The sequence below is a fragment of the Bradyrhizobium sp. INPA03-11B genome, assembly GCF_040446015.1.
GTDB lineage: Bacteria > Pseudomonadota > Alphaproteobacteria > Rhizobiales > Xanthobacteraceae > Bradyrhizobium > Bradyrhizobium macuxiense_A.
This window is the reverse complement of sequence record NZ_JASGSR010000042.1, coordinates 1-57,671: the sequence shown is the minus strand read 5'-3', so window position 1 is coordinate 57,671 and position 57,671 is coordinate 1. Positions and strand designations below refer to the sequence as shown.

The window sequence follows — 57,671 nt, the reverse complement described above, 5'->3', positions numbered from 1 at the left end:
TGCCTACAACAACGCGACGCAAGTGGTGGTGTCGACATCGGACGGGTTTAGCAAGACCACAACTGGCACCTACACCAACGATAAGACCAATTGGTATCTGGGAAGGCTGACCAGGGCTACGGTTTCGAGTGTCGCCCCCTGATTGCGAGTTATCGATCGACCGGCGGAGAGGGCGGCCCTCCGCCGTGCGGAGATGTCGTTGGTAAGTGTGGACGTTTGGGGCGGGTGAGCGCGACGTGTTTGCTGCTCTGGTTGGGTTCTTCGCTGTTTCGGTGCGTCTGGCTCGCAGTCGTGCCGATGCGAATGTTCGCGAGAATGGGACCGTTTTGGATTTGGGGTTTGGGGATTAAGCATGATCGATATCGTGAAGCCGTCTGTGGCGGTTGCCCTAGCCTTGCTGTTGGCAAGCCCGGCATTTGCAGCAGGCACCATCACGCGAACGTCGTCATTCGCGTACGACGCCCAAGGCGTCCTGATCCAGGAGGTGGTGGAACCCGACACACCGGCGCTGCGGCTGCAGATCGACTACGGTCGGGATGGGTTCGGCAACAAGGTCTCAGTGACAGCCTCCGGCGTCGACATCGCGAGCCGCGCCGCGCTTTCCAGCTTCGATGCCAAGGGACAGTTCGTCAGCTCTAACACCAACGCGCTGAACCAGAGCGAGAGCTTCCAATATGATGCGCGCTTTGGTCAGCCGACCAGTCACAGCGGCCCCAACGGACTGACCACGACCTGGAGCTACGACGGCTTCGGTCGCAAGGTTCAGGAGATCCTTCCCGACGGAACGCAGACCAAATGGACCTACCAGTTCTGTAGCGGTATCAATGGCGGCGCTGCATCCTGTGTGACCGGTGCCGTCTACCAGGTCCAGGCGACGCCTTATGCAGCGGACGGCGCGACCGTAAACGGCCCGGTCGTGATCGTCTATTTCGACATGCTAGACCGTGAGATCACGAGCCAGACCCAGGGGTTTGACGGTGGTGCGGTCATGGCCACCAAGACCTACGATGCGCTCGGACGCTTGTCGAAGGTCAGCCGGCCCTCTGCGAGTGGTGCTCAGCCGCAGCTCACGACGATGACCTATGACGGACTCGGCCGGGCCACGCAGGTGACCAAGCCTGACGGCAGCGCGTCGCAGACGGCCTATCACGGTCTGACCGTTACCGAGACCAACGCGCTTAGTCAAACCCGCACCTCAACCAGGAACAGCCAGGGTAACGTGATCTCGATCACCGACGCGCTCGGCAAGACCATGGCTTATGGCTATGACGCGGTCGGTCAGCTCGTCAGCACCACCGATGCCGAGGGAAATGTGACTGCGACAGCATACGACCTGCGCGGCCGCAAGACCTCGGGCACCGATCCCGATCTCGGCAGCTCGACCTATGTGTGGGACACGCTGAGCGAGCTCGTCAGCCAGACCGACGCCAAGAGCCAGACCACGACCCTGGCCTACGACAAGCTTGGCCGGGTGGTGCGGCGGGCTGAGGTCGACATGACCTCGGAGTGGACCTACGACACCGCCGCGAACGGCATCGGCAAGCTGGCCTCGTCAAGCATCACCGCGGGGCCCGGTGCAGGCTTTTCCCGGGCGATCGGCTATGACGCGCTCGGCCGCGCATCGCAGGTAGCAACCACCATCGACGGCACGACCTACACGATGAGTGCGGCCTATGACACCAATGGCCGCCCGGCCAAGGTGACCTATCCATCCGGCTTCGCCGTGCGCTATGGCTACACCAGCCTCGGCTATTCCAGCCAATTGCTCGACGATGCGAGCGGGCAGCCCTACTGGACCGCGAATGCGACGGACGCGGTGGGACACCTGACCCAAGAAACCGCGGGCAACGGCATCGTTACCAGCCGTAGTTTTGATGCCACGACGGGACGGTTGCTCGCAATCGGGACCGGCACCGGCAACGCCGTGCAGAGCCTGGCCTTTACCTGGGACGCGCTCGGCAATCCGCTGTCGCGCAGCGACGCCAACACCAATCTGAACGAGACCTTCGGCTACGATGCGCTCAACCGCCTGACGTCCACGACGGTCAATCTGACGCCGACGCCGTTGGCGAAGACCTTCAGCTACAGCCCGGTCGGCAATATCCTGTCGAAATCGGATGTCGGCACCTACAGCTACCCGGCACCGGGCTCGGCGCAGCCGCATGCGGTGACCAGCATCAGCGGCGGCACGATTAGCACGACCTTCAGCTACGATGCCAACGGCAACCAGATTGCGGGGCTCGGGCGCAGCATCAGTTGGACGTCCTACAACAAGCCGGCGAGCATTACGCAAGGCACGAGGACCATCAGTTTCCTCGACGATACCGCCCACCAGCGCTTCAAGCAGGTGACCCCGGAAGGCACGACGCTCTACATCTCAGCCTTCGGGGTGATGGCGGAGATCACGAGTCCCGGCGCGCCGGCGCAACGCTGGACTGAATATCTGTCGGTGTCCGGCTCGCTCGTCGGCATGCGCAGCACGGCATCCGCGACGACGGCGCTGCGCTATTTCCACACCGACCATCTCGGCTCGATCTCGGTCATCACCAACGAAAGCGGCGCGGTGGTGGAGCGGCTCTCCTATGATGCCTGGGGCAAGCGGCGCAATCCCAACGGCAGCGACGATCCCTCCGGCGGCCTCACCAGCCAGACCAATCGCGGCTTCACCGGCGAGGAGCAACTCTCGGTCGCTGGACTCGTGCATCTGAACGGCCGGGTCTACGATCCGCTCACCGCGCGGATGACCAGCGCTGACTCCATCGTTCCCAACGCCGCCGACATGCAGGCCTGGAACGCGTACTCTTACGTCAACAATCGGCCGGGCAGCTTCACGGATCCCAGCGGTCATGATCCCGTGTACACGCTGCCTGAAATCATCGTTGGGCCGCCGACACCCGTTCCCTTCATCATCGGAGGGAGCGGCGGAGGCGGGGTCGGGGTGTGCAACTGCGAGTGGAATGGCGAGATCGTGTATCTGCCCGGCTTGGGCGGCGGATCGAACGGTGGGTCACTGTCGGCCGCCTCGTCCATGCCGCGCTTCTCAACGGCTGGGCTTGGCGGCCTTGGCGGCAGCTTCAATCCGGTGGCGGCGCACAACCTCATTGCCGCGGCCACCAACGCCGCCGCCGACTACTATCGATCGCAAGGGTATTTTGTGGTCGCCCATCCGAGCTGGGGCGTCGTGGAGGTCTACAGCAGTCCGTACGGGAACAAGAAGCCCGCTCAGCCGGCGTCAGGTTCCTCTTCCGGGGCGCAGCCGTCGTCCTCGCCTGCGCAAACTTCCAATACAGTGCCCCCGGCCGGTGGTGGCATGGCTGTCGGTGGAGCTGTTCGTGGTGGCCAGCCCGCCGCATCGACCGCGGGAGGAGGGAGCTTTTGGAATCAGCCCGTTCCCACGGTTGACGATTACGGGCGAGTCATCTGTTCAGATTGTCAGACGATGGGCAGTTCTACCGTGACAGCCGCGACTTTCGTGGGAGGGCTTGGCTTGGCAGGCCTTGGTCTGGCAGCAGTTGAAACAGCACTAGTTGCTGATAGCCTAGTTGTCGATGCCGGGGTAGAGTTCGGAACTGTTCTACGCAACGGAACAGTAGCGGGGGCGTCTCCGCTTGGAGCGGCTCCAAACCTCGCGCGTCTCGGCGCAAAATTCGGAATCAATGCCAACAGTGAAGTTGGAGCAAATATACTCCAAAACCTCAATACACCCGTGGCCAATTTCATCGCGCAGAACAGACTTGCAGGTATCCTACGCGAATTCCCTGGGCAATACCTTAACAAAACGGTTGGACAGGCATTGCAAGAGGGTGGATCAACGGTCCGGAAGCTCCTGCTAGACTCGAGGTTTGCGAAACAATGAAAAACGATCAATGGTTTAGCACCAAGCTTCGCTTTGTCGTCATGGTAGAGCCCATAGGTGGCGATACCCTAAATGACTGTGTGTATCTGTTAAGGGCCACTGATTTCGATGCTGCCTTCGATAGAGCATTAAGCATCGGTCAAGCCTCGCAGAAGGAATATCTCAACGCCATGGGGCAGCGCGTTCAGTGGAGATTCGTTGAGGTTATCTCTCTCGATGTGATTCGATCAGATAACCTAGACGGGTGCGAAGTATATTCCGAGCCTGTTCACCTCAATAATCAAGAGGTGCTTCCGTTCGAAGCAGAATTTAGTCCTGAGACCTCGAAACCGATACAAACCATATGATGGGAATTGCTCTGATGGTGTGCCTAACCCCTCGTTGGTAGTTTTAGTGCTTAGTCGCCGCTTGCACCTACAGCTACCCGGCGCCGGGCTCGGCGCAGCCGCACGCGGTGACCAGCATCAGCGGCGGCACGATCAGCACGACCTTCAGCTACGATGCGAACGGCAACCAGATCGCGGGGTTCGGCCGCAGCATCAGCTGGACCTCCTTACAACAAGCCGGCGAGCGCAAGGCTCGAGCTCCATCAGCTTCCTCGACGATACCGCCCATCAGCGCTTCAAGCAGGTGACGCCGGAAGGCACGACGCTCTACATCGCAGTCTTCGGGTGATGGCGGAGATCACGAGCCCCGGCGCGCCGGCGCAGCGCTGGACCGAGTATCACTGTCCCTGTGTCGCTCGTCGGCATGGGCGGTAAGGCGCCGTGCGCGACTGTCACACGGACCATCTCGGCTCGATCATTACAAACGAGACCGGCGCGATGGTGGAGCGGCTCTCTTGCGATGCCTGCTGATCTCGCTTCTCCCCTTTGTGGCGCACGTGAAAATATTCTTCAGAATTTGTTGCGGGTTGTTTCTGCCGGATTCGTCTATCTATTGGAGAGATAGCGTACGGGTACCTATTCACCCCTAACGTGTGATGGGTTTGAAGCATGCTCGATGTTCATTCGCGCAACGCGGTTTGGCGCGCCTATAGATTCGTTGCGGCGGCAATTCTTTTGCTTGCCCGTAACAGAGTTGGCTTGTGGCATTCACTCTGGAGTGGATTGAGGAAATCCCTTTCCCGACGCGTTAACCTCCGACCATCTCTGATCGAAAGTGCGCAGCTGGAAGCCGAGCAGTTTTGCTTGACGTTTGAAGCTATCGCTCGGCGGGTGATGTGCTCCACCGTTTTGATGCGCGACGTCCTTGATCAGGTACGTCGGCGTAGCTCCATAGGTTATCGCTCCGCAGTGTTTGCTGCCGTCTTTCCCATCGTGATTAGCGGTTGCGACGTGGCGATCGCCGGCAGTCCGATGGCGATAGATGGTCAGTTCAATGTGACGCGCGTCGGCGGCGCGACTTATGCGATCCCGATCGTCGTCCCTCCAGGGACTGCAGAGGTGGTGCCAAGGCTATCGCTGACTTATTCCAGTCAAAGCGGCAACGGTCTGCTAGGCGTCGGATGGACGCTGGATGGGCTGCCATCGATCACGCGGTGTGGTCAAACAATCGTACAGGACGGCAAAGCTGCAGGCGTTGCATTTACGAGCGCTGATCGATTCTGCTTCGCGGGCCAGCGGCTCGTGGCAGCAAGCAGCAATTATGGGGCGGATGGCACGACGTACACACTGGAGCTCGAGAACTTCAGCAAAATTGTATCCCATGGGACCGCCGGAACCGGACCTGCCTGGTTTGAGATGCGCACCAAGGATGGTCGCATTCTGGAGTTCGGTCACACGTCGGATTCTCAGATCCTCGCGACGGGCCTCGCGACGGTCAGCACGTGGAGTGTGAGCAAGGTCTCCGATCTGGCTGGGAATTATTACACAGTGAGTTACTGGCAAAATACCGCGACGGGTGAAGCGCGGCCGGCTCGCATCGACTATACAGGCAACGGGGTCGGCAATTTGTCGCCGTACAATTCCGTGCGATTTCTCTATCGTGTCAGCGACAGTAATGGCCCGGCGCGATCGGACGCTATTTTATCTTATCGGGCCGGAGCTGCAGTCTCCGTTAGATCACTGCTAACCGGCGTGCAGACCTTCTCCGGATCGACGCTCGTCAGCGAATATCGCCTATCATATGCGGACGGCACCAACCAGCAATTGGATTCCGCTAGGCGGAGCCTTCTTTATAGCGTGCAACGTTGTGATTCAGTCGGCGCCTGTTTGGCCCCGACAATATTTACATATGGAGTGCAGTCCGGGCCGCTCTCAAGCCAGGCGCATTCAGCGGGGAGCCCGAGCCTGGCGGGGTACGCTCCATATGTCGCGGCTTTCAGCGGCAAGGGGCGTGATGACGTTTTGTGGGTGATGATCAACCCCGAGACGGGACAACCCACCGGGCAATTTCAGGTGTGGACAACCAACGATCTCGGTTGGAGCTTCCAACAGGGGCCTATCACCAGTGTGGGAATCGCCGGAGATGTCGAAGTTTACCTCGGAGATTTTGGCGGTACCGGCCGAATCGACATCCTGTTCAGAGGTCGAACCGCCACGAGCGGTGGCGGAATGGCCGATCAATGGGCATTGTTTGCGAGTAACGGCGACGGTACTTTTACCAGCAAGTCGAACCCATTTGGCAACATAACGACTGATCCTGATGCGCATCCTGTCATCGGAGATTTCTTTGGAAATGGCGTTAGTTCAATCCTTATGGAGAACACGCGGACTGGCTACCGGTTTTTTCTTCGAAACGACGGTGGCTATTCATTCCATGGAATGGGCATTAGCGGTCTCTCTATCTCAGGCGTGACCAGCTATGCGGCCGACTTTAACGGCGACGGTCTGGCGGATCTATTGCTTGAACAGCTCAATCCGACCACCGGTAGCCCCACGGGCGTGCGCTTTGTTGCTCTCAACAAAGGGGCCATAAGCTCCACGACTTGGCAATTTAGTAGTCCATCTCAAAACATTCAGTCTCAACTATCCGGCACGAAATTCTTTATCGGTGATTTCAACGGAGATGGTCTAGCCGATTTGCTGTTGCAAGGAGTGGCCAGTGGCGTTCCAAACGGCCTGTTCGCTACGCTCCTCAGCAAAGGAGACGGGAGCTTCGCGGAGACTGACTTTCATTGGCAAATCCAGGACTACTCTTCGTACTACATCGCGGGCGTAGGGCGGTTTTCAGGCACGGGGTTGTCTGACCTTCTGTTGGAGAAGATGGACGTCAATGGGCTCTCAACGGGCGATCGGCAGATTGGGGTGAGTAAGGGCGACGGGAGTTTTGATTTTAGAACAGCTTCTCCCGGTTCCACTCTCGTAGGATATCGTCCGTACGTTGGCGATTTTGTGGGTGGCGGTAAGGCTGGGCTCCTTTATGTGCAGGCCCAAGTGAATGCCGTCGGAGTACCAACTAGCAGCGCCTCCAACGGTTCAGTTACTGTTTGGCCCGGGGGCCTTTTTCCCTGCGATACCTTGAGCTCTGTAACCACTGGGCTAGGGGCAGTTACGTCGACCACGTTGGTACCTCTCTACGCCAATGGCGTCTATTCGGTCGGATCAGCCCTTCCCGATTACGGTAGTCTTCGGCCGCCTCGAGAGACACAAATGGTCGTCGCTGGGTTAAAGAAATCCGACGGGCTTGGCGGTACCAATTCATACGAGTTCCACTATACGCGTGGTGCGGTGGAGCCTACCGGGCGTGGATTTCTAGGCTTTGACGGGTTTTCGACGACTGACAAACAAACGCTCATCACGGTTTCAGACACATACACGAACTATGACGAGTCTTTAGGGTGCCCGTGGGATTGCCCTTGGCAGGGTATGCCATCAACTTCGGTTGTTACGATCCAGACTGGTGCGTCTACTCAGATGCTTCGCACTACGACGTTTTCATACAAAGTTCAGCAAACCAATTCGGCAGGTCCTCGTCAGCCAAAGTCTCTATTTCTTGAGCTGACGGCCAAGCATATCACAAGTGCTGATCTCGATGGCTCATCGTTCCCAGAATGGATGGCGAGCAACGTCTATGATTGCGATCAAGCATTGCCGTGCTACGGCAACGTTACAGAAAGTGTCTCCTCGCTCGTCGACCCGGCCAGCTACAGCTCGAAGACCATCAATACCTACAATTCGGCAGATAAAGCGAACTGGATCGTCGGACAGTTGGCGCAGAGTGCGGTAACGAACACTCTGTCCGGGGCGTCAGCCACGCGAACAAATGCCTTCACCTATCAACCGAGCACCGGTTTGCTCGCGTCAGCAGTAGTGGAGCCGACCAGCACAACGCTCAGGCTTGAAAATGACTACGGGCGCGATAGCTTCGGAAATATCAATGCCGTGACAACGAGCGGCGTTAACATAGCCACGCGGACCGCATCTACAGTGTGGACCTCGAACGGTGCCTTTGTGTCATCGACAACGAATGCACTTAACCAATCATCGTTGACAAGTTTTGATCCGCGTTTCGGCGTTCTAGCGAGCATCACCGACCCGAACGGTCTAGCCCAGACGGCGCAATACGACAGCTTCGGTCGATTGGCGTTGCTGTCCAAACCGAATGGGACGGGCGCTAGCTACAGCTACGCCTACTGTAGCGGCGTCTATAACGGAACTGCTATCTGTCCGGCTCTTGCTGCCTATCTGGTTCGCTCGACGCCCGTCAATGCAAGTGGCGTACAGATTGGTCCGCAGACCACACAGTATTTTGACGTTTATGATCGCGTACTTCAGTCCGACGTGCAGAGCTTTGACGGCGCCCTATCACGCGTGCAGACGCAGTATAACGCACTAGGGCGTGTGGCGAAGGTCAGTGAACCCTTTTTCGTGAACGGTGGCGCGCCAATATTTACTCAATACACCTATGACGCACTCGGTCGTGTCACGCGTGCGGTTCGTCCGGACGGCTCCTGGGATCAGCGGGACTATCACGGCCTCACCATCGTCAATTCCAATTCCAAGTCCCAGACTCAGACGGTCATTCGCAACCAACTAGACCAAATTGCAAGCGTCAAAGACACGCTTGGGAATACCACGAGCTATAGCTACGACGCGTTCGGCAATTCTATTTCGGTGAACGACCCTGCTGGCAATATCACATCTTATGCGTATGATCTTCGGGGCAGAGTCACGAGCGTGTCGGACCCGGATGTCGGGCTGCGGACATCTGTCTACGACGCGGCAGACCAGTTGATCTCTCAAGTAGATGCAAACGGCAACACTACAACGTTTGGCTACGACCTGTTGGGGCGTCTCATATCGAGGATCGAATCGGGTACCACCAGTACGTGGACCTACGATACCCAGGCCAAAGGCATCGGCAAACTGGCGACGGCCAGTACCGATGGAGGCTATCAGCGTGTGCAAGCATATGACAGCCTGGGGCGTCCGTCGCAAACTACGTTGACCATCGACGGTGTGAGCTATAGCTCCTCAACCAACTACGATTCCGTGGGTCGGTTAGGCAGTATCACCTATCCCAGCGGCTTTGCGGTCAACTACATCTACAACAGCCTTGGCTATTTGACCTCAACGCAGAGCGCTGCAACCAACGCGGCGCTCTGGACCGCCAATTCCAGCGATGCGTCACTCCGATTGACGCAGGAGACGTTCGGCAACGGTATCGTTACCAACCGGGCCTTCGACGCCAGCACGGGCAAGTTGCTATCGATTGGAGCGGGAGCAGACAATGCAGTTCAGAATCTTTCCTACGCCTGGGACACGGTCGGTAACCTCACTCAACGGGTGGATGGAACGCAGGAACTCTCCGAGACGTTTACCTATGATGCACTGAACCGTCTCACCAATGCGGATATTGCTGGCGGTGCGAGCAAGACATTCAGTTATGACGTCATCGGCAACATCATCAGCAAATCTGATGTCGGCATCTACAGCTATCCGACGTCAGGGCCAGGAGCGGTTCGACCCCACGCGGTAGCGAGCGTCGCCGGCTCCGTGAACATTGGTGTCTCCGCAATCGCGAACCCAAGCTACAGCTATGATGCCAATGGTAACCTGACCTCAGGCGGGGGCCGCAGCTTTACCTACACGGCCGCCAATCTGCCATCGACCGTCACAGCAGGATCCATCAACCTGAGCTTTGCCTACGACAGCGAGCACAGTCGTATCAAGCAGACGGCACCTGAGGGTTCTACGCTCTATTTGAACGCTGGCGGCGCGATGGCGGAGAAGTTCACGGACACCAACGGCGTTGTTAGCTCACGGAACTATCTGACTGTCGGCAGCCGGATCATCGGGCTTCACCAGGAGGCTGCTTCGGGTAATGCCCAGACGCTGTACTTCCACAAAGATCACCTGAACTCGGTCGTGGCGCTGACCGACGACAGCGGGAATGTACTCGAGCGCAATGCTTACGACGCTTGGGGCAAGCGGCGCCACCCCAACGGCTCTGACGATGCGACCAACGTCATCACCAGCCGGACCACCCGCGGCTTCATTGAGCAGGAGCATCTCGGCGATGTCGGGCTTGTCCACCTCAACGCTCGGATTTACGATCCTCAAATTGGGAGGTTCACCACGACCGATCCGATCGGCCTTGCTGGTGGCGCGAATCTCTACCGCTACGCATCGAACAATCCGCTTTCTCTTGTTGATCCGCGGGGGACTGATGCGGATGAGCTTCCAGGCATAAATGTTGAAGCGCCGGATCCGTTCTCCGGGGCCAATTCGCTCCTCGCCGGGATCGCTAATTCGGCTAACTACATTGCCGAGGTACTCAATAGCTATTCAGTGCATGCACGAGGTTTGTGGCTGGACATCGGTGGCCAGATTGTTCGCGTCTACGGCCCGCAGGGTTATAGCAACGCAATCAAGAGCTATAACGCGACGAGGCGCAGCGAAGGAGGCTACGGCGAGCATGCAGAGGGGGCATGTTCGGTGTCGGGATGTGTGGATGGCAAGAAGGCGTGGTCAGACTTTATGGCTTCCGTTGCGCAAATGAGCCAGAGGGAACGCGACGAGATCTTCAGCCCATGCCAAGCTGAATGCCAAACGCAGCAGCGCGCAGCAGCAATCGCATTTCAGACCAGCCGCAGCCCCGCGGCATCTGCGTCCATTGCGCGCACAAATGCGGAGCTCGGGGCGGCTAACCCGGGAATACCAGGAGTGGGTGGCAACATCCAGCTCGCGTCGGACAGCAGCATTGGCTTCGTCGATCTCACATTGTACGAAGGGCAAGCCAGCTATTCGGGCGTGGCGTACGGTCACGCAATAAGGGACCACGTTAACAAGAGCGAGGAGTCGTTACGACAAACCGTCCTTGGCTCGCGTGGACAGTTTCTTGGAATTGAGTATGGTGAGCGAGCAGAAGGTTCTTTCCCCAGTCTTATGGCTGCGAACAAGTTGGTGAGTGCGACTCTCGCGCAGAACGCATTCATTGTCGGAACCGTAGCGAGCGGACAACGCGGGGGCGCTGTAGTGAGAGGTGATTTTGGTTCCCCTACCGGATACGAAGCCTTTGCTACCTCAGCGCGCTCGGAAGTTGGAATCAGGTCGACCAGTCAAGTAACGGCCGTGATATCGTATCATCCGAGCTATCCAGGCAATATCTTCATACTCACTGCCTTCCCGAGCAACCCTCAATAAGGCCAGAAAGGGCAGCATGAACCCCATTGATAATGTGAAGTATCCTCTGTTCGATCGAATGGTCAGTGCTCTCTTTCAAGGCCTAGGTCGAAGTTTCTCTTCTGAAGATCAACTCCCCGCGTTCTTGCTTAGCTTTTTCAATGAGCGCGAGACTGAAGGGCTGTTGATTGAATTGCAGCAGATTGCGGCGAAGAATCTCAATGACCAGGAGTGGGAAGAGTACTGGTACAGCAGTCCAGCTTACAGTTTTCCAAAGAATGCTGAAGGTAGCGATCGGCTCGTGCGCATCGTCATGAGGGAGATTCAAGAGCGACGACGGAGAGGCGGCTCAGCTGGCACGTAGAGAAGTATTAAATATTATGCTGAAACCCTCGCTTATTCGTAGTATTTGCCTCACATGCGCGGAAGAAGTGATGTCCAAAGGCGCTCTGTGGGCGCTCGTGTGGCTCACATTCTCTATGTTCGAGATCCGCACTTGCGCGGCTGACTCATTGCTGCGCCGCCCCACCTTTGCGCCGGGGCAGGAATGGTCAATCAAGTCATCCTCAACGACAACGGCTAAGCTAATCATCGGTCGCATCGAGCCGTGGAGCGGAAGGGTTGTCGTCGAAGTCACCCTTGTCGATGTTCCTATTCCGCAGCATTTGCCGGGCGCAGGCGGAACGACAATTATTGGCCACATGCCGTTTGATGATGTAGCACTTATGGAATCAGTAGATCGCCTATTGGCAGTCAATGTGTCGACCGCGTCGAACTTCGAGAGTGGTAGCAGGCAGTGGCGAGAGGCAAAGGGAGGAGTTTTCACGGTAAGTGTTGAGAAAGCTATCGAGATCATCTTCCAGGAGATCAAGAGGTAGAACGAACGCGGACGCTGCACGCATTGCCTGATGAGGTGTTTGTGGGGCGGTACCTGGCGGAGTCGCTTGCCTCTTAGTGGTCTCTGGTTCAAGTCGCTGGTGACTCGTATTATGAGGAGCATGACCGAGCGGCGATGACCGATGTCGAACATACCCTGTTCGGCCACATCAATTGCATGCACCGCTGGTTGTCGGCCCGGGTCGGTTAGATCACGATCATCAGATCTAGAATTGGGCCTCTCTACGAGACCGTCCCGAACGGATTCCCACTCGGAAGTGCTTTCGGGCCTGCCCGTGACCGTCCGCTTCGCCGCGGCGAATCCGCCGGATCATGTTTTCGATCTGCCATTTTTCAATGAAGTGTGAGAGGAAAGCGGCGGCCGCGGGCAGCGGCGGGCCATCGACTGGACCTCAAGTACTCTGATCCATCCACCTGCGACAGCCAAGAGGGCGTCGTGCTGGTCAATCGGCGAGTGCCGCGGCGGTGTCGGCCGGCCCTGGTGGCCTCCGTCAGTTCGTTCATGGCGCGTCCAACGCAACCTCGAATGGACTGATCAAGCTCGAGGTTCGGCAGGTGCCAACGGATCATGATGCCCAGCACCGGCTTCGTTGATGGTCATTAAACAAGCAACACTCGCGGCGGGGAAGTAGACTTCGCCAACCACCGATTGACCACCGAAACCCCATGAACAAATAGCCATAACGGTGGTCAGTCAGAATCGAGCTTCATTGTTTTTGTTGATTTTTTCGATCGCTAATTACGTTCGGGACGCAGGGGCTGCGGGGCGGGCGGCGGGAGCTGAAACGCCCCTTTGAGGTTGATAGCAACCTTTTGATCTTCGTCGTTGAGATAAGCGACTGAAATCGCAGCAAATGCGGCCTCCCTCCGAGCGCACCATAAACCCACTATGCAGTTGCGACAGCCTACGCGGGTGCCGAACAGATTGGGAGCGTCTACCACCAAAGCGGTCTACGACAGGCGACCCGGGATAGCCGGGCAAAGGAGGAGCATGATCAATCCAAACGCATTCAAGACGCCGGCCCGGGTCAAATCGTCAGGCTCATAAGCTGAGGTCGGAAGGAGACGGCCGATGCAAAGGGCCGTCCATCTAGGCTGGAGCTGATTCTGCCGGACTGCCTGCGTCATTGGCTATGCGTTCGTTCTCACGATCGACCACGCCTGGTTCGAACTGACGGCGGCCTTGATCGCTGGCTTTATCGTCTTGCGCGCAAGCACGGCCGCCGGCAGGACGACGGCTGGAGTTTTGACCTTGTGCACCTCCATGCCAAGTCCGGCATCGTCGCGCAGCTCAAGCACTTCGGTTACGACGTTCGTCAGATCGTCCAGCGCTGCCAGATTATCAGCTCGTGCTCACGCGTGATCCCAGCGGCCTCGAGCGGCTGAGCTTCGCGCCCACGCCTGTTCAACCGGCTTCAGGAAGCGCGGCCTTCTTACAAAGTCGCACCAGCCACCGACAAAAGGCACGGGAGATTTCGGGGTGGTCGCTGCGCTCATCGTCCGAATCAGCTGCGCTGCCGATCATGATCGGCGGCGCAGCCTTTCGCGACCCGACTGCTGGGTCCGCAATAGGACGCTCTTACAGATTCAAAATGGCCAGGCAGAAGACATTCGGTCCGAACTCACAAAGAGAAATTGCGAAAGCGCAGCAGCAACGCGGCGCCTTTGAACACGAGCTGTATCGGGCAGCGCGCCCAAGTCCACGAGGCTACAAGTCCTTGGGGCCATTTCAATCTGTTCATTTGGAAGCTCGGCATGCGCGAACGCGCTGCTTCGCCGAGGCGGTAGCGCTCCCCCGCTACCATGCGTGACCCACTACCCGAAAAAGTGGGTTTCGCGGTGTAGCGGTCTCCGGCTACCAATCGTACGATTTTCTACGCCAAACTACGATCTTCTGCGATTTCGTAGGGCTGTCGGTAGCGTCCGAGGGCGGCTCCGCCGCGAAGCAGGGGCTCCGAGCGTGTGATCGCCAAGGAGACCGGCCAGTCCATGCACCATCCGGTTGCCTATGCAAAATCGGCAGAATGAGCACCGCCCAACTATGACGGCTTCAGCGTGGCGCGGCGGGCATGGATCAAACTCTCGACCCTGTTCGCGGCAACGTTCAATGTCGCCATATCGGCGGCATCTTCGTCTCCGCTTGCAATCTTGAGCCGCTGGTCGCTCAAGATGTCGTCGATCCGGCCCTCAATGTCGGATAACTCATCCTCGTGCTGGGCCTTGCGAACCCGGCGAGCGAGGGCAAAGAGCGCATCGAGTGCCGATTGATCAGGTTTCGATGTGCGCAAGCCGATAAACCTCCACGCTGCGGCGAGGATCGAAGCCAGTCCGCCAAGGATCATCGGAGTCAGGTAGATCGCATTGCTCCATTCGTCCAAGAAGCTCTCTTGGGTGCCGTTGAAATATTCCGCTGCACCGGCGTGGACTGGCAGGAAGGCGTCCGGATCCGTATCTGGGGCGGTGACCTGCGCAAGGATCGGCAGTTCGCCGATGAGGTCCCGGCGCGCGGCGAGAAGCGATCTTGTCAGATTGGCTATGGTGTCGGCATTAAGCTTCTTCTGCGCGACCAGGTAGAACGACACGCGTAGCGTCGTCAGGTCATCGTCCGGGACTGCCGGCGAACCTCTGAGCGTGCCCTTCGGCACGTCGAAACTTTCGTAGGCACGATGACTTTCCGCAATCGCGTCGGCCGATTCAATGGGAATGAGAACCGGCGGGGATTTCGGGTGTTGCGGGAAGAGGCTGCGCGCGAGCGACAGGTATTTTGGGGTCAGGGGAATGACGAGCAGAAGCGCGTCCACGCTCTTGGAGTCGACTGCCTGGCGCGCCTCGGGCAATGAGACGTCCTTGAACTTCACGTTCGCGCGGTCGAGGTCATATTGCTGACGCAGTGCGTTGACGACGGCTCTGTTGATCTCACCGCCGACCACGCCAATGCGACGGCCTTTCAGGCTCGCCACGTCGCTCAGCAGCGAGCCGGGAGGGGCCGCGATCAGCGCAACCGCGTGTGTAAGCACGAGGACTGCCTGGGCCTGCGACAGGTCACCCACGTCACCGCGGACGACGGCTAGGTCGACCTTGCCGGATGAAAAGGCATTGGCGGCCTCGAGGGCGCTCGATTCGCCGACAACCCGGAGTCTCACTGGCGCTGACGTGGCGGTCAGGCGACTGGAGATGGCTGACAACACCTTATTGGCTTCACCATCAAACGATCCGACCGCGGCGGTCAACGTAACCGGTCGAATGTACCAGAAATAGGCGAACAGCCCCGCACCAGTTGCCAGCAGCAATGTGCCGCTCACCATCACGATACGAAGCCAGGCCGGCAGGTTGATGGCGGTCATCGAGCAATTCTCCGACTAGAGCTAAGCCTCGCGTTGAAGCGTCGTCAACGACGCATCTCTCTGATGTAGCCGTGTCTTGTCTCTGAGCTTTATTCCATTCCGTCGGGCGAGGGATCACGGCACGGAGCTGTTCGAGCGCTGGTGACGCTTCAGAGTGACCTGGATATCAAGCTGCATTCGACGCCGCGAACCGACTTTGGCTTTGCTTTGTGATGTGTGAGATCTCATGCAGCGAGAGGCGTGCGGCGCACGCGATCACCTGCGAAAGGTGCGCGGCTGACGGAGTATCAATCTGCATTTATGCTTTCCTCGCGAACCGGCCAAGTGCGTTGCCACGCCCTCAGGCGTCGGGGCGAACGCGCGATGGAAGCCATTTAGAGAGCATTTCACCGATCCGCTATGCAGTTTCGGCACAGGCGCGGATTCCGTTGTCAGCATGCCGCGAGACGTCCCTCACAGTCGTACCGAAGCTGATTTATCGTCCATTGGCCCGCGACCAAAGCCCGCGATTGCCGAATTTGCATAGCAGGCCGCCGAGTCCTCCGTAAGTTGATAACGGACGAGAAGTGGCTGGTATGCCAGCTCGCTCAACAACGGCAAGTGAGCATTTGATACAAAAGTGAATGATCCAGAGCGTAGGCGCCGATGAAGCGCAAATTCCCTCGGTCGGATACTGGAAGTCAAATCGTTGTCGGTCTCACTCGCCAATCGTTTGAAGTCGTTTCAATCAGGTGTCAGGAGAGAAAAATGGAGATCACTCGTCGTAATCTTGCGCTGGGAGGCATGGGCCTGCTGGCTGGAGCGGCTGCAACACGATCAGCTGTCGCGCAGGAATCTTTCTTCGGCATAGGGCAGGGCCTGGAGGATTTCTGGCTGGCGAGCGACGCCTACGTTTTCGGCTATCCGCTGGTGACGATGGAGATGACCCGCCGGGTCATGACCAATGTCGCCGAACCCGTGGGAACGAAGGCGCCGATGGGGCAGATCATCAAGATGCGCCAGTATCCGAATGCCTCATTCAAAGACGTCACGGCACCGAACGCAGACACGCTCTACACGACCTCCTTTTTCGATGTCGGGAAAGAACCGTGGGTTCTCAGCATCCCGGACATGAAGGAGCGCTATTTCCTGATGCCGATGCTCGACGGCTGGACCACGGTGTTCCAGGTGCCGGGCAAGCGCACCACCGGCACCGGGGCACAGACCTACGCGATCACCGGACCTGGCTGGAAAGGCACGCTGCCGGACGGCGTGAAGGAGTACAAGTCGCAGACCAACATCGTGTGGCTGCTCGGCCGCATCTATTGCACCGGCACACCAGAGGATTACGCCGCCGTGCACAAGCTGCAGGACGAGTTCAAGCTCGTCCCGCTCAGCGCCTACGGCAAGCCGTACACGCCGCCTGCGGGGAAGGTCGATTCCTCTATCGACATGAAGACGGCCGTCCGCGAACAGGTCAATCGCATGGACGCGGTGTCGTATTTCAAGCTGTTCTGCGAGCTCATGAAGACCAATCCGCCCAATGCAGCGGATGCGCCCCAGCTTGCCAAGTTCGCTCGCATCGGCATCGTCCCCGGGCAGGATTTTGACGAGAGCAAGCTCAAGGCGGACTTCCTGAAGCGTGTACCAGAGGTGTCGTTCGACAGGATCATGCTTCAGTTCAAGGTCAACAAGGCCGTCAAGGACGAGAATGGCTTTGCCTACACGACGAGGACCGGCATCTACGGCACCGACTATCTGATGCGGGCCCTCATCACCGCGATCGGACTCGGCGCCAACCGTCCGCAGGATGCGGTCTACCCGACCTCGCAAAAGGACGCGGATGGCCACGCGTACGGTGGCGCAAACAAGTACGTCATGCATTTCCCGAAGGGGCACCTGCCGCCCGCCGAGGGATTCTGGTCGCTCACGATGTACAACAGCGCATACTTCTTCGTGGACAATCCGCTCAACCGCTACTCGATCAGCGCGCGGCAAGACCTCAAGCAAAATCCGGACGGCTCCACCGATCTCTACATCCAGAAGGACTCTCCTGGTAAGGACAAGGAGTCGAACTGGTTGCCCGCGCCTGAGGGAGATTTCATCCTCATGCTGCGCATGTACTGGCCGCAGGAAACGGACCCGTCGATCATCAACGGCACATGGACGGTCCCTGCGGCCAAGAAGGTCGGGGCTTGAGAAATTGAACTGATGCCGGCCCTTGGGTGGGCCGGCATAAGCCACTTCGGGAGCCTTCTGCACCGTCGCCCAGGGGATCGGCGACGGTGCAGAAGCACGAGTCCCGGCGAGAGAGGTAACCGGGCGATCGTGTGAAGCGCTTCGGTCGACCAGGGACTTTTGCATTCCGCATGGAGGGCGGCGAGCCACGGCCGACGGAGAATGAGCATTGCTTCGCCGCGGCGCCATGATGTCGCCAGTGCTCCGCCCGATCCGTTCTCCAAATCAGCGATGGGCTGCGATTCTCCCGTTCTTCCCCGAGAGGAGAGCCGTCCGGCTGTTTCAGCGGCTGGTCCGCCGATGCCCGGAAAACGGCCGTTCGCGTTCAGGACCTGGACTGACGCGTTGGGTCAACCCGATGGACCGTTCGCATGTCTGCGACGTCCTCCAGAGCGGCCGCTGGCGTGCCTAACACGGCAGCATGAACGTTGCGTATGGTGGCGTAGAGGAAGGCCGTGGTCAGCCCAAACAGCAGCATGCCGTTGAGAGCTTCGAGCGCCCCCAACATCTGCCAGCGGTCAGAAAGATGGAGGCTTGCATGGCCGAAGGTCGTCATCGCGCCAATTGAATACAGCATCGTTGAGCGCTCGTCGGGGAGAGCGCCGAGCCAGAGGTAGGCTCCGGCCCAGACAACTGCCTCCATGGCGTGCAAGGCGGTGGCCGACAGCACGGTCGCTCCCACCACCGCCACAAATGTCGTCAGATGTCTGCCAACTCTCTTCGCGCGTTCCAGACTTTGCTCAACGCCAAGTTCGATCGCTCCGAGACCAATGACGTGGATGACGGACGCAAGGACGATCAAGGGGAGACCCCACAGCCAGTCTGTAATCCACGCTTCCGACGCGAGAGAAACCATGTTTCCAATACTTGACCACGGCGAGGCCGGCTGCAGGGGCCGAACCGGAACGGGCGGCAGCTACGCTGCCGCCCGGCGCCAGACACGTTCAATAATAGGGCCGGGCGTACATCGCGCCCCGGAATGCGGTGCGCCGCGCGACGCCCGCAAAGGAAAGCGGCGTAAAGGGGCGGCCGATGATATCGATGAAGATCGAGGCAGCGCCGTCGGCGCCGTTGAGATCGCCCTCGAGTGTCTGAACGGTGAAGACCAGCTTGTCTCCATCCAGCTTCGGATTTTTCAGGACGACCACAGCATCCCTGACAGAGCCGTCCTTGGCGTTGAAAGCCGAAACAGTCGCGTTCGGAGGATCGCTGGCGAAGCTGTCCTTGCCCGTACCCCAGTCGGCGATGATGTCAGCCGTGAGCTGATGACCGGCGGCGCGCACGGGCCGGTCTGCGAATATGATCGAGTGCGGCATGACGCCGGTCAGCACGAGGCTGTCGCCTTGCAACGTTGCGCTGCGCGAATTGAGAACGATGAGCGATGGTACAATTTGAGCATGTGCGGCCGAGGGCGTGCCGATCGTCTTCAGTTGTCCGTTGGGGGCGCTCTGAGCCCGCGCAGTCCCGGTGTCGAGCAGTAACGTCGCCGCCAGCAATCCCATGCAAATATGCACGGCTTTCTTGTTGCGCATCTCGTTCTCCTTGCGATCTGCCGGAGGCTTCCGGCACGTTGGTCGGCGTGGACCGTAGACACCCCGAAACTGGCCGCCTATGCAAAATCGGCAAAACGTGCGGCGCGTCCCGAGCGCAGCTAAGCCTTGCGCTGAAGCGTCGTCAGCGGCGTTTCTCCGAAAGCTGCACGGTACGTTGCAGCAAAGCGTCCGAGCTCGAAGAATTGATGCTCCCGCGCGATGCTGGCGACGCTCGTGGTGGAGGCATCGGCGCGCCGTAGCGCGGCGCGGGCCTTGTTCAGCCTGCGCAACAGGAGGTATCGCATCGGGCTGATGCCAAGAAACTCGTGACAGCACATCCGCAATGTGCGTTCGGCCACGCCGATTTGGGCGCAAAGATCCGGCAACGTGATCTTCCGGTCGACGGATTTGTGCAGCGCTGTTTCGAAGCGCGCCATCAAGGCGGCGTGGTTGGAGCGTGTCCTGGAACTGTCTTCCGTCCCGTCACCGGTGAGGCAATGGATCACGGCATGAATTGTGTCCTGTTCGAGCGCCCTTGCCACTTCGGGCTGCTCAATCAGTTTGTTTGCAGGAGCCGCAAGGTAGCAGGCGTGTTGGAGCAGGTGCTGAAAACGGGACAAGTCCGCACGGGAAGGGCGGAGCAGTCTGGTGGAGTGCGGGGGCAGGATCGGCTCGCCGGTCAATGCCGCACCACTCATTGCAAGCTGCTCCATGGGCAAGGATATCAGGCCCCATTGGCATTTGCCGTTCGATCGCTGATGCATCCGCTGGCCGGAGCCGTGAAAGGCGATCTGGTCGCTTTGGAAGGCAAGCCCGTCGCATTCCAGGCTCACCCGGCCAACTGGAAAGGACAAGAAGACCCTGTCGGCTGGGAGCGAAATGCAGGCAATGCGCGGCAGCGATTCGCGCAGCCGCATGATGACGAGATGGTCCAGTTTCAGCCGCAGCAACTCCGCTTCGAAATCCCCAGGACCGGTTATCGTGAGATTGACACCGATATCGCCAAAGCCGGCTTCGCAGGCTCCGTGATCGTCAAACCTTGAAATGGAGCGTTCAGCCATATCCCTTCGTCCCATCGGACGGGCGGATGGCTCTTGCGACCATTTGATACCTTGGGGCCCGTCGATGAGGCACCATCAGGCAATCGACAGGCGTCGACTATGCAATTCCTGCGCCATGAGACAAAAGGGCGCTTCAAAGAGCACAGAAGGATACTTCGATCGGGAAACCTGCGCTGGTGCAAATCGACCGGGGTCGATTTGCGCGATCGGGTAAAGCAAACGCTGCGACTAGTGAAGCCGTCCCACGATGACTTCGGCCGGCAGTGTTGTAGGACGAATGAGGTGGACATCGGGATCCTGCGCGGGCCGTCGCAGTGTTTCCGAGGGTAACTCTCCAAACAGCGTGCGGTAGGCGACCGAGAAGCGCCCGAGCTCCCAGAACCCGTAATTGGTCACGATATGGGTGACGGTCGCCTTGGCTGCGTCAGCGCGCAGCAGCGCGCGTCGGACCAGGTACATTCTTCGCATCGTGAGATAGCGGATCGGAGCCATGCCGAGATGTTCCTCGCAAGCCGATCGCAGCGTCCGCTCGGAAACGTTCGTCGCAGCGCAGAGTTCGGTCAGATAGATGGCACGGTCCGAGTTTTCAGCCAGATAATCCTCGAGCCGCGCGATAATCGCATCGTGACGCCGCCTGCCAGCGGTGGTCTCGATGCCGGCGCCTTCGGCAAGGCATCGAACCATCAGATAAGACATTTGTTGTTCGAATCCGCGACGTAGCTCCGGCGATTCTAGAACGTCCGGCGTCGTGCGGGCTAACTCGCCAGCGGTTTGGTGCATCTTCAATAGGCGCGACATCAACTCCGGGCGGGGCCGAACCACGCGGGTTGCCAGCTGCTTTTCCAGAAAGTCAGCTCCAACGACGGTCGCCAGCGCTGCACTCAGTTCATCATCGGGGAGCGACATTCCACAATAGCGATGGTTGGCGCCGGTGCGCTGGTGCTGCAACACGTCGAGCTTGTCGATAACGATATCGCCTGGCGCGACATCCATGCCGCAGTGCTGAATCGAGGGGCCTTCCAGCTGCGGCAGAAAGCTGATGGATCTGCGACCGGGCCGGACGGCAAATCTAGCGATTTGAGGCAGGTTCACCTCGTACCGGCTCATCCAAAGCCGATCCAAACCAATCTGCTCAATCGTCAGGTCGAGCTTGCCACGCTTCGTCGGAAATACGTTGGTCTCCATTCCTTGAACGGCACTCGGGCAAAGCAGCGGATCTTCGATCCTCATCCTTCTTACCCAAAACACCTCGGATACCTCCGCAACATTTGGATGCCTGAGCGAGATCGCTCAAACGAAAACATCGTCTTCAAAAAATATAGGTTGAAATCCTATCGCATACAACTTCCGCTCAATGAAGCTATTTTTTTGAAACCGAAAGGGCAGTCTTGTCTCATGTTGGCGCATCCAACTACAGACGGGTCTCGGCTATCACGAGGAATGATGGATGATTGGAGCGCTCAGACGTTTGAATTTTGAAACGAGGCATTTTGCCGCGGGCTACGGCTTGGTTTGTGATGGCTGAGATCATGCAGCGACAGGCGGGCCTCGCGGACCAGATCCACCAGCGAAAGGGTGAAGAAGGTCAGTGCAATAACGAAGAGCAGGGCAACCCCGTATTCATGCTGAAACTGGAAGAAGGCGCAGACGAACGCCAGGATCACCAGGAGCGACGTGACAATCGCGCTGATCGTCGAAAGAACGATCGCCTTGTTCAAAAGCACGGCCCGGCGCCTGAGGTGCGGCACGTCGGGGTGCGTTCGGGAAATGTCGACGTCGATTGTAGTGTGCAGTGCCTGGAGCCTGTCGACAATGCGGTTCATCCGTCCGATCAGAACCGAAACGAAGGCTGCAACTGCGCCAAGGAGAAATGCTGGTGCCGTCACCTGCGAAATGACCTGCGACAGGTGCGCGGCGGTCGGTGTGTCGATCAGCATCTGCATCCTTTTCTCCGTTAACCAGCTATGCGCGCCCGAATCTCAGGCGCAGTTGGGGCGAAATGCCCGGATTGAAAAATCGGCTAGCGCGCGCTTACAAGGATCGACTATGCAATTTTTGGCAGAGCAACCACTGGTTTGTCCAGCCTCGTCGTTCCCGCCTACGCTAGGCGGACGCGCGCATGCGCAAAGCGGCTCGGCTAATGGGCCGCCCCGCTATTCAGCCGTCGACGTGCGATTTTTCGCTCACGGCGGGTTCGGCCTGCCGATTTTGCATAGTCTCGTCGGCCCTGCGCATGCTCATCTGCGAGAAGCAGAAGGCGGTTCAGGACTAGCGCCTGCCCGCGGTCAACGAGGTTTGCGAGATGATCGGGAAGCGAATGCGCGCACAGGTTCTGGCTGTCCTCTGCGCCTTCGGGGCATGGTCTGGCTCTGTGTCTACCGCGGGCGCCCAACAGGCATCTTGGACCCAGATCGGCATGCTGGCGTGCAAGGTCGACCCTAGCGTCGGGTTTGTTATATTTGGCCATCAATCGATGTCGTGTCGCTTTACTCAAAACCCGCCGTTCCCGATTCAACTCTATGAAGGCGCGCTCAACACCGTCGGAATCGACATCGGCGTTTCGGCCGGAGGCGCATTCGCTTGGGCGGTTCTTGCTCCGACCGCGGGTCCCCCGGTTGGAGCTCTCGCCGGCGAATATGTCGGGGCGTCAGGCGATATCGGCCTCGGCCTGGGCGCCGGCGTCAATGTCCTTGTCGGTGGCTCGGGGCGGTCATTTGCGTTGCAGCCCGTCTCCGTAGAGGGATCAATTGCCATTGATGTCACCGTCGGCCTTTCCGGCCTGCAGCTGCGTCCGGTCTATTGAAGCTCCACGCCGTTTTGCGTGACGGGATGGGACGCGGCTCCAGTTCGTGGTGCAGAAAGCGCATGGCGGGAGCAAACGCGCGGAGATAGGCGAGCCAACAGGAAACGAATCGGAAGACCCGGTGCCAACTGACCTGTCGAAAACATGGTATGTTTCGTTTGAGGTGCCGAAGAAGGTGCGCAAAGCATCGGCGCAACGACGTCCGAGACAGAGTGAGAGCTTTCTGACCAAGCTCGATGCCCAGAGGTTTGCGCGCGAGAAATTCGAACAAGGATACATCGTGACCGCGGGAACCATCAATCCCTGCATACCGCGACGGGCGATTCCCTCGACGCTCATTCACCATTGGCTTGCGGAAATGTCCGAGCCGCCGTTTGTCGAGCCGGCCTCATTCGAGGACGCCAACGAGGCTGATCTGCCGTAGGAGGCGCCCGCGATGCGGCGGCCTATGGACTGGCACATTTTGCATAGACCGTTCAGGCGTGCTGTCGATATCGTTCCACCAAGCTCGAGGAATACGTCTTGCGCGCGACTACGAAAGTTGGGCGCGCCAAGCGCGCCATTGCATTCGCTGCGTCCTCCGTTTTGATTTCTGCTCCAGCGGAATTGCCCGTGCCGGCGACGATGATCCGCCGAAGACGCCACTGTATTTCGCACGCTGCTGACCATGATGGCGTTCGGCAAAGTTCAATCGAGCCAGAGCACCCGACCGCCGCTCCAGACCACCGGACTGTCAGAATTTGCATATTCGGCAACTCGCGAGAGTAGGCCTGCGGTCAACATCGATGGCGCGATGCTTCGGCTGCGGCAACTGCGCCACAGTTGGAAAAATTGAAAGCAGGCGTCAGATTCTGCATAGCGGGTTGCGCGCGCCAGATGCGATCTGATGCTGCACGAAATTCTTCAATCACTCAGGTGGGGCAATGAATAAAATTAGTAAGTTTGCAGTTGCGATCGCAGCTTCGGGGATGATGGGCAGCTATGCGATTGCAGCGGATTTGCCAGCGTCGCCCGCCTACAAAGCGCCAGCTCCGGCTGTCGCCGTCTATAACTGGACGGGGTTCTATGTCGGCGGCAACGCTGGGTATGGTTGGGGTAACCAGGACCCGCTGGTGCTGTTCTCAAACAGGTTCGATCGTGCCGGTTTCGACATCAACGGCGGTATGATCGGCGGCACACTCGGCGCGCAGATTCAGCAAGGATATGTTGTGCTCGGTCTGGAAGGTGACATTGACTGGGCCAACATCAGCGGCTCGTCCGTAGTAACACCCAGGATTTTCGGCCTCGGGCAGGGCGTCACGCTGAACACCTCGTCGAGCATTAGCGCGCTTGCAACGGCGAGGGCGCGCGTCGGCGTCGCCATGAACAACGTCTTGCTCTACGTCACGGGCGGCGGAGCCTTCGTCAAGTCGAGCGCCAATGCATCGACCATTGCCGGCGTGCCCTGCGGCACGCTTGGCGTCCTGCCGTGTTCGGGCTCGTCCTGGCGTCCGGGCATCTCGGCTGGTCTGGGCTTCGAATATGGCTTCACGCCGAACTGGTCTCTGAAAGCCGAGTATCTCTACACGAAAGTCGTCGGCACCGGAGTGAGCACGGATGACCTGAATATCGTGCGTGCCGGCGTCAACTATCGGTTCTGAGCGGAGCCGCATGCTCAGTCGTCCCCCAGTCTGCGCTGTGCAGACCATCCCGTAGTGTTGCCTTGATCCTGATCGCGCATCCGGGCCGACGGTTTCGGTTCGGATGCCGGTCGAGCCGACGGCGTTTCACATTCGATCGCCGGAATCTCTCCACCTCTGATTCACTTGCGAATGGAGTCCCAATGCGTTTGAGATTGCTGCTTTCCGCCACGCTGCTCATTGTCGCCATGACGTCAGCCAAGGCCCAGGTGCCGCTGTCGTCTTATGTTGATGCGAATGGATTCATCGACGTCCAGACGCTGACCTGCGCGCAACTCGCAGGGACCTATCAGGAAGACGCCGATGCGCTAACGGCCTGGTACAGCGGGTGGTACAACGGCCTTGCCAAGAAGCATTTCCTCGACCTGCGTAAGGGCAAGATCGCGGAGCACGAGGTGATCGTCTACTGCAAGGCCAATCCCGAAAAACGCATCATCGATGCCATTGCTGTGGTGTTCAAAGCCGAGCGGGAGCTGATGGGCATTCAGATGAAGTAGATCGTCCGCGAGCGGATCGGTCATCTGCGGACCCGATCCGCTCGTGCGGTTTTGGCCGAAGCAGCACACTTTCCTCCTATCTTCTTCCCTTGAATTGCCGCTCTGACGGGCGGAGTATTTTAGAATTGAATGATTTCGGGGAATACACCGACGCCATTCGGGGCGCGAGGGTGACATTTCTAAAGTCCGCTCCGTCCTCGCACCGGTGGGGCGTGAAGTATCTCGCATTGCGTCGCGCGATTCTTCAATTCGGCGCAGACGGCGGCCCGGGAATCGTCCATGGCGTCACCGACCCGAATTTTACGACCCTGATCATCCAGTCGTCCAACTTCGACGATCGCGTCCTGCTCGATGGTGCGCGGTGCCAAGCGTCGGACCTGGTCATTTTGCCTCCGGGTTGTCACTTCACCTTTGTTCGTTCCGGTCATGTCGAATGGGTAGCGTGGTCGCTGCCGCGGGAAGAGAGTATTGCAACGAAGATCCTTCCCGCGGTCACGAGCCAGGCTCCGCCGAAGACGGCCAAGCATCTCGTCCGGCTGCCAGAGCGAATCGCATCGCGACTGATCGAAGCATCGAGGCAGGCTCTGCGCTCTATCTCCGATTCTGCGCCGGCCGACCGGCCGGTGATCGCCTGGGAGACGGAGCTCGCCTTGATGGATGAACTTGCTTACGTCTGGGACAATCGCGCAAGCGAAGTCCTGCTGCCCAACAATTACACGGTCGGGTCCGAGCGTATCGTTCTGGAGGCCCTCGAGTTCGTGAGGAAAAATCCGGAAAGTATCATCCATATCAAGGATATCGTAAAAGCTACCAAGGTGGAGTACCGAACCTTGCTGCGCGCTTTCGAGCGCTATCTCGGCTTCTCGCCAAAGCACTATCTGAAGCTGCGGCAGTTAAATCTGGTTTACCATGAGATCCGTCACATGGGTTCGGCCGGCAGGCTCGTCGATATCCTGGTAGCCCACGGCGTCACCGAGTTCGGCAGGTTTGCGGGCCGCTACCGGTGGCTGTTCGGCGAGTTGCCATCCGAGGCACATCGTCGATCTAGCGCATTGAGGCCTGACAAATCGCTGTGAGGTTTGGAGTGGTGTTTTGGTGCAACACCACCGTGAATTGGTCGGCGATGACAGTTTCTGCATACCAACTGAGCGAAGGTCGATGGCACATGGCTCATGTGTTCTCCACCTTCGATGAGGTTATCAGGTTATGAAAAAAGTTGGTTTGCTTGCCACGGCGGCGGTGATGTCCGTTGCGTTCACCGGTATTGCAACGGCCGCGGACCTTCCGCAGCGGCCGGTCTACAAGGCGGCTCCGATCCCGGCGCCGATGATGTATAACTGGTCCGGCTTCTATCTCGGCGCGAACGCCGGGTATGGCTGGAGCAATCAGTGTGTCGATCTCACCGCCATCAATGGAATTGGCGGCGTCTTCGCCGAAGGCTGCAATAGCAAGGGCGGCGGCATCGTCGGCGGCCAGATTGGCTATCGCTGGCAGGCCGGACAATTGGTGTACGGTCTTGAAGCGCAGGGCGACTGGGCCAACATCCGCAACACGCGCATCAGTGCGCAGGATCCGGCCCGCACTTACAAGTCGACCCTCGCCGGCCTGGGTCTCTTCACGGCTCAACTTGGCTACGCGGTCAACGAGGCCTTGTTCTACGTCAAGGGCGGCGGCGCGGTTGGTAGCCAGGACTTTGCCATCCTTGACAGCGTGACCGGCACGGGCCTCGCCTTCGCGAGCCGGACCCGCTGGGGTGGCGTCGTGGGTGTCGGCTTCGAGTACGGCTTCTCTCCGAATTGGACGGCCGGCATCGAGTACGACTATCTGTGGCGGGTGAACGAGAGCAACACTTTCTCGACGCCGTCATTGGCGCCCATCGCGTCGATCACCACCAACACCAAGACGGACGCGAATCTTCTCGCAGTTCGCCTCAACTACAAGTTCGGTGGTTACTAATGAAGAAAGGTGGCCGGCCGGTTCGGCCGGCCACCATTCTTTCCCATCATGCCTCGGCCCGGATAATCCCTGATTTTGGAGTTGAATCATGTTGTCGAATACGATGCGTGCAGTTGCCTTTCTCGGTGCTCTGACGGTCGCAAACATGGCCCTAGCGCAGGATACTGCGTCCCATGCACCGCTAAAGACGATCGGGGCCAGCAAACCCCAGATCGTTCCATCGCTGATCGTCTTCAATTCCAGGGGCGCAAACCTGCAGCCCGGCAAACTGGTTCTCACAGGCATTGCGCCAAATGCGATCATATTTGCGGATCGGCCGGTTCGCTCGGCTGGCCATGACCTGACCAGTCATATCGTTGAAGATTGGGGAGCCGGCAGCGACAATTTTGCAAAAAATCCGCCTAACGCCACAGTGTCCGTATTCCAGAAGGACGGCAACACCGTGCGCGATGTTGTTGTTACCTTGAAAAATCCCAAGCTCGAGGGCGACAATCTAGCCTTCGATGTCGACCTTCTCGAAGGTGACATCAAGGGCGCCGATGGCCCCGCCTCTGTCTTTATCGACATCATCGGCCTTCCCTTTACGCCGCTTTCATTCGCGGGCGTTGCGCGACGCACGGCCTATCGGGGTGCGTATTATGCTGGAGCCGCCGCCGCGGCCGGTGCCGCAGCAGCTTACGCGTACGGCCCGTATTATCGGCCACCCGTTTGCGGGTACTATCCTTATCCTCCATGCTATTAACGGAACTGCGCGTAACCTGGCCCGGCGTTCTTGCGCCGGGCCAGGCCAGTTTCGGTCTGATCCCCGCGCTGGATCTATCTGGCGCGCGCACTACGGGTTTGAAGGCCGAGCCCAGGCAATAGATCGGACGCCGCTGCAGGCGATTGCTCCGCGGCCGGAAGTCGCGGCTTGCCGAATCTGCATAGCGGGTCGCCGCATTTTCGGTAGCTTGGCTAGCGGACGAGAAGACGCTTAGCGTGTCGGGCCCGTCCACCACGGAAAGGGAGTAACCACGCCGTCATCGATTCTGAAGGCTGGTGAGGAGACGTCGAAGTTCTCCCTGCTTCAAGCGCCTCTCATAGAGATCGGATCTGGGTCGGCTAGATGCGAGGCGACAGTCGGGGATGCAAGCATTTGGCCGATACTGCCGTGCTACTGGGCTTATTGGTGTCCAATCCGGTACGCGCCAGTTAGAGGAATTCAATCGTGCTCATCATCCTGACGTTGTACTTGATCCTGGTGTGGCTCGTCTTCTTCAGGTTCAAGTTGGTGCGATGGGGCTGGGCGTCCGGCACCGTCGCAGGGCTGTTTGGCGCCTTGATCCTCGCGGCGTTCCTCGCGATGTTCAATTACCTCACCCCGTCGGGCAGCTTTGTCGTGATTTCTCGCGTCATGGAGGTTACGCCGAATGTCTCCGGCGAGGTGATCGAAATTGCGGTCAAGCCGAACCAACCGGTGAAGGCCGGCGCCGTGCTGTTCCGCATCGATCCGGCGCCGTTCCAGTACAAGGTCAACCAACTTGAAGCCTCGCTCGCCCAGGCGCGCCAGCAGGTCAAGCAATTGACGGCCAGTTACGAGCAGGCGACTGCAAATGTCGACGGGTTGACCAAGCAACTTGCCTTTCACGCCCAGCGGCTTTCCGATTACCAAAAGCTCACCAGCGAGCAGGCGCAGACCGAGTTTCGTCTGCAAGACGTCCAGGTGCAATACGACACGGTCGAGTTTCAGCTTCAGGCGGCCAAGGCCGCGCAACTGAGTGCGCAATTGGCGATGGAGTCGGAAATCGGCGGGGTCAACACGACCGTCGCGCAGATCCAGGCACAGCTTGATCAGGCCAAATGGGAGCTCGAGCAAACGACGATCCGTGCTGTCGGCGACGGCGTCGTTACCATCATGGCCCTGGCCGTTGGAGACCGCGCGATGCCGGCGCGATCGGTGATGTCGTTCGTCGTCATGAACGATATCTTAATCGCAGGCATGTTCGCCCCCAACGGATTCAAGACCATCAAGCCCGGCGCACGCGTCAAGCTGGTTTTCGACGACGACCCCGGCCGCATCCACGAAGCGACGGTCGCTGCCATTCCGCAAGGCGTAGGCCAGGGCCAGATCGCGGTCTCGGGTTCACTGGCGCGCGTCGGCTCGATCGGCGGTGCCAAGGTCTATCCGGCCGCCATTTCCGTACCGAAAACCATCGACCGCAGTCAGCTCAGGCTCGGCATGCCCGGCACTGCCACCGTGTTCGCGGACAACGCCGGCGTCATCGGCTTGCTCATGTCGATCCTGGTATGGATCGGTTCGTACACGGCATATCTATAGACGCCTTCCGTTTCACTCCCGGCTCGAATCGGTGATCCACTTAGGCATCCCGGAGGAGAAAATGAGTCTTCGATCTGCATGCGCCGCTGCCACCATCGTCCCGGTCGTTCTTCTCACCGAGGTATATTCGGGCGCCCGCGTCTACGCTCAGCAATCGACGGGCCAACTGCTGATATCATCAGGTTTCAATCCCGTCGCCGCCACCACGCAGGAGATGCTGAAACGACTGATGTCGTTTCCGCCCAATCAATTCCAGCTACGGCAAAAGGGCGGGCGACCCTCCTATGTCTACGCCGATCCCACCGGATGCACCTGTGCGTATGTCGGCAGCGTGGCCGCGATGAACAAATATCGCGCCAGCTTTGGCGCATTGCCGGCAGATACGCTTTCAGCAGGTGGCTTTACGGATCCCGAGCAGAACCTGATCAACAGCATGGACAACGACGAGGCCTCGGCCGAGTTCAATAACGATGTGTTCGGTCCGGACTTTTAAGCCGCTCGGATGAATCAATGGATACTTTCAATTGTAGTCACCGCGCTATGCCGTCACTTCGTCGGACACGAGCTTCCGAGCGCAAAACCAACTCTAACCGTTCCGGGCGAACAGCAGGAACTGGGATCGGGCGGCAAACGACCGTCGTTGCGGCGTCGTCGAGCCTTGCGATTATCCAATTGGCGCATGCACAGGTCGATCGGAGTGGTTACACCAGTCCCGACCAGCGCATCGTCGAGGCGATCGCAGTAGCATGCCTGGCACACGGGATAGGTTGAATGTTCTGGCGTCATCGGTTCCCGACCGTTCGGGAAATGATAGTCGAATATAGAAAGGCATTCGACGAGAGCCGGTCTCAAACGCTTAACGGAAAAATTCCGACTTGCCGTATCGGCGCCGACCAGCACCGTGGCGTCCACTCGACGACGAGCCGAGATGTCAAATGATGAGTCCGTGGCTGTCCTCTCTCGCAGGTGCGATGGTTCGTTCGCAACTCCGTCGGTGCCAAACATGTGCCGCAGTCCCGTTTCTCGCAGGCACCAGCGATGCAGGAGATCATTGCCAGATAGAGGGCTCTTGTTCTTGATTATCAACCGACCGCGCTTTGCGTGGTCTCAGCAACGGTGCGCTTCTTCGATCCGCAATTCATCGCCCACTACGCGAACAAGCCGAAGCCCAGTCTGGCGGAGATGGTCGATTTTGTGATCGTAGGCATTTCGGCTACTCAAGCCTATGGTCACTCGGTCTCGCGAACCGAAGTTAGTCAACCACCGATTGACCACCGAAACGCCGTGAACAAACAGCGATAGAGGTGATCAGTCAGGACCGAGCTTGGTTGTTTTTGTTGATTTTTTCGGTCGCTGATTACGTTCGGGACGCAGGGGCTGAGGGGCGGCGACGGGAGCTGAAACACCCCTTTGAGGTTGGTAGCAACCTTTTGATCTTCGTCGTTGAGATAAGCGACTGAAATCGCAGCAAATGTGACCTCCCTCCGAGCGCACCATAAACCCACAGGACAGTTGCATCTCCTACGCGCCGATCTATCCGGCCTCTACTCGCGGGTTTGAGGGAAGCGGAGCGCCGTCACCGATTAGTGACGAGCATCGTTAGCTCTGGCGAGCTGCTTCGACAACTAGGCGAGAGGAGCACGTCCCGCGAATCCGCGATGACGTTAGACGCGAGTGTTGAATCTGGCCGTGGTCGGTGGGGGCTGCAGTCACACGGCTCGCTCGCTAGAAGCTGGCCACGTTGTGATCAAGAGTGCACGAAGCATCAATGCCCATGCCGCCGTCAAACCTCGCCTGAGACGCCGTGTTGTAGTGTGACTTGGCGGGGTGGTCGGCGCGCCTGGTGTTTGAGCTGCACGACTTGATCTGAACCGGCTGGTTCAAGTCGATTGGAAGTACCGTCTTGTGCGAAATTCGCTTCAAGGCCAGGTTCGAACGAATGCTCAGAACACCCGGTATGCGCGATATCTTGTTTACGATGAGGTCTTCAAGGGCGTCGATGTCGGGTACCATGACGCGGAGCAGGTAGTCGCTGTCTCCCGTCATCAGGTAACATTCCATCACTTGACTCAAGCGATCGATCGAGCGCGTGAAATTCTCGAGCGACAACTGAACCTGCTTTTCAAGCTTGACCTGTATGAAGGCGGTCACGCCGATCCCGAGCACCGCAGGATCCAGTACAGCGATCCGCCGATCGATTACGCCGAGTTTTTCCAACGTACGAACGCGAGCAAGACAAGGCGACGGCGAGAGGTTGACGCGGGAGGCAAGTTCGACGTTGGTCAAACCGGCGTTCTGCTGCAGTTCGTTCAAGATCTTGATGTCGATCCTGTCGAGAGCCGTTGTCGTCATATCGTTGTCTCCCATGGGCAAGCGTAGCTATCTCGAGGCCCGGTCCCGCGCGTTATCCCGCGAGGTGACATCCCGATGACACAGATGCTAACCGCACTCGCGGTTGTAGAATTTCGACAAAGCGACGAGTTATATCGAAAAACGGTCAATCTGCTCACGGCCATCGACCCGATGCGGCCTGTGACGGGACGTGCGGGCCGTGTGCTCAGTTGATGATCGAAGGATGTGCAAGCGGGCAGGGATAACCGTCTCGAGCCTCAGCCCTGGCCGCCTTGTCCCGATGCCGAAAGGCCGCAAGCCGCAGCACAAAATGCCGATCGATCGTGCGAGCGACAAGGTCTTTGAGCATTCATGCCGAGGCCCCAGTGCGACTATTGCACGACAGCAGAAGTCCGCGGAGGTCGCGGAATTGACGGCTCGTCCGGGATCGGAGTGACAAATTGAAGCTCAAGCAGGCCTATCTCACCGCCGCTGAACCTGAAGCGCTCGCCGGCTTCTACGAAGCTCTCGGCTTGGCGATCCGCTTCGCTGATCGAGGCAAGTGGATTCAATTCGTCGGTGAGAAGGTCGCCCTTTGTATCGCAAGTCCGGTCGAATCCGTATCCGCGCCGTCTCTGAACGCCGTTCTGGTTTTCGAGGTGGACAATCTGGAAACAGCTCTGGAGCGCGCGCGGACGCACGGCGCCGAGATGCTCGGTGAAATCAGGGATATGGGCGCGCACGGTCGCGTCGCCCATTTCAAGGACCCGCAACACAATACGATTCAGCTGTTTCAGGCCGCGGCCGGGTAGGCTCGCAAACCACCGATCTCGATCACTTCGGTTTATCTGTCAGGGGCATCCATCGCCATGAACTTTCGAGTGCAGCCCATGTCCATCCAGGAAATTCCGGTGTTCAGCAGCAAGGAATTCCGCACCGCAATGCGCAACGTACCCGGCGCCGTGTCGATCGTCACGACGGGCGCGCGACCGGGCCGGCACGGTTTGACGTTGACGGCCGGCTGTTCATTGTCGACCGAACCGTCGAGCGTGCTCGTTTGCGTCAACAAGTCGGCCGGCGCGCACGATACGATAAAGCAGAGCGGGTCGTTTTGCTGGAACATCCTCGCGGCGGATCACGCTGCGTTGGCACAGAAATTCGCGGGGCAGGACGGGATCAAGGGCGACATACGTTTCAGCGAGGGTCTGTGGCGCGAGCTCGCGACGGGAGCGCCGAGCCTCGTCGAGGCTGTTTGCAGCTTTGATTGCCGCGTATCCGATTCATACGATGCCGGCAGCCATACGATCTTCGTCGGCGCGGTGGTCGCACAGGCAACGAACGGCGATCGCGAACCGCTGGTCTATGTTAAGGGCGAATTCACAGTGCCCAGGCGGTAACGCTTCACTTCCATCATTCAGTGCACCAATGCTGTCACTCTGGCTCAATGTTCTCGCAAGCGGCGTTCTGCTCGGGCTCGTCTACGGGCTCGTGGCGCTCGGTCTGACGATCATTTTTGGCGTCATGCGCGTCGTCAACTTTGCGCATGGCGAGATGGTCGTCTTCGGCGTCTACATCGGTTATTGGGCCGTCCGCCTTTGGGACGTTCCCATCATTGCCGCTGCAACGATCGCGGGAGTTGCGATGTTCATCTTCGGGTATCTTCTGGAGACAATGATCGTAAGGCGGTTCGTCGGTCGGCCCCATCACTATCAATTTATCGTCTTCATCGGTCTGTCGCTGCTTTTCAGCGGCGCGCTGCTGGTGGCGTTCGGACCGGATCCGCGCCCCACCGCGTCCCAGCTGGCGTTTCACACCGTATCGCTCGGTCTCGTGACGCTGGATCTGGCGAGACTTCAGGCTGCGGCAACCGCAGGCTTTCTGATCACCTTGCTCGGAGGATATCTGAAATTCTCGTCGTTCGGCCGGTCGCTGCGAGCGGCCGCAGACAACCGGCTGGGCGGCCTGATCATCGGATTGAACATTCCGCGAATCTATGCGGTGGCCTTCAGCATCGGTGCGGCCTGCGCGGGTGTCGCCGGCGCATTGATCTCTCCTCTGTTCGACGCCCAACCATATCTGGCCGTCGATTTTACCCTGCTGGCCTTTGTGACGGTTGTCGTCGGCGGTCTCGGCAGCTTCAGCGGAGCGCTCCTGGGTGGCCTGGTGATTGGCGTGGCCGAGGCAATTGCAGCGCTGATGTTTACTCCGTCGATGAAGACGGCGCTTCCCTATGCGCTCCTGATCATCATCCTGATTTTCCGTCCGAGGGGTTTCTTTGGTGCAAAAGAGATTTGAGGGTGCAACCGAGTTGAACCGGTGGCTTGCCGGAGCTCTGGTCTTCGTGATTCTTGCGTTGGTCGGCGCTCTGGCAAATCCGTACCTCATCTCGTTGATGACGATCGTATTGCTGTTCACGTTCCTCGGCCAATCCTGGAATTTGATGCTCGGTATCGGTGGCCAATTATCGATCGGTCATGCTCTTTTTGTCGGCCTCGGGGCTTATTCAGTCGGCGTCCTCGACATCAAGTTCGGCATTTCGCCGTGGATAGGCCTCCTGCTCGGAATGTTCGTCGCCGGATCCGTCGGTGCGCTACTGGCGTGGCTGAGCTTTAGGTTCGAGGTGCGTGGAATCTATTTCGCGCTGCTGACGATCGCCGCCGCCGAGTTCGCCAGAATCATATTCAGCGGCTGGGAGTTTGTCGGCGCAATGCAGGGGCTGTTCTTTCCTGCACCGACGAACGCGATCGATATTGCAATGCTTCGGGGAGATGCGCGCTTCTACTATTTTGTCGCGCTTGCCCTGGCGGCGCTGGGGATCGTGGGAACTGAACTCATCTCGCGATCGTACCTCGGATATGTCTGGCGAGCGATGAGGGACGACGAGCAGGCTGCGCGCGCGCTCGGCGTCCGCACATTCCGGCACAAGATCCTCGTGATCGCGATATCGGCGGCCGCTGCAGCCGTAGGTGGTGGAGTTCTGGCGCTCGTGCAGGGATCGATCTTTCCGGATTCGATCATGGGTATGGGCCTCTCGGTTGATGTGCTGATTGGACCCGTGGTTGGCGGTCTAGGCACGACGTTCGGTCCGCTGGTCGGGTCGCTCACGGCTATTCCTCTGAACCACGCGATGAGCGCTCTGGGCGATAGTCTTCGGATCCCCGGGCTGAACAACATCGCATACGGCGTCGTATTGATCTTGATCGTCTGGTTGCTGCCCGACGGCATCTGGCCGGCGATCCAGCAGCTTTGCAAGGCAATCCAGGTGCCGCCGCGAGTGTGGCTGCCGCAACCAAGGAAGGCCGAAGAATGACGAGCCTGCTCGAAGTCAGGAATCTCTCCCGATCGTTCGGCGGCTTGGTCGCGGTGGACAATGTCAGCTTCGCACTGGGAGCCGGCCGGATCACGGCGCTGATCGGGCCGAACGGGGCAGGGAAGACAACGTGCTTCAATCTCGTTGCAGGCGCAATACGGCCGACGAGCGGGGAGGTGTTCTTCGAGGGACGCCCGATGGAGAATACGCCGCCTGAAGCCGTCTGCAGGATGGGTATCGCGCGGACATTCCAGATTGTGCGGCCGATGCGCGATATGTCCGTGCTCGAGAACGCAATGGTCGGCGCCTTCAGTTGGACCAGCAGCGTGGGAGAAGCCAGATCGAAGGCGTATGAGTCGCTTGAAAGCGTCGGGCTTGCCGGCAAAGCCAATGCGAGGACCGACCAGCTGACGTTGCCCGATCGGAAAATGCTGGAGACTGCCAAAGCGCTCTCCACGCGGCCCAAACTGCTGCTGCTGGACGAGGTGATGGCGGGTCTCCGGCCCACCGAGGCTGGGAGCGTCGTCCGGGTGCTGCAGAGGCTCGCCGAAACCGGCCTGACGATTCTCCTCGTCGAGCACGTCATGCGGATCGTGATGGAGGTCGCCTCGCGCGTCGTGGTGCTCCATCACGGCGCTAAAATCGCCGAAGGGGGCCCGGCCGAGGTGGTCGCTGACCCTAAGGTGCTCGAAAGCTATCTGGGGATCGGCTTCCATGCCTGACGCGGCGTTGTTGTCGATCGACGGACTTTGTGTTGGGTACGACGGGTCAAATGCCCTGAACGGCGTTTCCCTGCAGATCCGCAGGGGCGAGCTGATCTGTGTCGTAGGTGCCAATGGCGCCGGTAAGACCTCGCTGATCCGGTCGATCTCGGGCATCGTTCCGTGTTCGAGTGGTGTCGTGAAGATGAACGGCGTCGATATTACGGGGATGTCGCCGTGGGAGATCTGCGAGCGCGGTATTGCACAGGTCGCTGAAGGCCGGCAGATTTTTGGAGGCCTTTCCGTCGAGGACAATCTGCTTCTGGGGGGATCGCTCAAGCGCGGGAGGGCCGGCCAGCCCGAAACCCTCGAGTTCGTCTATCAGTTGTTTGAGAGGCTTCGAGAGCGCCGGCGGCAGCTTGCCGGGACCCTGTCCGGCGGCGAGCAGCAGATGTTGGCCATCGGACGCGCCATCATGGCGAAGCCTGAAATCGTCATGTTCGACGAGCCGTCCATCGGGCTGTCGCCCGCCCTGACGGACGTGATGTTCGGCGTGGTGAAGCGCTTGCACGAGGAGGGGATCACGGTGCTGCTGGTAGAGCAGAATGTCGCGAAATCCCTCGCGTTGAGCAATCGTGGGTATGTGCTGGAGAACGGCTCGATCGTTCTCCACGGATCAAGCGGCGAGTTGCTGAGCAACCCCGAGATTCAACGCGCATATCTCGGAATGTAACGGCTTTTTTGCCGTTATCGCGGCGGTCTGCGGGTGAGGGAGTTCCTGCTTCGCTCAGCTCATCTGCTTTTGGGAGTGACGGGCACCGAAGCTCTCGAGCACGGAATGCTGCGATATCACGCTCTGGCGGCGATTTGTGCCGACGCGGCTGGATACGGAACCGCTGTATGGCAACCAATTCCGAGGCGCGGCGCCTAGGCTCTTCCTATGGACAACGACGATACCCTTCTGGTCGAGCGCGACCCCGACATAGTCACGATGACCATGAACAGGCCGCCGGCAAATGCCCTGAACAACGGGTTGGTCAGACGCTTGCTGGATGCCATTCGTGGACTGTCCGCGCAAGCATCACCGCCAGGCATCGTCTTGACCGGTGCAGGCAAGCGATTCTTCAGCGCGGGTGGCGATATCAAGGAAGTAGCCGGCCTCGAGATATCGAGGCCCCGCATGCGAGAGTTCCATGCGCTCTTGTGCGAGATGGAGCGATATCCGGGCCCGCTCGTGTGTGCGGTCCGTGGGTATGCGGTCGGAGGCGCGTTGGAGTTTCTCCTTCACGCCGATTACGTCGTCGCGGATCGCGCGTGCACGGTCGGGTTTCCGGAAATAAACCACGGCCTCTTGCCTGCGGCCAAAGGTATGCGGCAGGCGGTCCGGAAGCTCGGACTTCGGGAAGCGCAGGCCCTGCTCTATTGGGGAGAGTTGTGCGACGCCCGGAAGGCGCTCGAAATCGGCGCGATCAGCGAGATTGCGGCTAGCGCGGACGTGATGTCGCGTGCCGTGGAGGTATGCACGCATCTTCGCGGCAAAGACCAAAAGCTGTTTGCCGCCATCAAGCGCTCGTTGAACTTGACGGGACAGATGGATGACGCTTCCCTCGAGGGAATGACGATAGAGGATCTCAGCGCCTATTTGACCGAGAGTAGTGCAGCGGACGCGCGCGCCCGATTCCTGTCGAAGAATTCAGGGAAGACATGAATGGCCGAGTTGGCATCCCTTGAAGAAGCTCGCCTGGAGCTCATGAGCTTCGAGGAAGTGTCGGCCGCCTTGGCGCAGGGATATTTGACGGTTCTGATACCGTGCGGCGCAATCGAGCAGCATGGACCGCATCTTCCGCTCTGTATGGACGCGGATCACGCAGATGCGCTCGCGACAAAGGTGGCGCGACATCTCGGCAGGACCCTAATCGCTCCTACGATCAGGGTCGGCTGTTCTGCCCATCATCTAGCCCTGTCAGGCACCATTTCCCTTCGACCAGAGACTTTCGAAGCAATCTGTCTGGACTATTGCACGAGTCTCGCACGGCATGGTTTCAAGCGGATTCTGCTGTTCTCCGGCCATATCGGAAATTTTCCCGTCTTGCATAACATCCTTCCTCGACTGAGGCACGGGGTTCCGCCGGGCGTTGAGATCGACGCATTCTGCGATTCAATTGCCTGGATCGACAGGTGGCGGAGTGCCGTCAGAGATGCCGGGGGTGATCCGAATGCAGTCGGTGGCCATGCCGACATCGCAGAGACATCCCTGATGATGCGACTCCGCCCCGAAAGCGTGCGGTTGGATCGGTTCGAAATCGGGCACCTGGGCGCTCTATCCGAAGAGCAGCTTCAGATGATGTGGAAGAGCGGGATCCAGTCCGTCACACGCAACGGCATCATTGGTGATCCGCATGGGTCGACCGTCACGATCGGCGAGCGCTGCCTCGCGGCGATAGCGGACCTTCTGGCCGCCTCGTTCGGCAAATAAGGCGACCCCGGTTTCGCCCCCTCCGTGCCGTCAGGCGTTGGAAGCTGCAAGCGCGCTGGTCAAGGGTCGGATGTGATCCGCCTGCCGACAGCACAAAATTTGGAAAGTCATGCGGGCGCGCCCAGCATTCGGACGAAAATGTTGCTGCGCCTGTGAGACGCTCTGCCATCGAGTCTTTCCTAGAGGATTTTAGACGATGGCACTTTCGTTCGGATTCTGGTCGGAGCAGGAAACCCAGGTCGGGCAAAGCTACGCGCGCCGGCTTCATGAACTGGTTGACGAGGTGCGCCTCGCGGAAAAAATGGGGTTCGACTGCGTCGCGCTTTCCGAGCAACACGTGGCGCTCGGCGGCATTTCGAGCTCCGCTCCTGAAGTGGTGTACGGCTATCTCGCCGCGGTGACATCGCGCGTGAAGCTGCGATCGGCGGTCACGCTGATGCCGCAGAAGATCAATCATGCATTGCGATCCGCGGAGCGACTGGCCGTGACCGATATCCTGTCGCACGGCCGAATGGAGTTTTACGCCGGCCGGGCCAACACGACCATCGCGATGCGTGCCTTCAACGTCGATCCCAATGAGACGCTCGCGCAGATGGAAGAGGGCATTGCGCTTCTGAAGAAATCGATGCGCGAGGACATCTTCACGTTTGAAGGAAAGTACTACCAGATCCCGCCGCGAATGCTGGTGCCGAAACCCATGCAGAAGCCGCATCCGGTCATCGGCATCGCCGCGACCAGCGAGCGCAGTCACGGCTGGGCCGGATCCGAAGGCCTCGCTGTGATGAGTAATTCGATCTACCAGGGGTGGGAAGTCCAGGACAAGCTTCTCAATACGTATCGTCGCGCCTGGAAGCGTGACGAGCAGGGGCCGCTCGCGCGGCCCCGAGTCGGCCTTCCGCTGTTCTTCGGCATCGGCCCGTCGGACCAGAAAGCAAAGGACGACTACGCCGAAGCACTGATGCACTACGCGAGGATCTCCACCGACGCCTATCCTCGCCTGGCGAAGCTTGCCGATGACTACGCATACATGAACGAAAGCGTGCCGGCCATGGAGCGCGCGGGAAGGGACTGGGATTACCTGCTGAACCACTCGGCGACGACCGTTTGCGGGAGTCCCGACACGGTCATTCGGCAAATCGAGAAATTCAAGGCGCTGGGAATCGACGAGGTGCTGCTCCATCTCGACTCGGTGAACCACGAGAAGATCATGGAAGCGATCGAGATGTGCGGGCGATACGTCATTCCGCACTTCAACGACAGGAACAACGTCGTGCGACCGACGGACGACATTCTGGCGCAGATCCGCGCCATGCGGCCGCAGAAGTGAGCGCAAGGAAACACAGGACGGAGAATCCAATGTCACAGCATAGCTACAAATATCTGCTCGTCGAGAAGCGCGCCAGCGGCGTCGCCATCGTAACGATGAACCGGCCGGAAATCCTCAATGCCATCAATTGGGATATGCACGAGGAGCTGGAGCGGGTCTTCGTCGAGCTGGATCACGACGGGGACGTCCGCGCGATCGTGCTGACCGGCGCGGGGCGTGGCTTCTGCTCGGGCGGCGATCAAAAGTCGCTCGACAAGGGCCCGCTACCGTCGCCGACGCGGAGCGGGCGTCACTTGATCCGCAACATGCTCGAGGTGGAGGTACCGGTCGTTGCTGCCGTCAACGGCGTTGCCGTCGGGCTCGGAGCGACGCTCGCCCTGTTTTGCGATGTCATCTTCGCAAACCCGACCGCGCGATTCGCGGATACGCATGTGACGGCAGGCGTGGTCGCCGGCGACGGCGGCGCCGTGATCTGGCCGCTGCTGATGGGGCCGGTCCGTGCCAAGCACTACCTCATGACTGGCGAATTCATCTCCGCCGAGAAAGCGGCCGCCATGGGCATGATCAATGAAGTCGTCTCTGGCAGGGACGTCAAGGACGCGGCGATCGAATACGCCGAGTTGCTGGCTGACGGTCCCCGAGAATCGATCATCTGGACGAAATACAGCGTCAACAAGATCATCAAGCAGTACGCGCATCTGGTGCTAGATACCTCGGCCGCGCTGGAGATGTTGACCTTCGCGTTGCCCGAGCGCCGCGAGGCAGTCGCCGCCTTCGCTGAGAAGCGGAAGCGCTTCGCGGAGCGGTGATATGGAAGTCGAATCTTTCACGTCGGGAGCCCAACTCATCGACGTGACTATTCCGCAGCTCCTGAGCGCGCGAAGAGTGGAGCGGCCCGAGACGGTCGCATACAAGCAAAAGCGTCGTGGCGAATGGATCGCCACGACCTGGCGCCAGTATTCGGATCAAGTGGCCGATCTGGCGGCCGCCCTGCGGAACGCTGGGTTCAAGCGCGGTGATCGTGCGGCCATCATGGGGGATGTATCCCAGGAATGGCTTCTCGCCGACATGGCGACGATCTGCGCCGGCGGGGTCATGGTTGGCGTGTACTTTACTTCGTCGCCGGAAGAAGTCGGCTATTACCTCTGCGATTCCAGCGCTTCTTTCATCTTCGTCGGCAGTGAGCTTCAGCTCGATATCGTCCTGGCATCCGGCCAGGCCAAAGGGTTGCGCAAGGTCATCGTGCTCGATCCAGAGTGGAGCGGCGCCGCTTCGACCGGCAACGTCGTCTCTCTCAAAGCCTTTTGCGGAAAGACATCCGTCGATGCCGACGTATTTCTTCGAACACAGGTTGCGAAGGCAAAGGCGAGCGATCTGGTCAGCATCGGATACACATCCGGCACCACGGGCGTTCCGAAGGGCGCCATGCTGACCCACCTGTCGTTGCTCGCCGGCGCGCACAGCATCACGACGTTTACCCCGAGGATGCGGTCCGACACGCATCGGCTTGTCGTGCATCTGCCGATGTCGCATACGGTCGCGCGCGCGCAAGCGACGACATTGCCGCTGCTGGCCCGGATGGTGCCGCATTTCGGCGAGGCCAGCGCGGAGTTTGCCCGAACGATCAAGGAAGTTAAGCCGACATACTTCACGGCACCGCCCCGCTTCTATCAGCGATTTGCCACGCAAATCCTCAGCAAGGTCCATGCCGGGTCGGCGAAGCAGAAGCAGGACTATCAATTTGCGATGACGATCGCCCGCAAGGCGCTGGATGACCGCCAGGCCGGCGGCGCGCCGGATCCCCTGATATCGGCTCTGTTCTCCGTTTGCCAGGATCAGATCTTTCGCCCGCTGCTTGCCGAAGTCGGCTTTGAGGATCTTGCGGTCTGCTACACGTCGTCGGCTGCGATGCCGTCTGAACTGATGTCGCTATGGCAGCTATGGGGACTGCAGTTGAAGGAATGCTACGGCCAGACGGAGCTGGTCGGAGCCAACTTGGTTCAGATGGCGGAGTGGCCGGAGGCCGGTACGGTCGGTGTGCCGGTGCATGATGCCGCCTGGGAGACGGCGGTTCTCGAAGACGGGGAAATGATCGTCCGGGGGCCGGGGCTCTTTGTGGGGTACTGGAACAAGCCGGAAGAAACCAGGTCTGCCCTGCGGGACGGTTGGCTCTACACCGGAGACATCGTGGATGTCGGGCCGACAGGCCTCTTCAAGCTGGTCGACCGCAAAAAGGAGATCATCAACACGTCGAACGGAAAATCCATCAGCCCGACGCAGATCGAAAACGAGATCCGGCACAGTCCGTTCATCTCCGAAGCCGCGGTGATCGGCGAAGGGAAAAAGTACCTCACTGCGTTGATCGAGGTTAATGCGATCGCGACGATGGAATGGGCGAGGTCGCGCGACCTTCGGATCGCTCAGTACTCCGATTTGGCAAACTCCGAAATCGTCGTCCGGATGATTGAAGCCGAGATCGGCAAGGCGAACAGCAAGCTGGCCAGAGTCGAGCAGATCAAGGCGTTCCGGATACTTCCGGAAGAACTGACTCCCGAGAACGGCGTGATGACGCCGACCCGGAAGAAGCGCCGGAAGCAGATCATGGAGAGGTATCGGTCGTTGATCGACACGCTTTATGACGAGAGTGAAGACAACCTCGTCAAAGCTGAACTGAAGACGTGATTTGGACGGCCGCAGTCGGCTGCAAGGCGCACACGTGCAACCGCCGCGTCGCGTGCGCCTGCGGGTGTGAACACGTGCTCGCTGCAAGGCCGTGTGTGCCATCACTGCCAAGCTTTTCAACGGCTCGTCTACAAAATGTGTGTAGCCAACATGAGGGGAACGTCAGATGAGGAATCGCAGTAGAACTGGCCTAACGCGTCGTGCGCTGCTCGGCAGTGGCGTTGGCGCCGCCGTCGGGTTCGTGTCGCGGCGGGCAACGGCAGCTTCGCCCGGCAAGGTGCGGGTCGGTGCGATCAATCCGAGCAGTGGCGTTCTGGCGTTTCCGGGTCAGGCGTGCGTCCGCGGCATCGACCTCGGCGCCAAGTTCGCCAAGACGAAGTTCGGAATAGACATGGAAATCATCCATGCGGACACGCAAAGTAGACCGGAGAACGGGCGAATTGCAGCCGAGGATCTGATCCGGCAGGGCTGCACGGTCCTCATCGGGGCCTGGGACTCGGGCGCGACCATATCCGCGCTGCAGGCCGCGGAAGCCGCGAAGGTTCCGATGGTGGTGCACATCGCGAGCGCGACCCAGGTCACGTCTCAGGGCTTCACCCAGGTCTTTCGCTACTATCCCACGTCGCTGACGGTCGTCAGGAAATCCCTGCTTGAGTTGAAGGCGCTGTTGTCGTCACTCAAGGATGCGCCGACGAGTGCTGCCATCATGCATCTCAACAATACGATGGGGCAATCAACCGCGGCAAGCATCGATCAGGCCTGGAAGGAGATCGATCTCCCCTTGAAGATCAGCCAGTACATTCCCTACGACGAGAAGGCCAAGGATCTTTCGGTCGAAGTCGCCAAGGCGAAAGCCTCGGGCGCCGACGCGCTGGTGTCGGTGACGCGCGTCAACGACGCCATCATGATCGTCCGGGAATGCGTCAAGCAAGGGTGGAATCCGAAAATGATCTTCTCCCCCAACTCAAATGGCGTGCAGGACAAGGCGTACTACGATGCGCTGGGCAAATACGGTGACGGCGCGATCCTTTCGACGTTCTGGTACAATCCCAAGGCTCCTGACGCCGCAGCGATTCTCAAGCAATTTGCATCCGACTATCCAAACGACTGGCTTGATGCGAATTCCGGATGCGCGTTTGAAGCGGTACAAATCGTTGCGGATGCCGTGAGCCGCGCCGGGTCTGCCGAGTCCGCCGCCGTCCATGCTGCGCTTAAGGCGACCGATATGACGCCGATCCTGATGTCCAGCGGCAAAATCAAGTTCGATGCCAATGGTCAGAACATGGGAGGCGACGTCACCATCCTGCAAGGGCAGAACGGCAGGCCTCGGGTCATCGCGCCGCAAGCAGTGGCCGAAGCGGGGTTCCAATACCCGCTGGCTCCATTCAATTCGAGGTAAGGCAGCACGGGCTGCGGCCTCGGCAGATGGCGCTGGGGCCGCAATCTTCCGGGTAAGGCCTCTATGCGGACGGCTCGCGAGCGGCAAAGCCAGACCGCTCGGCGAGGAAACGGCGCGGGCTCTTGCCCATTGTCTTCTTGAACATCGTGATGAAGGCGCTCGGCGTTTCATAGCCGAGATCGAGCGAGACGGCCTGGACCGAAGATCCGGCCGATAGTCGCTGGAGCGCAACCATGATGTGAAGGCGCTGTCGCCAGCGTCCGAACGTCATTCCGGTTTCCTTGAGCACGAGGCGGGCAAAGGTGCGCACGCTCATCGCATATCGGGCGGCCAATTCCTCGATCGTACTGCGGTCGCCGGGATCGTTGAGCAGCGACGTGGCGAGCTGCTGCAGCCGGCTGTCGGTGGAGATCGGCAGGTACATCTGCTCGGTGGACATCTGCACCAGTTCGTCGAGCAGGACACGTCCGAGCCGGCTGGTCGGGCCGTCGAGCGGGTACAGCGGTGGAAACACGGCGAGCCGATGGATCAATTCGCGGACCAGCGACGAGATCGTGAAGGTGCAGCAGGTGCTGGGAAGCATGCTCGCCTGCGGGTCGATAAAGACAACGTAGACCTTTCCGTTGTCCGACACGCAATTGCTGTGCATGACGCCGGCGGGGATCCACACGGCGCCTTGGGGCGGTACGATCCACAATCCGTTAGGCGACCGACACATGACCGATCCATGAGAGGCGACCACTAGCTGCCCCTTCTTGTGCGAGTGCAGCGGAAGCTCGTCGTTATCCTCACCCGTCTCGATGCAAAACGAGACGATCGGCCGGTCGAATTGGTCCGGATCGACCGGATCGTAATTGATCCGAAGATCCGGGAGGACCATTCTGGCCAAACCGTGATCAATGTCGGTAATGGGGAACGTGTTCATCGAACTCGCTCGTCAATGGCTGCAGTTCCAATTCGGCCCGGCGGACGATAGGCCTCGTGTCGCCTCCCATTGCTGAGGATAGTTCGCGGAGCGATGTTCGTCACGGAAAAGTCGGGGACGGGAACGAGAATCTTGGCAGCGAGCTTGTACATCGGCGCAAGCGGTCCGAACGCGATATCGTAGGTCAATGACGTTCTGGCACAACAAGGTGTCGGCAAAGCCGGGCAGTTACACGGTCTTCGGCACAGAATTTCGTAGCGGACGCGCGATGGTCCTGTCGCTGAGGTTGATCGTGAGATCCTCGATCGAACGCACATTTCAGTGTGGCGAAATATCGCTACCGTTCGTTTCCTCCCTTGACTTGGCCCGGCTTTATCGCCGGGCCACTTTCGTGACCATCGTCACTATCGACAAAAATCCTACGGTGACTGTCTTCATGATGTTCCTAAGGCTTCCGGATTGTAGTCTCCATCTGCACGACGGCGGCTTTGGTCGGCCTAACGCCGGATTGTGATGATACGCCGGCGGAGGCCGCCCAACCACTTCTCCGTCGCGCTGTGGGCGGCGTTGAGGGCTTTGAAGTCGCTCTTGCCGCCGTCGGAACCGAGACATTGCCAATCACGAGCCGTTGCTGAGGTCGGCACGTTGGCGACGGTCCATGCGGTCGACTGCAACGGGAGCCAGGGCCGGCAGCGAGGCTGAATGCGCATCCCATGTGCGTCTCTGCTCACCGCGGTAGGGGTTGGCCCGCCAGCGAAAAGGAGCCGAAGGTTTCGAGCAAATGAGCGATGTCTGCTGCGCCTGGTACCGAATGATCCAACCCCATGTCGGTTGCCGCGGAGATCAATTCGGACGAGCCGCGATTAACGTCTGCTCGACGCAGGAGGGCCGAACAGATACAGCACGTATCTGGTGCGGTGATCCCTTCGGCGCCAACACAAACGAGCTAGGTTATTGATTTCCTTGGTGGGCCCGGCAAGACTCGAACCTTCAACCAGACCGTTATGAGCGCTGGGAAGAGGGGCGATATCGTTGATTTTCCTTCGAGTTTATCTTGTGTTCGGCTGCGTTAGTCGCTCTTGGTGAGATCGCTTCTGGTGCGAATCTGATGCGGTTGGCCAGGAGCGGAAACTTGGATGAGTTGTTCGTGGCGCCGTGCTTGTCGCTCATGGCGCAGACGTTTGCATCACGAGCGAAAGTTCGAATGCATCCTACAGCCAAAAGTGGTGGCTTCTTGCCCAATCAACTATATGGATTGGCTGCCGCGCCGTCACCTGATGCCGCCAGTCCGCGATATCTTTGAGTCTATCTGGTACGGGACGACTCCCCTTTCGATTGTGCCCACGTCAAGTGGATGCCCAATCGGCGGTAGTGCGCGGTGACGACAATCCTTGCGTTCGCAGGCTCTGCATCCCGGGCCGATAGGGTCGATCGCATCAGCGTCGTCCAGATCCAAGCCCATTGAGTAGACTGTCGCGCCTGCATAGGCAATTTCGCAACCGAGCCCGACTGCAACCGCGCGCGGACGGTTGAGAAAGGACCCCGCGGAGAGGCTCACGGTCCGAGCTACACAAAGATACTTCGTCCCATCGGGTGTTGCAGCCAGCTGGACCAAGATGCGGCCAGGATGCGAGAACGATTGGTGCACGTTCCACAGGGGGCAGGGGCCTCCGAATCGGGCGAACTGGAAGCGAGTGGCGCTGCTGCGTTTCAGGACGTTTCCAGCGATGTCGATCTTCAGGAAGTAGAACGGAATTCCGGGCGAGTCCCGCCGTTGAAGCGTGCTCAAGCGATGGCAGACTTGTTCAAAGCTCGTACCGAAGCGTCGTTGAAGGCGTTCTATGTCGTACCGAACTTCGCGCGCGGTAGCGAGGAATGGTCCGTACGGCATCACCAGCGCACCGGCAAAGTAGTTGGCGAGCGCGACGCGCGCCAGCGATTTGGCCTCCTCATTGCTCAGTCGCGCCTGTTTGACCTGGCGCTCGATGCTGCCCTGCTGCTCAAGGAGGCCGATGACGTGAGCAATCCAGAACAGCTGGCTTTCCAACGGAGCATCCTGCGACAGAAAGAGCGTCTTGGCGTTGTTATCGAGCCGCCAGATTATCCCCTTGCCGAAATCCTCCGGAGCTCGCTCTGTTCGGATTCCATACACGTCACGCAAATACCTGATGAAATCTTCGCTGCGATTCTCCGGATGGAAGTTTCTTACTTCAGCAAGTCTTTCCGCGGCGCGGTCAATCGCATCAAAATAGTTTCGCTTGGATTGCACCCAATCCCGAACCTCATCGTAGGGAAAGCGGCTCGCAGCACCCACATCGCTCTGAGCGACGCGCGATTGCAGGGAGCGATGCTCCTCTTCGAGCGCAAGATAGCCGCGATAAAGATGGAGAAAGCGCTGCGCGATGTCGGGGGCGACCCTTACCGCCGCGCTCGCCTCGTCTGCCGCGATTGCGGACCCAAACAGTGGGTCGCTGGCGCTTTCCCGCAGTTCGCTTGCGAGCCGCAAATCGTCGTCGGCCGCGAAGTAATTCGTTTCTATGTCCAGTAACCGACTGAGCCCCATAAGCAGCTTGCGTGTGATTGGCCTCTGGTCTCCCTCCATTTGGCTTAGATAGCCGGCCGAAATCCTAAGAGCATCTGCGAGCTCCGCTTGTGTCATTCCGCGTTGCTCGCGCAGCCGCCGCAGCCGGTCGCCGGCAAATATCTTGTGATGCTTCACTTTGCAAACTTTACAAAGAGCGCGATGATGTCAGCAGTTATACGCAATTCCTTGCTCCTCCCACGGCGCCAGTTTTGCTAACTTTGCATACATTGGACCGGGGTGCAAAGGCTGCTGGTTCGCCGACCAGAGGCCGGTCAGCCGCCTTACGCGTGGGTGGGTCAGGATGACCTCCAGGTCGGTCGGCGAGGGCGCACGCCGGCAATACGCTCAACCAAGGCTCGTTCTGTGAAGAGAGCGTCTCTCGGATCGCAGGTCGAGCCCGATCGCGAGGGCACAGGTTATCGTGACTACTTTGGCTGAACTCGAAGAGCGGCGCGCCGGCGCCAGGCTGGGCGGCGGAGAAAAGCGCATCGAGGCGCAGCACGCCCGCGGGAAATTGACCGCCCGCGAGCGGATCGAGCTCCTGCTGGACAAGGGCTCGTTCGAGGAATTCGACATGTTCGTCGAGCACCGCTCGATCGAGTTCGGCATGGAGAAGACCAAGATCCCCGGCGACGGCGTCGTCACCGGCTGGGGTACCGTCAACGGCCGCAAGACGTTCGTGTTTGCCAAGGACTTTACGGTTTTCGGCGGCTCGCTGTCGGAAACCCACGCGCTGAAAATCACAAAACTTCAGGACATGGCGATGAAGGCGAGGGCGCCGATCATCGGCCTCTATGACGCTGGTGGCGCGCGCATCCAGGAAGGCGTCGCCGCGCTCGCGGGCTATTCCTATGTGTTCCGCCGCAACGTGCAGGCCTCGGGCGTGATCCCGCAGATCTCTGTCATCATGGGCCCCTGCGCCGGCGGCGACGTCTATTCGCCTGCGATGACCGACTTCATTTTCATGGTGAAGAACACCAGCTACATGTTCGTCACCGGCCCCGACGTGGTGAAGACCGTCACCAACGAGGTGGTGACGGCCGAGGAGCTCGGCGGCGCCTCGGTGCACGCGACGCGCTCCTCGATCGCCGACGGCGCATTCGAGAACGACGTCGATGCGCTGCTGCAGATGCGCCGGCTGATCGACTTCCTGCCGTCGAACAACACCGACGGCGTGCCGGAATGGCCGAGCTTCGACGACATCGGCCGGGTCGACATGTCGCTCGACACGCTGATCCCCGACAATCCGAACAAGCCCTACGACATGAAGGAGCTGATCCTGAAGGTTGTCGACGAGGGCGACTTCTTCGAGATCTCGGAGACCTTCGCCAGGAACATCGTCACCGGTTTCGGCCGTATCGCCGGCCGCACCGTCGGCTTCGTCGCCAACCAGCCGATGGTGCTGGCGGGCGTGCTCGACTCGGATGCCTCACGCAAGGCCGCGCGCTTCGTGCGGTTCTGCGATGCCTTCAACATCCCGATCGTCACCTTCGTTGACGTGCCGGGCTTCCTGCCGGGCACCGCGCAGGAATATGGCGGCCTGATCAAGCACGGCGCCAAGCTGCTGTTCGCCTATTCGCAGTGCACGGTGCCGCTCGTCACCATCATCACCCGCAAGGCCTATGGCGGCGCCTTCGACGTGATGGCGTCGAAGGAGATCGGCGCCGACATGAACTACGCCTGGCCGACCGCCCAGATCGCCGTGATGGGCGCCAAGGGCGCGGTGGAGATCATCTTCCGCAGTGACATCGGTGACCCCGACAAGATCGCTGCGCGGACGAAGGAATACGAAGACCGCTTCCTGTCCCCCTTCATCGCCGCCGAACGCGGCTACATCGACGATGTCATCATGCCGCATTCGACCAGGCGGCGGATCGCGCGGGCGCTCGCGATGCTCAGGGATAAGAAGGTCGAGATCCCCGCGAAGAAGCACGACAATCTGCCGTTGTGAGGAACATGTTCAAACGAATCCTGATCGCCAACCGCGGCGAGATCGCCTGCCGGGTCATCAAGACTGCGCGCCGTATGGGGATTGAGACGGTTGCCGTCTACTCCGAGGCCGACCGCGACGCGCTGCATGTCGAGATGGCCGATGAGGCCGTGTTGATCGGCCCGCCCGCCGCGGCCGAGAGCTATCTGTTGATCGACAGGATCGTCGAGGCCTGCCGCAAGACCGGCGCGGAGGCCGTGCATCCCGGCTACGGCTTCCTGTCCGAGCGCGAAGCATTTCCGCGCGCGCTTGAGGCCGCCGGCATCGTCTTCATCGGCCCGAACCCCGGCGCCATCGCCGCGATGGGCGACAAGATCGAATCCAAGAAGGCCGCCGCGAAGGCCAAGGTCTCGACCGTGCCGGGCCATCTCGGCGTCATCGAGGACGACAAGCACGCGGTCCAGATCGCCGATGAAATCGGTTACCCCGTGATGATCAAGGCCTCCGCCGGCGGCGGTGGCAAGGGCATGCGCATCGCGCATTCCAAGGCGGAGGTCGCCGAAGGCTTCAACCTCGCCAAGGCCGAGGCGAAGTCGTCGTTTGGCGACGACCGCGTCTTCATCGAGAAATTCATCGTCGATCCCCGGCACATCGAGATCCAGGTGCTCGGCGACAAGCATGGCAACGTGATCTATCTCGGCGAGCGCGAGTGCTCGATCCAGCGCCGCAACCAGAAGGTCATCGAGGAGGCGCCGTCGCCGCTGCTCGACGAGCAGACCCGCCGCAAGATGGGCGAGCAGGCGGTCGCGCTGGCCAAGGCGGTGAACTACGATTCGGCGGGCACCGTCGAATTCGTCGCCGGCCAGGACAAGAGCTTCTACTTCCTGGAGATGAACACCCGCCTGCAGGTCGAGCATCCCGTCACCGAGCTGATCACCGGCGTCGACCTCGTCGAGCAGATGATCCGCGTCGCCGCCGGCGAGAAGCTCGCGATCGCGCAGAAGGACGTCACGCTGACCGGCTGGGCGGTGGAATCCCGCGTCTATGCCGAGGATCCGTTCCGCAACTTCCTGCCCTCGATCGGCCGCCTGGTGAAATACCGTCCGCCGGCCGAGGCCAGCCATGACGGCATCACCATCCGCAACGACACCGGCGTGCAGGAGGGCGGCGAGATCTCGATCCACTACGATCCGATGATCGCCAAGCTCGTCACCCACGCCTCGTCGCGCGCCGCGGCGATCGAGGCGCAGGCGACCGCGCTCGACGCCTTCTATGTCGACGGCATCAGGCACAACATTCCGTTCCTGTCGGCGCTGATGAACCATCCGCGCTGGCGCGAGGGCCGGCTCTCGACCGGCTTCATCGCCGAAGAATTCCCGAAAGGGTTTTCCGCGCGTGCGCCCGAGGGCGAGATCGCGCGGCGGCTGGCGGCAGTCGGCGCCGCCATCGATCATGTGCTGGGCGAGCGTAAGCGGCAGATCTCGGGCCAGATGGGCGGCCGCGTCGTGATGCGCGAGCGCCGCCGCGCGGTCTGGCTCGACCGTGCCGAGATCGCGCTCGATGTCGCGCGCGAGGCGGACGCCATCGCGGTGCGCTTCATCGGCACCGACGGATTGCCCGGCAATCCGCACAATCTGGTGTCGGGCTGGGTGCCGGGCGAGCCGGTCTGGCAGGGCACCATCGACGGCAATTTTGTCGCCGTGCAGGTGCGGGCGATCAACAACGGCTTCCGCCTCGCACATCAGGGCTTTGAGGTCCCGGTCTATGTCTTCACCGAGACCGAGGCGACTTCGGCGCAGCTGATGCCGGTGGTCTCGGCCGCTGACACCGGCAAGAAGTTGCTGTGCCCGATGCCTGGTCTTGTGGTGTCGATCGCGGTGACCGAGGGGCAGGAGGTCAAGGCCGGCGAGACGCTCGCGGTGGTCGAAGCCATGAAGATGCAGAACGTGCTGCGCGCCGAGCGCGACGGCACGGTGAAGAAGATCCACGCCGCCGCCGGCGCCACGCTCGCGGTCGATGCGCTGATCCTGGAGTTCGCTTAGAGCCGTTGGAGCATCAGCAAACGTGGCGGATGAAGGAGGCGCTCGTGTTTCCCGATGAGTGGAAGAAGATTGCAGAAAAGGAACTAAAGGGCGATCCCGCTGCGCTCGTGCGCGAGACGCCTGAGAAGATTGCGGTCAAGCCCGTCTATACCGCGTCAGATCTGGCTGGCATCACCCATCTGGACTCGTTACCCGGAATGTGGCCGTTCGTTCGTGGACCGCGTGCGACGATGTATAGCGGCCGGCCGTGGACAATTCGGCAATATGCGGGATTTTCCACTGCGGAAGCGTCGAACGCATTCTATCGCAGTGCGCTCGCCTCGGGACAAAAGGGATTGTCGGTGGCGTTCGATTTGGCCACACACCGCGGCTATGACTCCGATCATCCCCGTGTCGTCGGTGACGTCGGCAAGGCTGGGGTCGCTATCGATTCAGTCGAGGACATGAAGATCCTCTTCGATGGCATCCCTCTCGGGGAGATCTCCGTCTCGATGACCATGAACGGCGCGGTGATTCCGATTCTGGCGACCTTCATCGTCGCGGCTGAAGAGCAGGGCGTTCAACGCGAGGCGTTGTCCGGAACGATCCAGAACGACATTCTCAAAGAGTTCATGGTTCGAAACACCTATATCTATCCCCCGCAACCATCGATGCGCATCATCGCGGACATCATCGCCTACACGGCGCGTTACATGCCGCAGTTCAATTCGATCTCGATCTCGGGTTACCACATGCAGGAAGCCGGGGCGACGCTGGTCCAGGAGCTTGCCTTCACACTCGCCGACGGGCGCGAATACGTTCGCTCGGCGCTTGCCAAAGGGCTCAACATCGACGATTTCGCCGGGCGGCTGTCGTTCTTTTTCGCGATCGGGATGAATTTATTCATGGAGGCCGCTAAGCTGCGAGCCGCCCGACTGATCTGGTCGCGCGTGATGGCGGAGTTCCAGCCCAAGAAGCAATCCTCCTTGATGCTGCGTACACACTGTCAGACTTCCGGAGTGTCCCTTCAGGAGCAAGATCCGTACAACAACATCGTACGCACAGCCTACGAAGCGTTGGCTGCGGTGCTGGGCGGCACCCAATCCCTGCATACCAACTCGTTCGACGAAGCGATTGCGCTGCCAACCGAATTTTCGGCGCGGATCGCTCGCAATACCCAGCTGATACTGCAGCATGAAACCGGAATCACCGATGTCGTCGACCCACTCGCCGGCTCTTATTATGTGGAGCGCCTCACCGATGAGCTCGCGCGCGAGGCATGGCAGCTCATGGAAGAGGTCGAGAAAATGGGAGGGATGGCCCGAGCAATTGCGACCGGGTGGCCCAAGCGTTTGATCGAAGAATCGGCCACGCGAAAACAGGCCGCCGTCGACCGCGGAGATCAGGTGATCGTCGGCGTCAATCGCTTCCGTCTCGATCATGAAGAACCGATCGATATTTTGGAGATCGACAATTCATCCGTCCGCGCTTCTCAGATCAGGCGTCTCGCCAAGACCAAGGAGATGCGGGCGACTGAGAGAGTTCGTGCAGCGCTGGCGGCGATGGCTCAGGTGGCCCGAACGGGCGAGGGAAACCTACTCGAGGCGGCGGTCGAAGCCGCCAGGTCGCGCGCCACTGTCGGTGAGATGTCGGACGCAATGCGAGAGGCTTTCGGCGTCCATGAAGCGATCCCGGCAGTTGTCTCGGACGTTTACGGTCAGGCTTATGCAGGTGATCCCGAGTTCACCAACCTCGTATCCCGGGTCGCCGAAACCTCGCGGGCCATCGGCATGCGCCCGAAGATCATGATCGCCAAGCTAGGCCAGGACGGGCATGATCGAGGCGCGAAAGTCATCGCGTCGGCGTTCGGCGATGTCGGTTTCGATATCATCGCCGGTCCGTTGTTTCAGACGCCTTCCGAAGCGGCTGTGATGGCGGTTCGCGAAGGTGTGCATGTGCTCGGCGTTTCGTCGCTCGCAGCCGGTCACAAGACGCTCGTCCCGCAGGTTGTGGAGGAACTTGCGGCGATTGGGGGAGGCAACGTCATTGTCGTTTGCGGCGGAGTTGTGCCGCGGCAGGATTACGATGAGCTATTCCGCAACGGCGTTGCCGCTGTTTTCGGGCCAGGTACCAACGTGCTCGAGGCGGCCAGGACGGTTCTCGACCTCATCGAGGGTAAGCGAAGCAACCGTCTTTGACCGAGGGGAGTTCGATGAATGGGCTTGTCCCTACTCGATCGATTGAATCTCGGCGCGATGCGCGGTGAGGGACGGGCTTCACGTCGCGAGCTTCGCTCGTAGAAAGTCCCGCAGGCAGGTCGCTACCGTTCGAACCGGGGCCGATCGCTTCAGGTCCGTATGAAAGACGAGCCATACTTCGCGTTGTGCGATCTTCTCCCGCCGGGCCCGTGCGAGGACCGGATCTCCGGCGGCGATAAAGTCGGGCAGTGCGGCGACCCCTCCGCCGGCATGAACAAGCGCAACCTGAAGCTCGAGGGTACTCGACCGGAGCGCCAGCGGCTTATCGCCAGCAACGCGGCGGAGGGCGGCTTGCTGGGCAGCGCCTTCCAGGACTTCGTCATAGCCGATGAACGTCCAGTCCGAAGCGCTGGTGGTCTCCAGATAAGCCCGGCTCCCGTACAAATGGAATGTTACCGCACCGACCTTCGAAGCCGTGAGGTCGCCTTCGATCGGGCGGCTGAAACGTACAGCAATATCAGCTTCGCGCTGGTTGAGTGACGAGTAGCGCGTCTCGGCCAAGACTCGGATTGTAAGCCTGGGGTGCGACCGGCGCAGGTCGACAATCGGCTCCGCCAGCATTGTGGCCGCGAGTACCGGTGTTGCGCTGATGGTGACTTCCCCGGAGACCTCTGCTCGTTCGCCGGAGGCCGTTCGCTCAATCGCTTGGGCCTGTGCATCCATCGGCCCGACGAGACTAGCGACGCGCTTGCCCGCCGCGGTCAGCAATAGTTGCCGCCCACGACGGTCCACCAGTCGCAGCCCAAGCTCCTGCTCCAGCGCCGCGATACGGCGCGCAATGGTCGCATGCTCGACCGCGAGCAGACGTGCCGCGGCGGAGAGCGTGCCGCTGCGCGCTAGGGCGGCGAATGACTTCAGGTTTTCCCAGTCGGCCATTGTGCAAAAATTCACATCGACTGCGAAGTTCTAGCGAATTCACAGCGAAAAACCAGCCCACCAATATGAGGGGGACAGAGCACAATTTGGGAGGCCGCGGATCATGCTCGATCTCTATTACTGGACCACGCCAAACGGCCACAAGGTGACGATCTTCCTCGAGGAGAGCGGCCTGCCGTATCGCGTCATTCCGGTCAACATCTCGACAGGTGAGCAATTCTCGCCCGAGTTTCTCAAGATCGCGCCGAACAACCGCATTCCCGCACTGCTCGATCGTGAGCCCGCTGGAGGCGGAGAGCCGATCTCGCTTTTCGAGTCTGGGGCCATCCTACTCTACCTCGCCGAGAAGATCGGGCAGTTCGTTCCGGGCAATGCCCGAGCTCGTGCGGACGTACTGCAATGGCTGTTCTGGCAGATGGGGGGTCTCGGACCCATGGCCGGGCAAAACCATCATTTCGTTCAGTATGCACCGGAGCGCATCCCATACGCCGTGGCGCGCTACGTGAATGAGACCAATAGGCTCTATGGCGTACTCGACAGGAGGCTTGCAGACCGCGAGTACATCGCCGGCGCCGACTACACGATCGCCGATATGGCGTCCTACCCCTGGATCGTGCCGCACCAGCGGCAACAGCAGAACCTGGATGATTTCCCTCATCTGAAGCGCTGGTTCCGTGCCGTGCAGGAGCGGCCCGCCACGTTAAGGGCCTACGAGCTTGCCCAAACGATCAACACCCAACCGACAGTGACCGAGAACGCGAAATCCGTGCTGTTCGGACAAACGGCATCGCGCGATCGAGGTCGGATCTGAGTCGGCAACATGATCGCGCTGCTGGTCATCTTAAGCCAAATCATGCCCGTCATTCGAGTCCGCATCCAAACATTGTTTCACAAAGCGAGGAAAAAACATGACTGTCACACATCCTGTTGAAGCGGCTCCCGCGCCGGAGCGGCGATCGATCGACTACAGCAAGGTCCCGTACCAGCTGCCGCAGCCCATGGGTATGCTCGCCGACACTCTCGTTGCTTCGGCGCTCGACCTAAATGGGGACGAGCGCCTGTGGGTGCCGCAGGCGAAAGATGTCTCATTCAAGCCGCTGCTGCTCAACGTCAGCCAGGGCTATTTCATCAACCTGATCCGGGTGCGCGCCTCGGGCGTCGTGTCCCGCCATCGGCACGCCGGTCCGGTTCATGCTTTTACGCTCCGCGGCAAGTGGCACTATCTGGAGCACGATTGGATTGCATCTGCCGGTGACTACTCCTTCGAGCCTCCCGGTGAGACACACACCCTCGTCGTGCCTGAAGACGTGGCGGAAATGGTGACGTTGTTTCACGTCACCAGCGGCTACACTTATGTTGATCCTCATGGCGTGGCGCTCGGTTACGAAGATTCCTTCACCAAGCTTGAACAAGTAAGCCGGCACTACAAGAAAGTTGGAATCAGCGAGGAGTACATCAGGAGGATGGTCCGATGACGACGCGCGCAACAGTTAACGTCGATGGAATTCCGATCAGCTACCTGGCGGCTGGCAATAACGGCCCGTTGGTGCTGATGCTTCACGGTACGTATTGGAGCCGCGTCTGGCAGCCTGTGCTCGACGATGTCGCCGCGGTCGGGCTGCGTCCAGTCGCCGTCGACTTCCCGGGCTTTGGACGATCCGGAGGTGCACTCGAAGGAGCGGATGCATCGGTTCCACGGTTGGCCGCCTGGATTCCTCGCTTCCTTGGCGCGCTCGGTCACACGGGATCGGTCATGGTCGCAGGTCACGATATCGGAGGCGGCGTCGCACAGTGTCTGCTGGTCAACGGCGCTGTTGAGGTCTCACGCCTGGCGCTGGTGAATGCCGTGATGTACGATTCCTGGCCGGCGCCGACGGTCGCTCGCTTCCGCGATCCGGCGGTGGCCGCTGCAACCTCGACTGAGGATGTCGTGGCGGCGCGCCGGGAGGCCGTTGCCAAGGCGCTTGCGCGGCCGGCGAGCGAGGCTGAGATGGCGGAATATCTGCAACCCTGGGCCGATCCGCGTGTCGCGCGGTCGTGGTTGGCGCTCGCGGGCGCGGCCGACCATCGTTACACGAGCGAGCTCCTACCTGAGCTCGCTCGCTCGAACGCGCCCAAGCTGCTGGTCTGGGGCGAAGATGACCAGTTCCAGACGATTGACTATGCCGAGAGGTTCGTCCGCGAGATTCCGGCAAGCAGGCTGGTTCGGGTCAAGGCGGCCGGCCACATCCCGATGGAAAACGACCCGCAAGCGGTGGCTCGCGCCCTTGCCGAGTTCTTTGGCAAGGCTTGAGGGTTCGCGGCGCGGCGGTTGCCGAAAGTTAGGGCGCCGCCGCGTCGAGCATCTGTGTCGTCGTCCAAGGCGATGTTTGGCATACACTTGCGCCTCTCAGGGAGGCGTCAGCAAGCAGCGCGAAGGATAGCCATGACATCGGCTACCGTTTCAATCGGGCGCAAGTTCGCTTTGACAAACGCATTGTTCAGGCTTGTCTCCGCAACCCGAGGCAGGGTGCCTTCATCTACGCCGAGTTGCGATAACCGTGTCGGGAGCCGAAGCGATTCGATGAAACAGCGGACCGCATCCGCAGCTGAGTTGCCCGGTACGCCAAAAATCACCGAGAGCTCGGCCTGCTGTGCGGAAGATACCGGTGCATTAAAGGCAAGGACGGCGGGCAGCAGCACGCAGGACGTCATGCCATGCGGGACGCCGGCGATCGCTCCCAACTGATGTCCAAGTCCGTGACTGGCGCCGTAGCGAACCCGGCCGATGCTGGAACCCGCGAGCCAAGTGCCAAGCTGGCAACGATGACGGGCCTCGACGTCGGCGGGATCGCTGTGCGCTGCACTCAGACCTTCGCGCAACAGCGCTAGTCCGCGCATGGCGAGGGCGTCGGTAAACGGGTTGCCGTCTCGCGAAAGGACGGTCTCAATTCCATGATCAATGGAGCGTATCCCGGTCGACAGCCAGAGATCGAGAGGGGTCTGCGCGCCGAGCCATGGATCGTAAACAATCATGTCCGGCGCCAGGCTATCGGACATGAAGATGTGCTTTAGCCCGGTTTCGACGTCAGTCGCGCCGGCGATGATTCCGAATTCAGCCGCCGAAAGCGTGGTCGGTACAGCG

The 57,671-nt window shown here is 59.8% G+C and carries 48 protein-coding genes (1 of these 48 running past the window's edge); 37 read left to right on the top strand and 11 right to left on the bottom strand.

Features of this window, described 5'->3' with window-relative positions; translation table 11 throughout:
- The 8 genes from QMZ05_RS19430 to QMZ05_RS19395 form a co-directional block, all read left to right on the top strand.
- Positions 1-142, top strand: partial view of an FG-GAP-like repeat-containing protein gene (locus QMZ05_RS19430; protein WP_353702205.1) — the 3' end only. The gene continues 2,786 nt to the left of window position 1, outside the view; only the last 142 of its 2,928 coding nucleotides appear in the window; its start codon lies off the left edge, out of view; the stop codon is at positions 140-142.
- A gap of 210 nt (positions 143-352) precedes the next feature.
- Positions 353-3,856 carry an RHS repeat-associated core domain-containing protein gene (locus tag QMZ05_RS19425; protein WP_353702204.1) on the top strand — a complete coding sequence of 1,168 codons (3,504 nt, stop codon included), beginning with the start codon at positions 353-355 and terminating at the stop codon, positions 3,854-3,856.
- Positions 3,853-4,203 (top strand): DUF4288 domain-containing protein, encoded by a 351-nt coding sequence (locus tag QMZ05_RS19420; protein WP_353702203.1) that lies wholly within the window; start codon positions 3,853-3,855, stop codon positions 4,201-4,203. The genes QMZ05_RS19425 and QMZ05_RS19420 overlap by 4 nt, the downstream gene beginning before the upstream one ends.
- Before the next feature lie 107 nt (positions 4,204-4,310).
- Positions 4,311-4,490 (top strand): hypothetical protein, encoded by a 180-nt coding sequence (locus QMZ05_RS19415; RefSeq protein ID WP_353702202.1) that lies wholly within the window; start codon positions 4,311-4,313, stop codon positions 4,488-4,490.
- A gap of 361 nt (positions 4,491-4,851) precedes the next feature.
- A complete protein-coding gene (locus QMZ05_RS19410; protein ID WP_353702201.1) occupies positions 4,852-11,445 on the top strand; it encodes an RHS repeat-associated core domain-containing protein in 6,594 nt (2,197 codons plus the stop codon).
- Positions 11,446-11,461: 16 nt separating this feature from the next.
- Complete coding sequence (locus tag QMZ05_RS19405; protein ID WP_353702200.1) at positions 11,462-11,788, top strand: hypothetical protein; 327 nt, start codon at positions 11,462-11,464, stop codon at positions 11,786-11,788.
- A 70-nt stretch (positions 11,789-11,858) separates the two neighbouring features.
- Positions 11,859-12,302 carry a hypothetical protein gene (locus tag QMZ05_RS19400; protein ID WP_353702199.1) on the top strand — a complete coding sequence of 148 codons (444 nt, stop codon included), beginning with the start codon at positions 11,859-11,861 and terminating at the stop codon, positions 12,300-12,302.
- A gap of 1,114 nt (positions 12,303-13,416) precedes the next feature.
- The gene (locus QMZ05_RS19395) at positions 13,417-13,707 is read left to right on the top strand and encodes a replication initiator protein A (protein WP_353702211.1); all 291 of its coding nucleotides are present in this window, start codon (positions 13,417-13,419) and stop codon (positions 13,705-13,707) included.
- A 653-nt stretch (positions 13,708-14,360) separates the two neighbouring features.
- Here QMZ05_RS19395 and QMZ05_RS19390 read toward each other — a convergent pair.
- The gene (locus tag QMZ05_RS19390) at positions 14,361-15,665 is read right to left on the bottom strand and encodes a TAXI family TRAP transporter solute-binding subunit (protein ID WP_353702198.1); all 1,305 of its coding nucleotides are present in this window, start codon (positions 15,663-15,665) and stop codon (positions 14,361-14,363) included.
- Positions 15,666-16,412: 747 nt separating this feature from the next.
- Between QMZ05_RS19390 and QMZ05_RS19385 the strand changes: the two genes are divergently transcribed.
- The gene (locus QMZ05_RS19385; protein ID WP_353702210.1) at positions 16,413-17,843 is read left to right on the top strand and encodes a DUF1254 domain-containing protein; all 1,431 of its coding nucleotides are present in this window, start codon (positions 16,413-16,415) and stop codon (positions 17,841-17,843) included.
- Positions 17,844-18,207: 364 nt separating this feature from the next.
- On the opposite strand, the gene QMZ05_RS19380 is transcribed toward QMZ05_RS19385, so the two are convergent.
- The 5 genes from QMZ05_RS19380 to QMZ05_RS19360 form a co-directional block, all read right to left on the bottom strand.
- The gene (locus tag QMZ05_RS19380; RefSeq protein WP_353702197.1) at positions 18,208-18,684 is read right to left on the bottom strand and encodes a hypothetical protein; all 477 of its coding nucleotides are present in this window, start codon (positions 18,682-18,684) and stop codon (positions 18,208-18,210) included.
- 142 nt (positions 18,685-18,826) lie between these two features.
- Complete coding sequence (locus QMZ05_RS19375) at positions 18,827-19,414, bottom strand: hypothetical protein (protein ID WP_353702196.1); 588 nt, start codon at positions 19,412-19,414, stop codon at positions 18,827-18,829.
- A 119-nt stretch (positions 19,415-19,533) separates the two neighbouring features.
- A complete protein-coding gene (locus tag QMZ05_RS19370; protein ID WP_353702195.1) occupies positions 19,534-20,475 on the bottom strand; it encodes a helix-turn-helix domain-containing protein in 942 nt (313 codons plus the stop codon).
- 228 nt (positions 20,476-20,703) lie between these two features.
- Positions 20,704-21,705, bottom strand: coding sequence for a helix-turn-helix domain-containing protein (locus tag QMZ05_RS19365; protein ID WP_353702194.1), 1,002 nt, complete (start codon positions 21,703-21,705; stop codon positions 20,704-20,706).
- A 230-nt stretch (positions 21,706-21,935) separates the two neighbouring features.
- The gene (locus tag QMZ05_RS19360; protein WP_353702193.1) at positions 21,936-22,418 is read right to left on the bottom strand and encodes a DUF2721 domain-containing protein; all 483 of its coding nucleotides are present in this window, start codon (positions 22,416-22,418) and stop codon (positions 21,936-21,938) included.
- Positions 22,419-22,792: 374 nt separating this feature from the next.
- Between QMZ05_RS19360 and QMZ05_RS19355 the strand changes: the two genes are divergently transcribed.
- The 9 genes from QMZ05_RS19355 (at position 22,793) to QMZ05_RS19315 (ending at position 30,220) form a co-directional block, all read left to right on the top strand.
- Positions 22,793-23,278, top strand: a complete 486-nt coding sequence (locus QMZ05_RS19355; protein ID WP_353702192.1) for a DUF992 domain-containing protein — start codon at positions 22,793-22,795, stop codon at positions 23,276-23,278.
- 46 nt (positions 23,279-23,324) lie between these two features.
- Complete coding sequence (locus QMZ05_RS19350; RefSeq protein WP_353702191.1) at positions 23,325-23,702, top strand: hypothetical protein; 378 nt, start codon at positions 23,325-23,327, stop codon at positions 23,700-23,702.
- A gap of 499 nt (positions 23,703-24,201) precedes the next feature.
- A complete protein-coding gene (locus QMZ05_RS19345) occupies positions 24,202-24,918 on the top strand; it encodes an outer membrane beta-barrel protein (RefSeq protein WP_353702190.1) in 717 nt (238 codons plus the stop codon).
- A gap of 182 nt (positions 24,919-25,100) precedes the next feature.
- A complete protein-coding gene (locus QMZ05_RS19340) occupies positions 25,101-25,454 on the top strand; it encodes an HdeA/HdeB family chaperone (RefSeq protein ID WP_353702189.1) in 354 nt (117 codons plus the stop codon).
- A gap of 212 nt (positions 25,455-25,666) precedes the next feature.
- Positions 25,667-26,530, top strand: a complete 864-nt coding sequence (locus tag QMZ05_RS19335; protein ID WP_353702188.1) for a helix-turn-helix domain-containing protein — start codon at positions 25,667-25,669, stop codon at positions 26,528-26,530.
- 130 nt (positions 26,531-26,660) lie between these two features.
- The gene (locus tag QMZ05_RS19330) at positions 26,661-27,410 is read left to right on the top strand and encodes an outer membrane beta-barrel protein (RefSeq protein WP_353702187.1); all 750 of its coding nucleotides are present in this window, start codon (positions 26,661-26,663) and stop codon (positions 27,408-27,410) included.
- Positions 27,411-27,498: 88 nt separating this feature from the next.
- Positions 27,499-28,152: a hypothetical protein gene (locus QMZ05_RS19325; RefSeq protein WP_353702186.1), complete on the top strand. Its 654-nt coding sequence runs from the start codon at positions 27,499-27,501 to the stop codon at positions 28,150-28,152.
- Positions 28,153-28,617: 465 nt separating this feature from the next.
- Entirely contained in the window at positions 28,618-29,727 is a 1,110-nt protein-coding gene (locus QMZ05_RS19320; protein WP_353702185.1) for an HlyD family secretion protein, read from the top strand.
- A 61-nt stretch (positions 29,728-29,788) separates the two neighbouring features.
- The gene (locus QMZ05_RS19315) at positions 29,789-30,220 is read left to right on the top strand and encodes a hypothetical protein (protein WP_353702184.1); all 432 of its coding nucleotides are present in this window, start codon (positions 29,789-29,791) and stop codon (positions 30,218-30,220) included.
- 1,232 nt (positions 30,221-31,452) lie between these two features.
- Here the strand turns inward: QMZ05_RS19315 and QMZ05_RS19310 are convergent.
- The gene (locus QMZ05_RS19310) at positions 31,453-32,079 is read right to left on the bottom strand and encodes an Lrp/AsnC family transcriptional regulator (protein ID WP_353702183.1); all 627 of its coding nucleotides are present in this window, start codon (positions 32,077-32,079) and stop codon (positions 31,453-31,455) included.
- A 440-nt stretch (positions 32,080-32,519) separates the two neighbouring features.
- Between QMZ05_RS19310 and QMZ05_RS19305 the strand changes: the two genes are divergently transcribed.
- From QMZ05_RS19305 to QMZ05_RS19250, 12 genes are all read left to right on the top strand, one after another.
- On the top strand, positions 32,520-32,870 hold the full coding sequence (locus tag QMZ05_RS19305; RefSeq protein WP_353702182.1) for a VOC family protein: 351 nt from the start codon (positions 32,520-32,522) through the stop codon (positions 32,868-32,870).
- Between the two features lie 99 nt (positions 32,871-32,969).
- The gene (locus tag QMZ05_RS19300) at positions 32,970-33,455 is read left to right on the top strand and encodes a flavin reductase family protein (protein ID WP_353702181.1); all 486 of its coding nucleotides are present in this window, start codon (positions 32,970-32,972) and stop codon (positions 33,453-33,455) included.
- 28 nt (positions 33,456-33,483) lie between these two features.
- Positions 33,484-34,353 (top strand): branched-chain amino acid ABC transporter permease, encoded by an 870-nt coding sequence (locus QMZ05_RS19295; RefSeq protein WP_353702180.1) that lies wholly within the window; start codon positions 33,484-33,486, stop codon positions 34,351-34,353.
- A complete protein-coding gene (locus QMZ05_RS19290) occupies positions 34,337-35,368 on the top strand; it encodes a branched-chain amino acid ABC transporter permease (protein ID WP_353702179.1) in 1,032 nt (343 codons plus the stop codon). Before QMZ05_RS19295 ends, QMZ05_RS19290 begins: the two co-directional genes overlap by 17 nt.
- A complete protein-coding gene (locus QMZ05_RS19285; RefSeq protein ID WP_353702178.1) occupies positions 35,365-36,090 on the top strand; it encodes an ABC transporter ATP-binding protein in 726 nt (241 codons plus the stop codon). The genes QMZ05_RS19290 and QMZ05_RS19285 overlap by 4 nt, the downstream gene beginning before the upstream one ends.
- Positions 36,083-36,802 carry an ABC transporter ATP-binding protein gene (locus QMZ05_RS19280; RefSeq protein WP_353702177.1) on the top strand — a complete coding sequence of 240 codons (720 nt, stop codon included), beginning with the start codon at positions 36,083-36,085 and terminating at the stop codon, positions 36,800-36,802. The genes QMZ05_RS19285 and QMZ05_RS19280 overlap by 8 nt, the downstream gene beginning before the upstream one ends.
- A gap of 207 nt (positions 36,803-37,009) precedes the next feature.
- Positions 37,010-37,777 (top strand): enoyl-CoA hydratase/isomerase family protein, encoded by a 768-nt coding sequence (locus QMZ05_RS19275; RefSeq protein WP_353702176.1) that lies wholly within the window; start codon positions 37,010-37,012, stop codon positions 37,775-37,777.
- Positions 37,778-38,545: a creatininase family protein gene (locus tag QMZ05_RS19270; RefSeq protein WP_353702175.1), complete on the top strand. Its 768-nt coding sequence runs from the start codon at positions 37,778-37,780 to the stop codon at positions 38,543-38,545.
- A 196-nt stretch (positions 38,546-38,741) separates the two neighbouring features.
- A complete protein-coding gene (locus QMZ05_RS19265; RefSeq protein ID WP_353702174.1) occupies positions 38,742-39,872 on the top strand; it encodes an LLM class flavin-dependent oxidoreductase in 1,131 nt (376 codons plus the stop codon).
- A 29-nt stretch (positions 39,873-39,901) separates the two neighbouring features.
- A complete protein-coding gene (locus QMZ05_RS19260) occupies positions 39,902-40,681 on the top strand; it encodes an enoyl-CoA hydratase-related protein (protein ID WP_353702173.1) in 780 nt (259 codons plus the stop codon).
- A gap of 1 nt (position 40,682) precedes the next feature.
- Positions 40,683-42,554, top strand: a complete 1,872-nt coding sequence (locus QMZ05_RS19255; protein ID WP_353702172.1) for an AMP-binding protein — start codon at positions 40,683-40,685, stop codon at positions 42,552-42,554.
- A 166-nt stretch (positions 42,555-42,720) separates the two neighbouring features.
- Positions 42,721-43,953: an ABC transporter substrate-binding protein gene (locus QMZ05_RS19250; protein WP_353702171.1), complete on the top strand. Its 1,233-nt coding sequence runs from the start codon at positions 42,721-42,723 to the stop codon at positions 43,951-43,953.
- Between the two features lie 61 nt (positions 43,954-44,014).
- Here QMZ05_RS19250 and QMZ05_RS19245 read toward each other — a convergent pair whose 3' ends face one another.
- The gene (locus tag QMZ05_RS19245) at positions 44,015-44,878 is read right to left on the bottom strand and encodes a helix-turn-helix transcriptional regulator (protein ID WP_353702170.1); all 864 of its coding nucleotides are present in this window, start codon (positions 44,876-44,878) and stop codon (positions 44,015-44,017) included.
- Between the two features lie 187 nt (positions 44,879-45,065).
- On the opposite strand from QMZ05_RS19245, the gene QMZ05_RS19240 reads away from it, so the two are divergent.
- A complete protein-coding gene (locus QMZ05_RS19240) occupies positions 45,066-45,392 on the top strand; it encodes a hypothetical protein (RefSeq protein ID WP_353702169.1) in 327 nt (108 codons plus the stop codon).
- 756 nt (positions 45,393-46,148) lie between these two features.
- On the opposite strand, the gene QMZ05_RS19235 is transcribed toward QMZ05_RS19240, so the two are convergent.
- Positions 46,149-47,597 (bottom strand): short-chain fatty acyl-CoA regulator family protein, encoded by a 1,449-nt coding sequence (locus QMZ05_RS19235; protein WP_353702168.1) that lies wholly within the window; start codon positions 47,595-47,597, stop codon positions 46,149-46,151.
- Positions 47,598-47,883: 286 nt separating this feature from the next.
- Here QMZ05_RS19235 and QMZ05_RS19230 point away from each other — a divergent pair, with 286 nt between their 5' ends.
- The 3 genes from QMZ05_RS19230 to scpA are packed head-to-tail and all read left to right on the top strand — an operon-like array spanning position 47,884 to position 53,611.
- Positions 47,884-49,413, top strand: coding sequence for an acyl-CoA carboxylase subunit beta (locus tag QMZ05_RS19230; protein WP_353702167.1), 1,530 nt, complete (start codon positions 47,884-47,886; stop codon positions 49,411-49,413).
- A gap of 5 nt (positions 49,414-49,418) precedes the next feature.
- Positions 49,419-51,434, top strand: coding sequence for an acetyl/propionyl/methylcrotonyl-CoA carboxylase subunit alpha (locus QMZ05_RS19225; protein ID WP_353702166.1), 2,016 nt, complete (start codon positions 49,419-49,421; stop codon positions 51,432-51,434).
- A 29-nt stretch (positions 51,435-51,463) separates the two neighbouring features.
- Positions 51,464-53,611: a methylmalonyl-CoA mutase gene (gene scpA, locus QMZ05_RS19220; protein WP_353702165.1), complete on the top strand. Its 2,148-nt coding sequence runs from the start codon at positions 51,464-51,466 to the stop codon at positions 53,609-53,611.
- A 78-nt stretch (positions 53,612-53,689) separates the two neighbouring features.
- Here the strand turns inward: scpA and QMZ05_RS19215 are convergent, their stop codons facing one another.
- Positions 53,690-54,547: a LysR family transcriptional regulator gene (locus QMZ05_RS19215; protein ID WP_353702164.1), complete on the bottom strand. Its 858-nt coding sequence runs from the start codon at positions 54,545-54,547 to the stop codon at positions 53,690-53,692.
- Between the two features lie 103 nt (positions 54,548-54,650).
- On the opposite strand from QMZ05_RS19215, the gene QMZ05_RS19210 reads away from it, so the two are divergent.
- The 3 genes from QMZ05_RS19210 (at position 54,651) to QMZ05_RS19200 (ending at position 56,840) form a co-directional block, all read left to right on the top strand.
- A complete protein-coding gene (locus tag QMZ05_RS19210; protein ID WP_353702163.1) occupies positions 54,651-55,358 on the top strand; it encodes a glutathione binding-like protein in 708 nt (235 codons plus the stop codon).
- Positions 55,359-55,551: 193 nt separating this feature from the next.
- Positions 55,552-56,022 (top strand): 2,4'-dihydroxyacetophenone dioxygenase family protein, encoded by a 471-nt coding sequence (locus tag QMZ05_RS19205; protein WP_353702209.1) that lies wholly within the window; start codon positions 55,552-55,554, stop codon positions 56,020-56,022.
- Complete coding sequence (locus QMZ05_RS19200) at positions 56,019-56,840, top strand: alpha/beta hydrolase (protein WP_353702162.1); 822 nt, start codon at positions 56,019-56,021, stop codon at positions 56,838-56,840. Before QMZ05_RS19205 ends, QMZ05_RS19200 begins: the two co-directional genes overlap by 4 nt.
- A gap of 107 nt (positions 56,841-56,947) precedes the next feature.
- Here QMZ05_RS19200 and QMZ05_RS19195 read toward each other — a convergent pair.
- Positions 56,948-57,671, bottom strand: a 724-nt coding sequence (locus tag QMZ05_RS19195; protein WP_353702161.1) for an iron-containing alcohol dehydrogenase, incomplete at its 5' end; no start/stop codon positions are given.

Coding starts and splice junctions, on each gene's coding strand:
- QMZ05_RS19225 (WP_353702166.1), top strand. CDS start 49,419: ATGTTCAAACGAATCCTGATCGCCAACCGCGGCGAGATCGCCTGCCGG.
- QMZ05_RS19255 (WP_353702172.1), top strand. CDS start 40,683: ATGGAAGTCGAATCTTTCACGTCGGGAGCCCAACTCATCGACGTGACT.
- QMZ05_RS19420 (WP_353702203.1), top strand. CDS start 3,853: ATGAAAAACGATCAATGGTTTAGCACCAAGCTTCGCTTTGTCGTCATG.
- QMZ05_RS19340 (WP_353702189.1), top strand. CDS start 25,101: ATGCGTTTGAGATTGCTGCTTTCCGCCACGCTGCTCATTGTCGCCATG.
- QMZ05_RS19215 (WP_353702164.1), bottom strand. CDS start 54,547: ATGGCCGACTGGGAAAACCTGAAGTCATTCGCCGCCCTAGCGCGCAGC.
- QMZ05_RS19360 (WP_353702193.1), bottom strand. CDS start 22,418: ATGCAGATGCTGATCGACACACCGACCGCCGCGCACCTGTCGCAGGTC.
- QMZ05_RS19295 (WP_353702180.1), top strand. CDS start 33,484: ATGCTGTCACTCTGGCTCAATGTTCTCGCAAGCGGCGTTCTGCTCGGG.
- QMZ05_RS19265 (WP_353702174.1), top strand. CDS start 38,742: ATGGCACTTTCGTTCGGATTCTGGTCGGAGCAGGAAACCCAGGTCGGG.
- QMZ05_RS19280 (WP_353702177.1), top strand. CDS start 36,083: ATGCCTGACGCGGCGTTGTTGTCGATCGACGGACTTTGTGTTGGGTAC.
- QMZ05_RS19205 (WP_353702209.1), top strand. CDS start 55,552: ATGCTCGCCGACACTCTCGTTGCTTCGGCGCTCGACCTAAATGGGGAC.
- QMZ05_RS19200 (WP_353702162.1), top strand. CDS start 56,019: ATGACGACGCGCGCAACAGTTAACGTCGATGGAATTCCGATCAGCTAC.
- QMZ05_RS19240 (WP_353702169.1), top strand. CDS start 45,066: ATGACGTTCTGGCACAACAAGGTGTCGGCAAAGCCGGGCAGTTACACG.
- QMZ05_RS19410 (WP_353702201.1), top strand. CDS start 4,852: ATGCTCGATGTTCATTCGCGCAACGCGGTTTGGCGCGCCTATAGATTC.
- QMZ05_RS19250 (WP_353702171.1), top strand. CDS start 42,721: ATGAGGAATCGCAGTAGAACTGGCCTAACGCGTCGTGCGCTGCTCGGC.
- QMZ05_RS19385 (WP_353702210.1), top strand. CDS start 16,413: ATGGAGATCACTCGTCGTAATCTTGCGCTGGGAGGCATGGGCCTGCTG.
- QMZ05_RS19260 (WP_353702173.1), top strand. CDS start 39,902: ATGTCACAGCATAGCTACAAATATCTGCTCGTCGAGAAGCGCGCCAGC.
- QMZ05_RS19390 (WP_353702198.1), bottom strand. CDS start 15,665: ATGACCGCCATCAACCTGCCGGCCTGGCTTCGTATCGTGATGGTGAGC.
- QMZ05_RS19245 (WP_353702170.1), bottom strand. CDS start 44,878: ATGAACACGTTCCCCATTACCGACATTGATCACGGTTTGGCCAGAATG.
- QMZ05_RS19425 (WP_353702204.1), top strand. CDS start 353: ATGATCGATATCGTGAAGCCGTCTGTGGCGGTTGCCCTAGCCTTGCTG.
- QMZ05_RS19315 (WP_353702184.1), top strand. CDS start 29,789: ATGAGTCTTCGATCTGCATGCGCCGCTGCCACCATCGTCCCGGTCGTT.
- QMZ05_RS19210 (WP_353702163.1), top strand. CDS start 54,651: ATGCTCGATCTCTATTACTGGACCACGCCAAACGGCCACAAGGTGACG.
- QMZ05_RS19330 (WP_353702187.1), top strand. CDS start 26,661: ATGAAAAAAGTTGGTTTGCTTGCCACGGCGGCGGTGATGTCCGTTGCG.
- QMZ05_RS19345 (WP_353702190.1), top strand. CDS start 24,202: ATGAATAAAATTAGTAAGTTTGCAGTTGCGATCGCAGCTTCGGGGATG.
- QMZ05_RS19365 (WP_353702194.1), bottom strand. CDS start 21,705: ATGAGGATCGAAGATCCGCTGCTTTGCCCGAGTGCCGTTCAAGGAATG.
- QMZ05_RS19370 (WP_353702195.1), bottom strand. CDS start 20,475: ATGGCTGAACGCTCCATTTCAAGGTTTGACGATCACGGAGCCTGCGAA.
- QMZ05_RS19275 (WP_353702176.1), top strand. CDS start 37,010: ATGGACAACGACGATACCCTTCTGGTCGAGCGCGACCCCGACATAGTC.
- QMZ05_RS19310 (WP_353702183.1), bottom strand. CDS start 32,079: ATGACGACAACGGCTCTCGACAGGATCGACATCAAGATCTTGAACGAA.
- QMZ05_RS19285 (WP_353702178.1), top strand. CDS start 35,365: ATGACGAGCCTGCTCGAAGTCAGGAATCTCTCCCGATCGTTCGGCGGC.
- QMZ05_RS19355 (WP_353702192.1), top strand. CDS start 22,793: ATGCGCGCACAGGTTCTGGCTGTCCTCTGCGCCTTCGGGGCATGGTCT.
- QMZ05_RS19325 (WP_353702186.1), top strand. CDS start 27,499: ATGTTGTCGAATACGATGCGTGCAGTTGCCTTTCTCGGTGCTCTGACG.
- QMZ05_RS19270 (WP_353702175.1), top strand. CDS start 37,778: ATGGCCGAGTTGGCATCCCTTGAAGAAGCTCGCCTGGAGCTCATGAGC.
- scpA (WP_353702165.1), top strand. CDS start 51,464: ATGAAGGAGGCGCTCGTGTTTCCCGATGAGTGGAAGAAGATTGCAGAA.
- QMZ05_RS19405 (WP_353702200.1), top strand. CDS start 11,462: ATGAACCCCATTGATAATGTGAAGTATCCTCTGTTCGATCGAATGGTC.
- QMZ05_RS19400 (WP_353702199.1), top strand. CDS start 11,859: ATGTCCAAAGGCGCTCTGTGGGCGCTCGTGTGGCTCACATTCTCTATG.
- QMZ05_RS19375 (WP_353702196.1), bottom strand. CDS start 19,414: ATGCGCAACAAGAAAGCCGTGCATATTTGCATGGGATTGCTGGCGGCG.